A 56,146-nucleotide genomic window follows, 5' to 3' on the forward strand; every position below is an offset into this window, starting at 1 on the left:
GTAAGACGACGTATAGGGTCTGACGCCTGCCCGGTGCTGGAAGGTTAAGAGGAGATGTCAGCGCAAGCAAAGCATTGAATTGAAGCCCCAGTAAACGGCGGCCGTAACTATAACGGTCCTAAGGTAGCGAAATTCCTTGTCGGGTAAGTTCCGACCTGCACGAATGGCGTAACGATCTCCGCACTGTCTCGACCAGAGACTCAGTGAAATTGAATTGGCGGTGAAGATGCCGTCTCCCCGCAGAAAGACGGAAAGACCCTGTGCACCTTTACTATAGCTTGACATTGGATCTTGAACTATCATGTGTAGGATAGGTGGGAGACTGTGAAGCGGGTACGCTAGTATCTGTGGAGTCAACCTTGAAATACCACCCTTGTTAGTTTAGGACTCTAATCCCTCGCCGTTATCCGGCAGGGAGACAGTGTCTGGTGGGTAGTTTGACTGGGGCGGTCGCCTCCCAAAGAGTAACGGAGGCGCGCAATGGTTCCCTCAGGCTGATTGGAAACCAGCCGTTGAGTGCAAACGCATAAGGGAGCTTGACTGCGAGACAGACATGTCGAGCAGGTACGAAAGTAGGTGTTAGTGATCCGGTGGTCCCGCATGGAAGGGCCATCGCTCATCGGATAAAAGGTACGCCGGGGATAACAGGCTGATCGCATCCAAGAGTTCACATCGACGATGCGGTTTGGCACCTCGATGTCGGCTCATCACATCCTGGGGCTGGAGCAGGTCCCAAGGGTACGGCTGTTCGCCGTTTAAAGTGGTACGCGAGCTGGGTTTAAAACGTCGTGAGACAGTTTGGTCCCTATCTTCTGTGGGCGTAGGAGAATTGAGTGGGTCTGTTCCTAGTACGAGAGGACCGGAATGGACGATTCCCTAGTGGACCTGTTGTCACGCCAGTGGCATAGCAGGGTAGCTATAATCGGAATGGATAACCGCTGAAAGCATCTAAGCGGGAAACCAGCCACAAGATAAGTTCTCCCTTGTCGCAAGACACTGAAGATCCCAGGCAGACCACCTGGTAGATAGGCCGGAAGTGTAAGCGCAGTAATGTGTTCAGCTGACCGGTACTAATAGATCGTGAGTCTTAACTCTCTCTCTTCACCTGTTTCTCTTATATATTTCGTCCTGGTGACCACGGCGGAGGGGAACCACCCGATTCCATTCCGAACTCGGAAGTTAAGACCTCCAGCGCCGATGATACTGCCAGTCCACTGGTGGGAAAGTAGGTCGTCGCCAGGACCTTTTTTTTCTCTTCTCTTATGAGCATAACACTCGCCATCCTCGTTTTTCTTCTACTCATCATCGCCTTCTTCACTCATATTTTTTCTTTTCCCGCAAATTGGTTCATCATACTTATCTTGGGCGCTTGGTCCTGGATAACTCCTGAATCTCCCCTTACGCTGACCACGTTTCTGATTTTTGTCGTTGTTGCATTCCTGGGGGAATGCATCGAATTTGCCTTACAAGCATTGGGGGCGAGCAAATATGGCGCATCTTCGTCCGGAAACTGGGGCGCTTTTGCCGGCGCCATATTCGGCGCGATCCTCGGCGCGCCGTTTTTCCTGGGGCTTGGGGCTCTTTTCGGCGCGGTTGGCGGGGCCTACCTGGGGTGTCTGGGAGTTGAGGTGATGAATCATCGCCCGTTCGCGGACGCTAAAAAAGCGGCACTGGGCGCCATGATCGGCAAGGTTCTCGGTCTGGCCGTCAAGATCGGGATAGGTATCGCATTTCTTGTTCATGCATTTCGACTGCTCTTTCTGACGTGACGATTTACGTCGTTTGTCTTTAACGACCCTTCTCTTCTGGATTTTCATGCCCCCTGATTAGGGATTGACTAGTCAAGTATTCCTTAAATATCCTTCATCAATTTCTCGTTCTCGGGCTTTGGCCGCGTTTTTGGCCAGTTCGTCGCAGCGCTCATTTTCCGGGTGCCCGTCATGGGCTTTCACCCAATGAAATATCACCTTGTGTTTTTGCAACAAAGACAGCAGTTGTTCCCAGAGATCCCTGTTTTTGACCGGCTTTTTGGCCGAGGTCAGCCAGCCGTTTTTAAGCCATGACTGGATCCATTTTTTGGATATGGCGTCACACACATAGCGTGAGTCTGAATGGACATGCACTGTGCATGGCCGCTTCAGATGCTCCAGAGCGTGAAGAACGCCACGAATTTCCATGCGGTTGTTCGTGGTCTCGATATAACCCCGGCTGAGCTCCTTTTTTGAGTCAGCCCAGATAAGAACAGCGCCCCAGCCTCCGGGCCCCGGATTGCCCAGGCTCGATCCGTCCGTGTAGATTGTAACTGATGTATCGGTCACGTTATTCTCTTCTTTATTTATAGGTTCGAAAGTTCGATGCGATTATTCATGCGTTGTCCACGATTCCTTGACCTTGCGTTAGGAGTCTTTTACGAAGGAGCATTATGAATTGGGACTGGGAAAAACTACAAGAAAAACGACAGCGGCAGTCTGGCCCCATGCCTGGGCCGGATCTTGGTGATTTAAACGAAAAAGTCAAACAGTTTAAACAGATGAATTTGCCTGGATGGCGAATCATCGTGCTCGTGGCCCTTTTGTTCTGGCTCGGTAGCGGTATTTATATCGTTCAGCCGGATGAGGTCGGCGTTGTCAAGCGCTTTGGAGCCTATGAACGCACCACCGATCCTGGACCGCATTATCGACTGCCCTTTCCGTTTGAATCCGTGCTGACTCCTCAGGTCACCAAGATTCAGCGGCTGGAAGTCGGTTTTCGCGGGAGCACCGCCTTCACCGTAGGAACCGGCACCCAGGTCCGGCAGGTTCCGGAAGAATCCCTGATGCTCACGGGTGACGAGAATATCGTCGACGTCCAGTTTATCGTTCAGTTTTTGATCGATAACGCTCAGGACTATCTGTTCAACGTAGCCAATCAGGATAAAACCGTCAAAGACGCGGCCGAAGCTGCCATGCGTGAAGTCATCGGCTACAATAAGATCGATGCCGCTCTTACGGATGACAAGCTGACAATCCAGAACGACACGCGTGACCTGTTGCAAAAAATTCTGAACAGTTACAAGAGTGGCATCAGAGTTGTGGCCGTGCAGTTGCAGGATGTTCATCCTCCACGGCAGGTCATCGACGCTTTCAAGGATGTCGCCAGCGCAAAAGAGGATAAAAGCCGTTTTATCAACGAAGCGGAAGCCTACGAGAATGATCTCGTCCCGCGTACACGTGGTGAGGCCGCTGCTATCCTGAACCAGGCCCAAGCCTATAAGGAAACAAAAATCCTGCAGGCCAGAGGTGACAGCGATCGTTTTCTCTTTGTTCTGGAAGAATATCGCAAGGCAAAGGATATCACTAAGAAACGCATTTATCTTGAAACAATGGAAGAGATCCTTTCCAGGCCGGAAGTGGAGAAGATTATTATTTCAAATGATTCCATGCAGCGTGTTTTCCCCTATTTGCCTTTGCAGCGCTCCGGAAAAGCAGCCGTGAACGGACAGGCTAAAGACGGAGGAGTGAACTGATGAGATCAATTCAATTTGCGATAGCCGGAATAGGCATAGCTGTTTTCATTCTGCTGCAATGTGTTTTTATGGTTGATCAGACGGAAAGAGCCATCGTTTTGCAGCTTGGCAAACCGGTCGGGAACGCAGACTACGAGCCTGGGTTGCACTTCAAGCTTCCTTTTGTGCAGAATGTCATATTTTTTGATTCCCGAGTTCTTGAATACGATGCGCCGGCCGCAGAAATTCTGACGCAGGACAAGAAGAACATGGTTGTCGACAATTTTTCCAGATGGAGGATTGTCAATCCCCTTGTGTTTTATCAGACCGTGCGCAATGTCCAGGGCGGTTTGTCCCGCATTGACGATATCGTTTACTCACAGCTCAGAGAGTCCTTGGGCCGGTATACGCTTACTGAAATCGTGGCGGTCGAACGATCGACAATCATGGACGAGGTCACAACCAAAGCCAATGTGCTTTTGGGTGAATACGGGATCCACATCATTGATGTTCGCATCAAACGGACGGATTTGCCCCAGGAGAATCAGCTTGCGATCTACGGCCGCATGAAGGCCGAGCGTGAGCGCCAAGCCAAGCAGTATCGTTCGGAAGGGCGTGAAGAGGCCACCAAGATCACGACCTTGGCGGACCGACAGCGGGCAGTCATCCTGGCCGATGCCCGTCGCGCGGCCGAGGCTGCCCGAGGCGAGGGCGAAGCTGCCGCTACGGCCGTCTACGCGCAGGCCTTGTCCCAGGATCCTGACTTTTATGAATTCGTGCGCACCATGGACGCATACAAAAAGACCATGAAGGATCAGACCCAGTTTGTGCTGACCCCGCAGAGCGAGTTCTTCAAGTATCTCCAATAAGACGAAACAACAGCATAAAAAAAGGCGGCCCATGGGTCGCCTTTTTTTATGCTGCTTATCTTACAGGGTTTTTGCGTCTTCTTCCACCTGTTCGATCATCTTGCGTCGTTCATCCAGTATGCGCTGCGTCAGTTCGGGATCGTGCAGGGCCAGAATCTGGGCCGCAAGCCACGCTGCGTTGCGCGCGCCGACCTTGTCCAGAGCCAGCGTTCCGACCGGAAAGCCGGGGGGCATCTGCACCGTGGCCAGCAGCGCATCCCATCCGCCCAGTGAGGACGCGGAAATCGGGATGCCCAGGACCGGTCGCACGGTTTTGGCCGCAACGGCGCCGGCCAGATGGGCGGCAAGGCCGGCGGCGCAGATAAAGACCTGAACGCCGTCTTCCTCAAGTTCTTTGATCAGGCGGGCGGTACGCTCCGGGGTTCGATGAGCCGAGGTGATGGTAAAGGTGCAGGAAATTCCCAATTTTTCCAATACATCCGCGCAAGGGCGCACTGTGCTCTCGTCGGACTTGCTTCCCATGAAGATTGCTACCTGTGGCATCATGTCCTCCTTAATCCTTTGTTAGCGATATCTTTACGATAATAGCTGTTGTCAAAGTGGATTCTGGCAACAGCCTGGTACGCCCGCTCTCGCGCTTGCTCAAGGTCCGTGCCCAGGGCGGTGATGCCCAGGACCCGTCCGCCAGTGCTGACGGGAGTTCCGTTTTGCAACTGCGTGCCGGCTTGGAAGACTTTGACGGATTCAATCTGTTCCGCAGCGTCAATGCCGGAAATGGGCATGCCCTTGGGATAACTTTGCGGGTATCCAAGAGCCGCCATCACGATACAGCAACTGGTTTCCTGGTGGAATTCGACCTGCTCGGGTGAAAGGGTACCGTTCACGCAAGCGAGCATGATCTCGACCAGGTCCGATTTGAGCCTGGCCATGAGCGGCTGGCATTCGGGGTCGCCGAAGCGGACATTGTATTCCAGAACCATCGGGCCTTTGTCGGTCATCATAAGGCCGGCGTAGAGCACTCCCTTGAAGGGTTGGCCAATGGCCGCCAGATGCTCGGTGATCGGCCGGATGGCCAGATCAGCCATGGTCTCGTACTTTTCCTGCGGCAGGATGGGGGCAGGGCTGTAGGCGCCCATGCCGCCGGTGTTGAGGCCCGTGTCGTTGTCGCCGATGCGTTTGTGGTCTTGCAATGACGGCATGGGAACGATGGTGCTCCCGTCACAAAAAGCCATGAAGGAGGCCTCTTCACCGATCAAGGCTTCTTCGACCACAACGGTGAGTCCGGCTTCGCCAAACACCTTGGTAATCATCATGTCTTTTAAGGCCTCTTCAGCTTCGCTCATGCTCTGGGCGATGACGACGCCTTTCCCCGCAGCCAGACCGTCCGCCTTGATGACCATGGGCAGCGAGTGCCCGCGCACATAGACCAGTGCCCGCTCATAACTGTCGAAGACCTGAAAGCGGGCTGTCGGCACCCCGGTTTCCCGCATCATGTTTTTGGCGAAGGCCTTGGAGCCTTCGAGCTGGGCGTCGAAGGTGCATGGGCCGAAGCAGGGGATATGCACCGCGGCCAATGCCTCCTGCAGTCCAAGAACAAGAGGCAGCTCAGGCCCTGCGACAACAAGACCGATGTCATTGTCGCGGGCAAAAGCGACAATGCCCTCAATGTCGTTGTCGTGCAGTGAAACGTTGGTGCCGAGAAGGGCCGTTCCACCATTACCCGGCGCAATGAACAATTTGTCCAGCAAGGGGCTTTGACTGATTTTCCATGCCAGGGCGTGTTCCCGTCCACCGGCTCCAACTATAAGAATGTTCAAATAATCCTCCTGTGGTCCAATTCTGCCAATTTCGATGGAAACGAGCGCTCTAAGAGCGACGTTTAAATAATTTTTCCAGATCGCCTACACCCCAACGCACTGCAACGGGGCGTCCATGCGGGCAATAATTTTTTTCCGACACATGTTGCCAGGAATCGACAAGCTCTAGCGCCTCGTTTGGAGTGAGGGTGTCGCCTGCCTTGATGGCGGCCTTGCAGGCCATGACCGCCCAGAGATCTTCCATTGAAGTGGCCTTTTCGGTCAGGATGTCCTGCAGAAATTCTTTGGCTTTGGAAGGGGTCAAGAGCGCTGGAATGGAGTGCAGCATGAGGCGGCCGGGGGTAAGTTCAAGAGAAAAACCCAGTTCGTCGAGCTTTGTCCAGATTTCCTGCGCCAGGGCCGCCTGTGCGGGATGCAGAGGAATTTCTAGGGGGAGAAGCAGCGGACGCCTTTCTCCCCGAGTGCCCTGGGCGCGCAGCATGTTGAACAAAACGCGCTCATGGGCGGCGTGCTGATCGATAAGCGTGATCTCGTCTTTGGCGGCAAGGATCAGGTATGTCTGAGCAAATTGCCCAAGATATTGAACCGCCGTCGGGGCGTGAGTCGTGGAAGCGTTTTGTCCGGCTGAAGGGAGTCGGAGAGCTTGAGTGTCCGCGGCAGGCGGGCCGGTTTTCGCGAGCGAACTGTCAGCCGATTCAAAGAGTTTTTGCGCAGCGGCGGAGGACGCGAATTTTTGCGGCCAATCCTGTTCATAAAGAAGCGCGTCCTGGCCTGACTCGATCTTGGCTTCCCCGGGTACGGGAAAACGCGGTTCCATCACAGGCAAAGACGCATGCACCTGGCTGACACTAAGCGGCTGGGCATGCTCAATTGCGTGGGTCTGGTGGACATTACGCTCCAAGGTCTGCAGGACAGCCCTGCGTATGATCCGGAAAATGGCGCCGTCGTCCTGGAAGCGGACTTCGGTTTTGGCCGGATGCACGTTGACATCAACCTCATCCGGGGGAATTTCCAGAAAAATGACCGCCTGGGGATACTCCTTGCCAAGAATTCTTCCCCGGTATGCTTCGCGGATGGCGCTCAGGATTGTCTTGTCCTGGACCGGGCGGGCGTTGACATAGACAAGGATGCGGTCCGGACGGCCCTGGGCCATGGCGGGGTCGCCGACAAGACCGTGTACGGACAGTTCTCCATCCTTGAAGTCGACGCCGTGCAAGGATTCGACAACTTCCTGGGGCCAGATGGCTGCCAGACGCTGCGTGAGATCCTGTGCTGCCAGAAATCGGTGCACAGTTCGATCCGCGTTTACGAGTTCAAAATCCACATGCGGATTGGCAAGTGCGATCCGGGCGACAAGTTCGGCGCATTTGCGGGTCTCGGTGCCCGGTTTTTTCAGAAATTTGAGACGGGCCGGTACGTTGGAGAACAGATCGTTGATTTCAACATCCGTTCCTTTGGGCATGGCTGTTTTGTCCTGACGCAGGATTCGCCCATGCAGCACCTCCAAAACCCCGCCGTCGCCATCGTGGCGGGCGGAGGCAATGCGGAAGCGGGAAACAGATGCTATGCTCGGCAGGGCTTCTCCACGGAATCCGAAGCTATTGATATGCTGCAAGTCGCTCAGATTCTGAAGCTTGCTGGTGGCGTGACGCGTAACGGCAAGTTCGAGTTGGTCTTCAAAGATACCGGAACCGTTGTCGCTGACCCTGATGCAGGATTGCCCGCCGTCGCGGATTTGAATCCGGATTCGGGTCGCGCCTGCATCCAGGGCGTTTTCGACAAGTTCCTTCAAAACGCTGGACGGTCGTTCGACGACCTCTCCCGCTGCAATCTGGTTCTGCAGTTCGGGAGGAAGGAGGCGGATTTGTTTCTCGGGGATCATGTCTTAACGGCCCAAGGATCCCAGTTGCGCGAGGATGACCCGAAATTCAAAACGGGAGTCCTCGTCGGTTTGACTCCATGAAGTTTCGGCGGAAAAACACTGATGATCGTAGCGCAAAGTCAGCCTTTTCTCGAGGTCTGTGCTGGCTTCCCAATCGACACGGTACAAAAAGGCGGTGCTCCACTGATTATTGATGGCAATCCCGCCACCAAAGGAGGCGATGCGCTGGCGTTCTTGCTCCTGCCGTAAGTATTCGTCGATTTCCTCCAGAAAATCCAGGCTGAACGTGGCGTATACAAGACTGTCGTAGTAGGCGGAGAGTGAATGCTCATGCTCTATGATCTGGCCTTCATATGGGGAGAACCACGTTTTGTTGTTCAGGTAAAGCCATGGACTAAGCCTGGTGGTCAGATCCGTCAGCACGTCGGAAAAGGGACGATTTGGATATTCGTCAGTGTCGTCGTTGCGCCTTTCTTCGCGGATGCTGTAGGACTGCTCGAAACGCAATCTCGCCATTTCAAAAAAATCCATTTGCAGACCAGGCTGACCTTGCTCTTCCAGAGCGGGCTGCCATCTTCCGGTCTTCATGGTGAAAATATTTGTAATGGAATATGTAAGCTCATTTTTTGCGTCAATTCGATCTGCTTCGTCAAAATAAGGATATTTTTCCTGTTCGGAGTAGGGGATATAGTCATATTCAAGACGAGGCTGAAGAGCGTGTTTCAATTTCAACCATGTCGCAGAAGCAGCGTCCTTATCGATGCTGCTTTCTTCATTTAAAGTAAATATTTTAGAAAATTCAGTGTACGCTGACGTAGAAAAATCCGGAAGAAATCGTGTTTGCGTGCTTCTATCTGTGTCTACATCACTGTCATCCCCTTCAAAACGCTGTATGAAATAGCTTGTACTCCGGACGCCAGCCTTAGGAATTATCGAGCCGTATTCAAAGTGCAATGGTAGTCCAATTATAGGGTGGATATCGAAACGAGATCCCGTTGTTCCGTATTCTCTCCAAAATGAAGCCAGTTGCGAACTTCCCTCAGCGGTCAGAGGAGTGCTGAGAAGTTGGGTCTGGTAAAGATGCAGATTGAGTTCCGGAAGCCTCTGGAGCGTAGGGTCGTCAGCCTTACTTTTATTCGTCAGGTTGTTGTTGCTGCCGTATTCAAGATTTTGCGTGTACTCCAGAAGCCCTTGGAATCCAAGGTCGCCCCAGTTGCGACTCAGGAGTGCTCGGTTGATTCGCAGATTACTGTCGCTGTCCTCAATGTCGCGTCCAAAATACTGTAAAAAATCACGGCGGCTTTTGTTAAAGCCGGAATAGCCGCGTGAAAATTCACGTAGATAATCCTGGTCCGAAACCATATCCAGGTCGAATTTGAGATTCCAGTCCGGTTCTCCAACGTAGCCGTCAAATTTGCCCCGCCCCCACCAGCGATTGCGGTTTTCGCGCGACATGCCCACGTTGTCGCTGTAGAGCGATTCGCCCTCGATCTGCTGATCGTAGAGATAGTCGAGTTTCCAGATGCCCTTGCTGTGAATGTCGGGCACCATGCGGTATTCGGCGCCGAGCATGAGACCTTTGTTCGACATGAGGTGCGAGTAGAGCGTGACGTCCTGCTCTTCATCGATGACCTGATAATATGGTTGATCATAGGTGATGCCGAGACGGTCGCTGGTGCCGATCTCGGGCAGGAGAAAGCCGCTTTGCCTTTTGGTCTTGACGGGGATGACCGCGTAGGGAGCGGCAAAGACGGGTTGATCGAGGATTTGAAAGCGAGGGGTCCAGAGGTGCGCATAGCCGTCTACCGTAATGTCGCCCCGTGACGTCTTGATCGACCAGGCAGGACGGTCGCCGTCGCATACTGTGATGGTGGCTTCACGAAATTCGTACGTATCCTGGCCGGTCTTTTTGAGAACGGCGCCCTCGAAATACATGTGCGGATCTTGCATGAAGATTTGGCCGTTTTTCAGCCACCCGGTATTCGTGTTGAGATCGAACTCCGCCTCTTCGGCCTTCAGAAAATCACCTTGGAATCTGGCTTCGACATTGCCTTTAAGGAAGACCCATTTTGTGGACTGGTAATATCTGGCATAATCGGCGCGGATGTAGTCGTTCCCTCTGTCCAGCACTACGTTTCCGAATGCTTCCAGGTATTGGTTGTCGTGACTTGCGGCAGTCTTGTCCGCGAGCAGGCGCCATGACTGGGGCTCGTCTTCCTGCGCGGTGGCTGGGTCAAAAGCGGACGAGGCCAGCACAGACATGACGCAAAGCAGAGAAATGAAAAGGATTCGCAGCTTCATGGGTTCGCCGTTGGATGGTCGAGAGTTGGTGTGGATGTGGCGGCACTGGTAGCATAAGCGACGCTGGATGCCTAGTCCGAAGTGTGCGGGCGGTCCGGCAGGGAGTTGACGAGGAGCTTGATTTGATGATTGAGAGCTGAGCGCAAAGAGGTTGATTAACATGTTGGATTCATGGCCAAGTTTGCGTCGCATCCTTGTTTCATTTTTCACAAACAGCTTGACCTTGGAAGTGAGGTGATTTAAGAACCCCGCAAATCTGTCCTGCTCTTCCAATGCGTTGCGCGGTCAATCAGAAAATCGTATAACATCATGCATTTTAAGGTATTTATGGAACTACAAAAATTTTTGACCGACAACCATCACGCCATTTGTGCCCAATGGGCAGAGGCGATTATCAAGACCTACCCTGAAGAGGGTGCCAAATTTTTTTCTGGTTCGTCCAATCAGTTCGCCAATCCTGTCGGTCATACTTTTCGCAACAATGTCGAGCGGATATATAAAATATTGCTCAGCCAGGCCGATGTTGCGGAATGTTCCACCGATCTGGACGGGATTTTACGCATCAGGGCCGTGCAAGGGTTCGCTCCTTCGGTCGCTCTGAGTTTTCTGCCTGCCCTCAAGGAGATAGTCCGGCGCCAGCTTGAAAAAGCTTACCCTGCTGAGCAACCAGATTCCATGCTGTATGATTGGAACACTCGCGTAGACAGGCTGACAATGCTTGGTTTTGACCTGTACATGAATTGCCGGGAGCTTCTTTGGAAGCAAAAAGCAAATCAGTTATATAGTAGAACTCATAAATTGCTTGAAAGGGCTAATTTATTGAAAGACGAGGAGGTAGCGGGGTAGTGTCCGTTAAGTATATTTTTTGTGTTAACCCTTTAGCGAGGTAAAAGGTACATGAAAGCTCTTTACTCCCTTTTCCTGGTCTTTGCCCTCGCGGCATTAGCCCTAGTGGGCGCCGGGGCGATGGGTATGGAAAAAGCCTTTGGGCTGTACATACCCTTCCTGGCAGTCGCGGTTTTTGTGGTGGGATTCTGTATGAGAGTTGTGGATTGGGGGAGATCGGCTGTGCCGTTTTGTATCCCCACAACATGTGGTCAGCAGGAATCCCTGCCTTGGATCAAGCAGAGCACCATCGAAAATCCTTCCACCACGGGCGGCGTCGTGATGAGGATGCTCTTGGAAGTGCTCTTGTTCAGGTCGCTTTTTCGCAATACCAAGGTTGATCTGCACGAAGGTACAAAAGTTACCTACAGTTCAAGCAAATGGTTGTGGCTTGGCGCTCTGGCATTCCACTATTCGTTTTTGACCATCGTTCTGCGGCATATGCGCTTTTTCACAGAGCCGGTGCCGGGCATTATCGCCGGTATTGAAGCCATGGACAGCATGCTGCAGATCGGCGCTCCGACGCTCTATCTTACCGATATCGTGTTTGTCGCCGCTGTAACCTATCTTTTTGTGCGACGCGTAGTGGTTCCCCAGATCCGTTACATTTCATTGGTGCAGGATTATTTTCCGCTGTTCCTGATTCTCGGAATCGCTTTTTCCGGAATTTTCATGCGGTATTTTGCCAAGGTTGACATCATCTCGGTCAAACAGCTGGCCATGGGCCTGGTGACATTTTCCTGGGTCGTGCCGGAAGGGATCGGAGTGATGTTTTACATCCACATGTTCCTTGTTTCCGTGCTTCTGGCCTATTTTCCGCTCAGCAAACTCATGCACATGGGCGGCGTGTTCCTTTCGCCCACGCGCAACATGAACTGTGCTTCCAGAAAGTTCAGGCACATTAACCCCTGGAAGTTCGAGAATGTTCATTATCACACATACGAAGAATACGAGGATGAATTCCGTGAGAAGATGGTCGAGAAGGATCTTCCCGTGGACAAGCCTCTAGCAGAAGGAGCCGAGTAATGTCTGATCTGCCACGCCCTGAAGCGCTTTTTGCGAATATCGATTACACGCCGCCCAAGGCGGATTGGATGGACGTGCCGGTGGAGATCAAACCCGGCCGGTACTGTTACGCAGCCAACCCCGACAGCGTGAATTACGTGGGCCTGCCGCATGCCCGGAAGTGGAATCCTCTCGACGACGATTGGAAGCTTCCGGAGAACTGGCAGGAAATCATCTTCAACGGTCTGCGCGAACGTCTGCAGAAGTTCCGCTCGTTCAAGATCTTCATGGACATCTGCGTGCGTTGCGGCGCTTGCGCGGATAAATGTCATTTCTTCATCGGCTCCGGTGATCCGAAGAACATGCCGGTGCTGCGCGCCGAATTGCTGCGTTCCGTCTACCGCGGGGAATTTACGACCTTCGGCAAGATTCTTGGACGTTTTGCAGGCGGACGCAAGCTGACTCCGGAAGTCCTGAAGGAGTGGTGGTATTATTTCTTTCAGTGTTCCGAATGCCGCCGCTGCTCTGTCTTCTGTCCCTACGGCATAGACACCGCCGAGGTGACCATCATCGGCCGTGAACTGCTGAACCTGCTCGGCCTCAACATCGACTGGATCGCGACCCCGGTGGCCAATTGTTATCGCACAGGCAACCACCTTGGCATCCAGCCGCACGCCTTCTTCGATATGATCGACTTTTTCTGCGACGACATCGAAGACATAACCGGCATCCGCCCAGAGCCTTCCTTCAACAAGAAAGGCGCCGACATTCTCTTCATCACGCCTTCCGGAGACGTTTTCGCCGATCCGGGTACCTATACCTGCATGGGCTACCTCATGCTGTTCGAGTACCTGAAGCGCGAATACGGTTTGGACGTGACCTGGTCGACATATGCCTCCGAGGGAGGAAACTTCGGTTTCTTCACTTCGCATGAGACCATGAAACGTCTCAACTCCAAGATGTACATGGAAGCCGACCGCTTGGGCGTGAAGTGGATTCTCGGCGGTGAATGCGGCCATATGTGGCGCGTCATCCATCAGTACATGGACACCCTGAACGGGCCTGATTTCCAGCATTCGCGCATGGAAGTCCCGTCCAACCCGATTACCGGAACGGTGTTCAAGAACGCGGCCAGCACCAAGATGGTCCACATCGCCGAATTCACGGCGGACCTGATCAAGCACGGCAAGCTCAATCTGAACAAGAAACGCAATGCCAACATCCACCTGACCTGGCACGACTCCTGTAATCCTGCCCGCGGGATGGGTCTTCTCGATGAGCCCCGTTTCGTGGCCAAGAGCGTCGTCGAGAAATTCACCGAAATGCCCGAAGGCACCACTCGCGAGCAGACTTTCTGCTGCGGTGGCGGCGCTGGTCTTAACGCCGGTGAGAATGACGAGCTGCGCATGATGGGCGGTCTGCCCCGCGCCAATGCCGTTAAATATGTTCATGAAAAATACGGCGTGAATATGCTCGGTTGTGTCTGCGCCATCGACCGGGCAGTGCTCCCCAATTCCATGAAATACTGGGTGCCGGAAGTCGACGTTTGTGGCTTGCATGAACTTGTTGCCAATGCCTTGGTCTTTCCTGGTGAAAAAGAACGCGAAACCGATCTGCGTGGTGAAGACCTGCCCGGGCTGGAGGATGAATAATGTACGACAAGAATAAAATTCTGATCGGTCTTGCCGTGTTCGTGGTCTTCATGACCTATCCTTTTTGGAACAACATCGGCAGCGCCGCTTATCAAAGACCCGAATTGGAAAAGCCCAAGAACGCCAAGGACTGTGTCGAAAGCGTCGAATTCATGCGCGCCGAGCACATGGCCATGCTCAACGACTGGCGAGACGAAGTCGTCCGCGGTAGTGAGCATGAGTATCATTCCACGGCCAACCATCAGGTTTTTCAGAAGAGCCTGAGCAAGACGTGTATGAAGTGTCATGAGAACAAGGATAAGTTCTGCGACAAATGCCATGCGACCGTTTCCGTGAACCCCTACTGCTGGGATTGTCATGTTGATCCGAAGGGGGAGAACAAATGAAAACTTTGCGTAGAGATTTTTTGAAGATCGCTGCGGTGGCGGCTTTGGGTTGGGGCGTTCGCCCCGCCTCCGAGTTGCTGGCTGCCGGAGGAGGGACGGCGAGAGAAGGATTGCTTTTCGCGTCCCGGCATTCTGTTCACTCCGGGCCCAATGCTCTTAAGGCCTCCCGGTGGGCCATGGTCATCGACACCGCCAAGTTGACTGAAGAGATTGTGGCGGATGTGACAAAGATTTGTCACACCACACATAACGTTCCGAATATTCCCGGTAATCAGAATATTAAGTGGATCTGGGAAACATCGATGGAACATCTCTTTCTGGACAACCATCACGAATATCAGCCTGAGGCCGGAGCCAAGTCGGCCCTGGCTTTGTGCAACCATTGCGACAACCCCCCCTGTGTGCGGGTCTGCCCGACCAAGGCCACATTCCAGCGTGAAGACGGCATCGTCATGATGGATTTTCACCGCTGTATCGGCTGTCGTTACTGCATGGCCGGATGTCCCTACGGTTCGAGAAGCTTCAACTTCAAGGACCCGCGTCCGTTCATTGAAAAGGTTGATCTTGATTACCCCACCCGTACCAAGGGCGTGGTCGAGAAGTGTGAATTCTGTGCCGAGCGCCTGGCTGAAGGGAAAATGCCTTCGTGCGTTGAAGTCTCCGCAGGGGCCATTACTTTCGGGGATTTGGAAGACCCTGAATCCGATGTGCGCAAGTTGCTTGCTGAGCGCTTTTCCATCAGGCGCAGCCCGTACCTTGGAACCAAACCTTGTGTTTACTATCTCGTGTAAGGGGTGAGTCATGCTTGAAAAAGCCATAAATGGATCAAAAATTTATTGGGGTTGGATCGCCTTTTTGCTCCTGCTGATGAGCATCGGCGCGGCGTGTTACTGGCAACAGCTCTCACACGGTCTGACGATCACGGGTATGAGCCGTGATGTTTCCTGGGGATTCTACATTGCGCAGTTCACCTTTCTGGTTGGCGTCGCTGCATCGGCCGTCATGCTGGTTATCCCGAAATACCTTCATAACTACCAGAAGTTCGGCAAGATTCTTATTCTCGGTGAATTTAACGCCGTGGCCATGGTTATTTTGTGCCTGCTCTTCATCGTCGCCGACTTGGGCTCGCCGCAGCGTTTGATGAACGTTCTCCTTCATCCCACGCCCAACTCTGTGCTGTTTTGGGATATGGTGGTTTTGAACGGTTATCTGCTGATCAACATCCTTGTCGGTTGGGTCACGCTGGAAGCCGAGCGCAAGCAGGTTGCTCCTCCCAAGTGGATCAAGTTCTTTATTTACCTGTCCATTCCGTGGGCTGTGTCCATTCATACGGTCACCGCTTTTCTTTACTGCGGCCTGCCTGGTCGCGGTTACTGGCTGACCGCAGTCCTTGCCGCCCGCTTTCTGGCTTCAGCCTTTGCCGCGGGTCCTGCGTTCCTGATCCTGGTGACCTATATCGCCAAGATCTTTACCGGATTTGATCCTGGCAAGGGTGTATTGGCCACGCTTGGAAAGACGGTAGTCTACGCCATGTGCATTAACCTCTTTTTGCTGCTGTGCGAAGTGTTCACGGTTTTCTACAGCCAGATCCCCTCACATATGGCTCACCTTCAGTACCTGTTCGTTGGCTACCACGGACACGGAGTGCTGGTGCCCTGGATGTGGTCGGCCATGATCATGGCCGTTGTCGGCATTCTTATCCTGATTGTTCCCAAGAACAGAGAGCAGGACAACCTCCTGATCATCGGCTGTCTGCTCATTTTCATAGGTGCCTGGATCGACAAGGGCCTCGGGATGATCGGTGGCGGATTTGTACCAAACCCGCTGCATGAGATCACGGAATATGTGCCCACCCAGCTTGAGCTTGGCGTGTCTCTGGGGATTTACGCCACGGGCTTCCTGGTTTTGACCATTCTCTACAAGGTCGCAATCGGCGTGAAGCAGGAAATTGAATAACACGTACAAATGCGGGCGTATTTTGGACGCCCGCATTTTTTTACTACCTGAAATTAAAGGGTTAATTTCCGTTATCGCTAGGCTCGCTATTTAGGTTTACAGCCTTTTTGAAGGTGTGTAAGGGTCCCTTATTCAACCCGCATAAGCGGGAATTAAAAAGAATTTTGGAGGTTGATCATGGGTTATTCGGTTATCGTCGACAGCGACAAATGCATCGGTTGTGGCGAGTGTGTGGATGTTTGCCCCGTTGAAGTGTATGAGCTTCAGAATGGCAAGGCCGTCCCTGTGAACGAAGAGGAATGTCTGGGTTGTGAATCCTGCATCGAAGTTTGTGAGCAGAACGCCATCACCATCGAAGAAAACTAGGTCTTTTTCTATGGCAGGCCCTGCCGGGGCCTGCCAGTTACCTCCGGCAATTTCAAATTTCGAGCTTCGAGCTGTACCAAGCCTGAAGTTTTGTATCCTAAGTCCCATTTTTCCATTTAATCGCCATTTCTGCGGGATTGTACGTATCCCGGCGAGGGAATTTCTCCATGAATCTGGATTTATCGCAATTTTTCACGGAATATGAATCGCTTGTGGCTCAGGTCGATGCCGTCTTTCACAAGGTTTCGGGCAATTTTGTCTCCGAAGTCCGTTGCAAAGAAGGATGTAGCGACTGCTGCCACGCTCTTTTCGATGTGACCCTTATCGAGGCGATGTATCTCAATTCCAAATTTTCCGAACTCGACGAAATCCGCAGGAATGAAATTTTAATCGAAGCCGACAAGGCCGACCGGAAGGCGTATCTTCTCAAGAAAAAGGTTTCAAAAGAAGCCAGTGAAGTTGATCATTCCGAAATTTTGCTGCGCACAGCCAAAGAGCGACTCCGTTGTCCGTTGCTTGATTCTGCAGACAAATGCGCGCTTTACGCGTATCGTCCCATCACGTGTCGCATCTACGGCATTCCTTTGGATATTGGCGGCAAATCCCATACGTGCGGCCTGTCGGGTTTCGTGACTGGCCATCCCTATCCTGCGGTCAAACTTGAGCGTATTCAGGATATGCTTCTGTCGCTCAGCAATCGGGTGCTGGATGCCGTCGGCTCAAAGTATGCCGATTTCCGATTGATGCACGTGCCTGTTTCCACGGCGCTCATGACGGTGTATTCTGATGAATTTTTCGGTAGCGCCGGCTCCCTGGGTGACGCACCCGCTGAAGCCGGGGCTGCCGAGTCCGGAGGCGAAGATGCATAGGCCCATGAAAATGACCGATGAGCACGAAGCGCAGAAAAAGGCCATCTATGAGAAGATGGCTCCCAGGAGACGCAAGTTTGTGGATCGGATTGGATACGATCGGTGGAACCCTTTTGCCGAACCGAAAGAGCCAATCGAATGGCGAACCGACGGTACAAAACGTACGACTCAGCAGCTTGTGCGTGAGTACTTGCAGAATCATGCCCCAGAAAAGTACAGCAATGCTTACGGGCAGGGCGTCCTTGAAATGTGTCTTGGCATGGTAAACGGTGACGAGCGATATATAGGGATGTATGAATTTTCCAGATGGTATGCTGCAGAACTTGAGAAGCATAATATCGATATTAACGACTATATGCCATAGGTAGGTATTTATGAAAAATAGAGCTGATTATGGACCTAAAAGTGTCGATGCATTAAAAGCTGCTTTGCAAGATAATCCAGATTCTGCGGCGCTTTTGTATAATCTAGGTGTTTCTTTGGTCGCTGATCGCAACCTGGCAGAAGCAAAAAAAGCATTTGAAGAGGTAGTGGCGCTGGAGCCGAACATTGCAGAAGCGTATGTTCAGCTTGGTGGCTTGGCGATGCATGAAGGGAATCTCGACGAATGTCTCAAGATGAACCAAAAGGCTGCTGATGTACGGCCGCGTTTTGCTGTTCCGTGGGGCAATATCGGGTTTGTACACATGCAGCAGCAAAATCCAGACAAGGCCGTCAAGGCGCTCAAGAAAGCTTTGAGCTTCGATCCGCAATTCATTCAGGCACACACTACGCTTGGCAGTGCTTACCTTGCGCTCGGAGATCCGGATGGATGCATTATGCAGTGTTCAAAAGCGCTCGAAATTGAACCGATGTTTGGTCCTGCATACAACAATATCGGCCTTGCCTATCTTGAGAAGGGCGAGCCCAAGAAAGCGATCATGTATTTCGACAAGGCTGCAGAGACCGGTTTTGAAGTGGAAGCTCAGGTCCTTGAAGAAATCAAGCAGTACCGTTAAGCTAGGCACTGACTGTGTTGAGCGAAATTCCGGTTGACAAATCTTCGGCATTGTACGAAGATTCACGAGCATTAATTTTTCAGAACTTGCTGAAATTGTTAAGAGGTTGAGGGTCGCGCAGTAGTTCAATACCAGCGCGATGACTGTGCACGGTCTAATCTTTTTAAGGAGGATGTGTAATGGCTAAACATGCGACCCCGTTGCTGGATCAGCTTCAGAGCGGTCCGTGGCCGAGTTTTGTGGCGGACATCAAGGAGGAAGCCGAGAGACGTCATAAAAACGTGGATAACGTGGAATACCAGATTCCTGTTGACGTTTGTGATGACCTTCTCGGAATCCTGGAACTGTCCTATAAGGATGGCACCACACACTGGAAGCACGGCGGCATCGTCGGCGTTTTCGGTTATGGCGGCGGCGTTATCGGCCGTTACTGTGACCAGCCCCAGATGTTCCCCGGTGTTGCTCATTTCCACACCGTTCGTGTCGCTCAGCCTGCGGGCATGTACTACACGACTGATTTTCTGAAGCAGCTCTGCGACCTGTGGGATATGCGCGGCTCCGGTTTGACCAACATGCATGGCGCCACCGGCGACATCGTGCTTCTGGGAACAACCACTCCTCAGCTGGAAGAATTCTACTTTGAGCTGACCCACAAGATGAACAACGACTTGGGCGGTTCCGGTTCCAACCTGCGTACCCCCGCCTCCTGTCTTGGTGACTCTCGCTGTGAATGGGCTTGTTACGACGCTCAGGAGCTCTGCTACCAGATGACCCAGGAATACCAGGATGAGCTGCATCGTCCTGCGTTCCCCTACAAGTTCAAATTCAAGTTTGATGGTTGCCCGAATGGTTGTGTGGCTTCCATTGCCCGTTCCGACATGTCCTTCATCGGCACATGGCGCGACGACATCCGCATCGATCAGGAAGCTGTCGCCGCCTATGTCGGCGGTGAAATCCAGCCCAACGGCGGCGCTCATGCCGGCAAGGATTGGGGCGCTTTCGACATCGAGAAGGAAGTCATCGACCTGTGTCCCACCGAATGCATGTGGATGGAAGATGGCAAGCTGATGATCAACAACCGTGAATGTACCCGTTGCATGCACTGTCTGAACGTCATGCCCCGCGCTCTGCGCATCGGTAATGATCGTGGTCTGTCCATCCTGGTTGGTGCCAAGGCTCCGATCCTGGACGGCGCACAGATGGGCTCCTTGCTCGTACCCTTCATGAAGGTCGAAGATCCTTATGACGAGATCAAGGAAATCATCGAAGGCATTTGGGAATGGTGGATGGAAGAAGGCAAGAACCGTGAGCGTCTTGGTGAACTCATCAAGCGTCAGGGTCTGGCCAAGGCTATCGCCGCCGTCGGTCTTACCCCAGTGCCCCAGCATGTTATGGAACCCCGTCACAATCCGTACATCTTCTGGAAGGAAGAGGACGTTGAAGGCGGCTGGGATCGCGACATCGCGGATTACCGTAAACACCATCAGAGATAAGAAGGGGGTTGAAAATGGCTTTTGTTTCTTCCGGATACAATCCCGAAAAACCAATGGAAAACAGGATTTCGGACATCGGCCCCCGCCATGCTTCCGACTTCTTTCCTCCGGTCATTGCCAAGAACAAAGGGCAGTGGCTGTGGCATGAAATCTGTGAGCCCGGCATTCTGATGCACAAGGCCGAGAGCGGCGACGAAGTCTACACTGTTCGTTGCGGCGGCGCCCGCCTCATGTCTGTTGGCCACATTCGTGAAATCTGCGCGATCGCCGACAAGTTCTGCGGTGGTCACCTGCGTTTCACCACTCGTAACAACATTGAGTTCATGGTCACCACTCTTGATGAAGCCAAGAAACTCAAAGAATACCTGAACGCCCAGAAGTTCGACGGCGGCAGCTACAAGTTCCCCGTTGGCGGAACCGGCGCCGGCATCACCAACATCGTTCACACCCAGGGTTGGGTTCACTGCCACACCCCGGCCACTGACGCCTCCGGTACGGTCAAGGTCGTTCTGGACGAACTCTTTGAAGAGTTCGGTCAGATGCGCATGCCCGCTCAGGTCCGCATCTCCATGGCTTGCTGTCTGAACATGTGCGGCGCCGTACACTGCTCCGACATCGCCATCCTTGGCTATCACCGCAAGCCTCCCGTAATCGACCACGAGTGGCTGGACAACCTGTGCGAAATCCCGTTGGCCGTTGCCGCCTGCCCCGTAGGCGCAATCCGTCCGACCAAGAAGGAAATCGTCACGGAAAAGGGCGAGACCAAGACCGTGAACACCGTTGCCATCAAGAACGAGCGCTGCATGTTCTGCGGTAACTGCTACACCATGTGTCCGTCCCTGCCCCTGTCCGACCAGACTGGCGACGGCCTGGTCATCATGGCTGGCGGCAAGGTTTCCAACCGCATCAGCAATCCCAAGTTCTCCAAGGTCGTCGTGGCCTTCATTCCCAATGAACCGCCCCGTTGGCCCAGACTGGCCAAGGTCATCCGTCAGATCGTCGAAGCTTACGCTGCAGATGCCCGTAAGTACGAGCGTGTTGGTGATTGGGCAGAACGCATTGGTTGGGAGCGTTTCTTCGAGAAGTGCGAACTTGATTTCTCCGAGCACATGATCGATGACTTCCGTGATCCGGCGTACTACACATGGCGCCAGACCACGAACTTCAAGTTCTAATCTACCGCTGATTTGATAATCATAGGGCCGACGCAAGTCGGCCCTAAACCATAAGAGAGGCGAGCATGGCAGATCCTAAAGAGATCGTGTTGGAGTTCATCCAGTCCAAGTCCAAGCAGAAATCAAAGTTTTACTTCAATGACTTGGCCGCTCTTTTTCCCGATATGAAAATGCGCGAAGCCAAGAAAGTAATCAACCAGCTTGTGTCCGAAGGCGTGCTTGAATACTGGTCCAGCGGCAGCACCACCATGTATGGTGTTCCCGGCGCTGGAAAGCAGGCGGCCACAGAAGGCGAAGATTAAGATTTTCTGATGCCTGCCTCTTTACTGACGTGTCCTCGGATACTAGTTGCCGGCCTTGGCGGCGGCTCCGGCAAGACTATCGTCAGCTTGGGGTTGGCACGCGCTTTCACCGAACAAGGTCTGACTGTTCAGGCCTTCAAGAAGGGTCCAGATTATATTGATGCCAAATGGCTTGGCCTGGCCAGTCGGAGCATCACAAGCAATCTGGATCCTTTTTTATTGTCTTCTGAGGTGCTGCGGAATCTTTTCTGGTCAAGGGCGCAGGGAGTTGATCTGGCTCTGCTGGAAGGCAATCGCGGACTCTACGACGGGAAAGACGTGCTCGGGACCTGTTCCTCTGCCGACCTTGCGAAATCGCTGCAGTGCCCCGTCATTATCGTGGCCGACTGCACCAAGGTCACGCGGACCATGGCCGCCATTCTTCTCGGGTTGACCACATTCGATCCTGAAGTGGACATCCGGGGGGTCATCCTCAATCGTACCGCCGGTGGCAGACATCAGAAGATTCTGCGCCAATCCATCGAAAAATATACGGATGTGCAGGTTCTTGGCGTTTTGCCGAAGCTGCCGGAAAATCCCATTCCTGAACGGCATATGGGCCTGATTTCCGATGCGGAGTTCAGCCACGACCCCTTTTCAGAACTCGCCAATTTTTTACGCACGCATGCGGACCTGGATGCCTGCCTGAATATCGCACGCCAGGTGCCTGCCGTTACGCTGGATTTGGCTCCGTTGTATCCATGCTCCGGAAAATCTGTCCCGGTGCGCATCGGTGTCGCTCGCGATGCCGCGTTGTGGTTTTATTACCAGGAAAATTTCGAGGCTCTGCAACATGCCGGCGCTGAATTGGTTGAATTCAGTCTGTTGGCCGATCCTGAACTGCCCGACGTTGATGCCGTATACATGGGCGGTGGGTTTCCCGAGACATTGGCCGATGGTCTGACCACTAATGCTGCCATGCGCCAATCGGTCAAGGAGCGTGTCCTTGGCGGCATGCCGCTGTACGCCGAATGCGGCGGGCTCATGTATTTGAGCCGGGAACTTCACTACGAAGGCGCCACGTACCCCATGGCCGATGTTTTCCCGCTGGAGACCAAGGTTTTCAAAAAGCCGCAGGGCCATGGCTACATGAGCGCGCTTGTCGCTTCCCCAAACCCGTTCTATCCGCTGAAGAATCGTTTGACCGGACATGAGTTTCATTACTCCCGCTGCGTCGACACCAGCGGTATCGAGTCCTTTGTCTTTGACGTTGAGCTTGGCCAGGGCATGGCCAAGGGACACGACGGCGTCTTGTACCGCAATTGTCTGGCAGGCTATACACATATGCATGCTCTGGGGAATTCGCTCTGGGCCCGGAATTTCGTCTCGGCCGCCCGAATTTATAAGGAGTGCCGCGACGCCGGACGGCCCTGTCCCGATATCAGATTGGAATAGTCTACTTGACGTTTATAGTAATTGTTATTAATAATTCATTTCAAGAGAAACGGAGGTGAATTATGGGACAGTTACGAGCATTCAAGGATCTGATAATCGATTGGGAAATGACTCCGGAAGATGCGGTTGCCATTTACCTGGAATGGGGCAACAACGGTTATCGCGGTGGCTATCAGTATGCAGTCAAGGGAAAGGAAGACCATTCTCATTACTTTGTCGTCAACACCTGGAATGAAAAGCCGATAGTGACTCTTTTGTACCGCAATTCGGACGGGGCCGATGAACTGGCCGTGCTGCCGCTTCCGGAAAAACTGGCCGACACGTTCATGAAGGGCGTCTACAATCACAAAGGCATCTATCCTGTGAATGATGACGTGAAACAGTGGCTTGAGACAGAGCTCTACAATTAGTCACTGAAATTATTTCGCAAATCTCCTCGAAAAGCCGGCACGACCGGCTTTTCGTTTTTTCTGGGCATTGACTGTTGCGGGCATGGCGCTAACCTGTCTGGATGGCGAGGTCGGCAAGTGGAGCAGCGCGTGCCGGTAAACGAGTGATGGATCGTTCTTACGTATCTGGAGAGAAAATGACCTTTCGTGAATGTCAGCGGTGCGGAACGTGTTGTGAAAAGGGCGGGCCGGCTCTACATGAGGCGGATCTGGGATTGCTTGAGCATATTCCCATGAGTGATGTTGTCTGTCTGCGCCGCGGCGAGATGGCCTTTGATCCACGAACGCAGTCCCTGCAGCCTTTGTCTGCGGAGTTGATGAAAATTCGCGGGAAAGACAGGGGCTGGGAATGCATTTATTTCTTGTCTCAAGCAAAAACCTGTTCGATATATAGCCATCGTCCTCTGGAATGCCGGTCACTATTTTGTGCCGACACCGCTGCGGTTCTTGAGGCCATGGCTGTTCCGACCCTGTCTCGGCAAGACATGGTTCCCCAGGAATCAGCACTTTGGGACTGCATCACGGATCATGAAAACAATTTTCCGGTCGGGCAGGCCCTGCGACTGGCAAAGGCGGAAACTGATTTCGCGGGATCGATCTGTTCCGAACTGGACGATCTGATCCGACGCGAAATTCATTTCCGACAGGTTCTTGCAGACCGGGTGCAGGCTGCGGATAGGGATTTGTGGGCGTATTTGGGACGCCCTTTGTGGCTCGTACTGTTGCCGCTGAACCCGATTTTTTCGCGTTACGAGCACGCCTGAAATTTTGTGTCAAAATGTTGACTTGGTGAGTTCGAGTATTATCTTTTCGCGTACATCACGAGCATAAGGAGTGGTACTGCTTTGGAATATAAAGATTATTACAATCTGCTCGGAGTGGCGAAGGGTGCGAGTAAGGAGGAAGTCGGCAAGGCTTTCAAAAAGCTTGCTCGCAAATATCATCCTGACTTGAATCCGAACGACCCTGCGGCCGAAGGCAAATTCAAGGAAATCAACGAAGCCTACGAGGTCTTGAAAGATCCCGAAAAGCGCAAGCTGTACGATTCCCTCGGTCCCAACTGGAAGGAGGGGCAGAATTTTCAGCCGCCTCCGGGGTACGAGAATTTTCAGTTCCGATCAGGCGGCTTTGGCGGAGAGGGTTTTAGTGACTTCTTTGAAACGATTTTCGGCCAGACCGGTGGATTTGGTCAGGCCGGAGGTTTCGGCGGCAGTCGCTTTGGCGGCGATCCTTTCGGGCGGCCCTCGCGCAGCCGGGGCCGCGACGCGGAAGTTCGCCTGACCCTGAACATGGAGGAAGCCTATCGCGGCGGGCTCAAGACCATCACCCTGCAGGAGCAGGTGCGCGGCGCCGACGGCATGCCACGCATGCAATCGAAGACGCTGGAGGTCAACATCCCGGCCGGCGTGAAGGATGGAGCCAAGATCCGCCTCTCGGGGCAGGGCTCTCCGGGTTCCGGCGGCGGTCCGGCGGGTGATCTGCTTTTGCAGGTGGCCATTGCCGAGCATCCGTTGTTTCGTCTTGAAGGCGTGAACGTGGTCTATGATCTGCGGCTGGCCCCTTGGGAGGCCGTGCTGGGTTGCTCGGTGCGCATCCCGACCCTGGACGGCCCCGTGGACATGAACATTCCGGCCGGTCTGAGCAGCGGACAGAAGTTACGTCTGGCCGGCAAGGGCCTCGGCAAGGGCGAAAGTCAGGGGGATCAGTTCGTACGCATCGCCATCCGTTCGCCCAAGACCTTGACGGACCGGGAACGCGAACTCTGGGAAGAGTTGTCCGCGATCGCAACATTTCAGGCCAGGTAGGAGCAGGATATGACACTTGTGCAGATTCATGAACATGGTCTTCCGGCGACTTCCGAACGCATCGGCACCAGGGAGTTTCTGGAACTGACAGGTCTCACCGAAGACATTCTTTTGGAACTTGTCCGTATGGAATGGATCATTCCATCCACAACGGCCCAGCAGGAATTTTTGTTTGTGCGCATGGATGTGCTCCGTGGACGAAAGTACAGACGGCTGTGCGCCGACTTTGAATTGAGCCCGGTGGCAGGCGTCATTATTGTCGATCTGCTGGAACGCATCGATCATTTGGAAGAGCGACTGCGTAATCTGTCGAATCGGATTTGACGGAGCAGACAAAGGGAGGATTCTTATGGATCTCAGCAAATTTACGAAAAAATCACAGGAGGCTGTGGCCGAAGCCCAAGCCGTGGCCATTCGCCTCGGGCACCAGCAGGTTGACGTGGATCATTTGTTCCGCGCCCTGGTTGGGCAGGAGCAGGGCCTTGTGCCCCGTCTGTTGGAACGGTCCGGATGTGATGTCCGCGCCCTGGCGTCGGCCCTGGACAGCGAACTCGGCAAGATGCCGCGCGTCAGCGGACCCGGCGCCCAGCCCGGACAGATATACGTCACCCAGCGCATGAACGAGGTCATGCTCGCCGCCCAGGATCTGGCCAAGAAGATGCAGGACGAATACGTCAGCGTGGAGCACGTCTTGCTGGCCATTCTGGACAAGCCCGGCACGGGGCCCAGCGCCGTCGTGCTGCGCCAGTTCGGGCTGACCAAGGACAAGATTCTCTCCGTGTTGGCCGAGGTGCGCGGAAACCAGCGGGTCACCTCGGACAACCCCGAGGAAACCTACGATGCTTTGAACAAATACGGACGCGACCTGGTCGAGGACGCGCGCAAGGGCAAACTCGATCCGGTCATCGGCCGCGACTCCGAGATCCGGCGCTGCATCCGTATCCTGTCGCGGCGCACCAAGAACAACCCGGTCATGATCGGCGAGGCGGGCGTGGGCAAGACGGCCATCGTCGAGGGCCTGGCCCAGCGCATCCTGAACAAGGATGTGCCCGAGGGGCTTAAGGACAAGACTGTCTTCGCTCTCGACATGGGCGCGCTCATCGCCGGGGCCAAGTACCGCGGCGAATTCGAGGAACGCCTGAAAGCCGTGCTGAAGGAAGTGCAGAAGTCCGAAGGGCGTGTCATTCTCTTCATCGACGAGCTGCATACCATTGTCGGCGCAGGCAAGACCGAAGGCGCCATGGATGCGGGCAATCTGTTAAAGCCCATGCTGGCCCGGGGCGAGCTGCACTGCATCGGCGCGACCACCCTGGACGAGTATCGCAAATATATTGAAAAGGACCCGGCCCTGGAGCGCCGTTTCCAGCCCGTGCTCGTGGAGGAACCCAGCGTCGAGGACGCCATCTCCATTCTGCGCGGCCTGAAAGAGCGTTTCGAGGTCCATCACGGCGTGCGCATTTCGGATTCGGCCCTGGTCACGGCCGTGACCCTGTCCAGCCGCTACATCTCGGACCGCCAGCTGCCCGACAAGGCCATCGACCTCATCGACGAGGCGGCGGCCATGATCCGCACGGAGATCGACTCCCTGCCCACGGAGCTTGACGAGATCAACCGCAAGGCCATGCAGCTGGAGATCGAGCGCGAGGCTTTGCGGCGCGAGAGCGATGCCGCCTCCCGCGAGCGTCTGGAGAAGCTTGAAAAGGAACTGGCCGAGCTCAAGGAGACCCAGACCGGTCTTCGCGCCCAATGGGAACGGGAGAAGAGCGGCATCGACGAAATCAGCCAGCTCAAGAAGGAGCTGGAGGCGACCAAGGAGGCCATTGCCAAGGCCGAGCGCGAATACGACCTGAACAAGGCCGCCGAGCTCAAATACAGTCGCCTGATCGAACTCGAGCGCAAGCTTGAGACGCTCTCAAGCGGGGATGACGGCGAGCAGCGGCTCCTGCGCGAAGAGGTCGGGCCCGACGACATCGCGTCCATCATCTCCAAGTGGACCGGCATCCCCGTGGTCAAGCTGGTCGAAGGGGAGCGCGAGAAGCTTTTGAAGCTCGGCGACATTCTGCATGAGCGGGTCATTGGCCAGGACGAGGCCGTGCAGGCCGTGGCCGACGCGGTGCTCAGGGCTCGGGCGGGCCTCAAGAACCCGCAGCGGCCCATCGGCTCCTTCATGTTCCTCGGACCCACGGGCGTGGGCAAGACCGAGCTGTGCAAGACCCTGGCGAAAAGCCTTTTCGACACCGTGGAGAACATGGTCCGCCTGGACATGAGCGAGTACATGGAAAAGCACACCGTGGCCCGGCTCATCGGCGCCCCTCCCGGCTACATCGGTTATGACGAGGGCGGCCAGCTGACCGAGGCAGTGCGGCGAAAACCCTACAGCGTGGTCCTCTTCGACGAGATCGAAAAGGCCCACCCCGACGTCTTCAACGTGCTTCTGCAGATCCTCGACGACGGCCGTCTGACCGATAGCCATGGCCGGACCGTGGACTTCAAGAACACGATCATCATCATGACCTCCAACATTGGTTCGCATCTACTCCTTGAGGGCATCACCGAGCAGGGCGAGCTGCGCGACGGCGTGCGTGAAGCGGTGATGGGCGTGCTGCGCGGACATTTCAGGCCCGAGTTTCTGAACCGCGTGGACGAGATCGTGCTCTTTAAGCCGCTCCTTATCGAGCAGATCACGCGAATTATCGATCTGCTCCTGGCCAACCTGCAGGCGCGTCTGGATGAACGCAAGATCACCCTTGTGCTTACCGACCGGGCCAAGGAATTCATCGCCCGCGAGGCCTATGATCCGGTTTACGGAGCAAGGCCGCTCCTGCGTTACTTGCAGCACCATCTGGAAACGCCTCTGGCGCGGGAGATCATCGCCGGTCGCCTGCATGACGGGCAGGAACTTGTGGTGGATGAGATGGACGGCTCCTTGGGCTTTCAGATATGAAAATTGCAGTGGATTAAAATCGCCCGGCTCCGGCAGACAATGCCGGGGCCGGTTTTTTGTGTCTTTCCTGCGAGCGGATAAACGATCAAGCAAGATACGTTCTCCTTTCTGGCCAAGGGCCTGAAACAGATTACCTCTGCATGCTTTGGTCCGAGGGCGGGGGGCAGAGGCCTAAGACAAAGCCGGATTCATTTTTTCAAGGAGCATTTTCATGACAGTCAAAACCTGTCTCATTCTCGATATCGGCAGCGGCACCCAGGACGTGCTGCTCTATCAGGAGGGCCTGGAGCTGGAGAATTGCCCCAAGTTCATCCTGCCTTCACCGGCCAGGGGCATCGCTGCCCGCATCCGCGAGCTCACGGCGGCGGGGCGAAACGTGTACCTCTACGGGCAGAACATGGGCGGCGGGTTCTGGCGGGCGGTCAAAGCCCATCAGGACGCGGGGCTCAAGGTCTTCGCCCATCCCGCCGCGGCCCTGGCCCTGGGGGATGATCTGGATCAGGTGCGCGGGCACGGCATCGAGATCACCTCCATCCCGCCCCTTTCGGCCTCGCAGGTGCTGCTGACGGACTTCGATCCCGGCTTCTGGCGTGGCCTGCTGCAGCACGCGGGCCTGCCCCAGCCGGACCTGGTCCTGGCCTGCGTGCAGGATCACGGCTTCCACCCCGGCAAGAGCAACCGCATTTCGCGCTTCGCCTACTGGGAGCGGTTCATGAACGAGGACGGCGGCGACATTTCGCGCCTGCTCTACGCCGATCCGCCGGAGGAGATGACCCGCCTGCAGTGCCTTCGCCGTTCCATCGGGGTGGGCATGGTGGCTGACACAGGCTCTGCCGCCCTGCTGGGAGCCCTCTTTGATCCGAGCGTGGAGCGCACGGCGGCCACGGACGGGGTACTGGTGGTCAACGTCGGCAACAGCCACACCATCGCCTTCCTGGTGCTTGGCCGTCAGGTCATGGGCGTTTACGAGCACCACACCGGGCACCTGGACGAGACGAAACTTCTGGATCATCTGGCAAGGTTTCGGCGCGGGGAACTCGAAAATACGGAAGTCTTTGACGACGGCGGGCACGGATGCGTGACAGTGCCGGACCTGCCGGATGGCTTCAAGCGCATCGTTGTCCTCGGTCCCAGGCGGGCCCTGCTGGCCGACGCCAAGGTGGAGTTCCTCGCGCCAGGCGGCGACATGATGCTGGCCGGTTGCTTTGGGCTTTTGAAGGGGTGGAAGGAGCTGGGCGGCGCGGCATAGATGCCGTGCCGGCTTCGGGCGGACCCAGACAGACGCCTGGTCCGCCGGCATTGTTATCCTGCCCGCTTGCCCGTCATTTCCAGAATCCCGATCTTCCAGACCTCGACTTTTTCGGCCTTGTCCGCCGGAACTCGCTCGCCGTTTGTGGAGTATTTGTCCGTGATGACCTGCAGGGCCGCGAGCTTTTCGGCAGGGTCCGTGATCCGGGCTGCTTCGCCATGGACGATGACCGTGGCGTAGGCGAAGCCCCAGGCACAGGGGCTCTCGCCATTGGGATCGAAAGCCAGGCCGTGCTCGAAGAGGCAGCAGACGCGTGGGTTGCGGCGCAGGATGTCGATTTTGAGCCCTTCAGCCGCGCAGTGGAAATAGAGTGCGCTGCCGTCGTAGCCGAAGGACATGGGCACGACATAGGGCTCGTTCTCCAGGCAGAGGGCCAGGCGCATGACCTGGCTGGCGCGGATGACGCCCTGCATTTCCTGGCGGTCGGTGACTTCGTTCTTCTTGCGGCGCATGGAGTGGTTCAGCATGAATGTGTCCTTGAGATGAATATCCGGTTACGGGAAGATCCGCAGCGAGGCTGCCACCACGGGTGAAACGGTGACCGCCATGAGGACCAAGGGCCAGATGTCGCCGTTCTCGAAACGGTAGGCCCGCAGGAGCTCCTGCCAGGATTTTTTGGCGACGACCCGGCCGAAGAAGAATTCGAAGGCGACGGTCAGCGTCAGCCAGAGGAGGCCGACGCCTGCGTACTGCATGAGGCCGTGGAGCGGAACCCAGGGGATGGCCAGGATGGTCCAGGCCAGGATGAGCGCGCTCAGGCTCAGGCCGCTGACAGTCCGCGCCCGACTCTGTCCGAGCGACCTGACGAGGACGGCGTCGCGGAGTATTCCGTTGGCGATGGCCATGGGAATGATGGCCGCCCAGAGGAGCAGTATTCTGATCGTCATGAACCGATCTCCTCAAAGATGAACGCGCCCGGACCGCTTCGGCGTCTTGGGCCCCTGGGATGGGGTGCGTTTGTTTGTGCGCATCGTCTGAAGCATGTACGGTATTGATCTCCCGCCCCGCAAGAACTACGTCCTCCCTTCGATCACAACTTCAAGGAGTTCCCATGCCGGAATCGGATATTTTCAAACGCGTAAGCAAGGCCGCGGCCATCCCCGAGACCCAGGTCAGGAGCGTGGCCGAACTGCTGGACGAGGGCGGGACGGTGCCGTTCATTGCCCGCTATCGCAAGGAGCGCACCGGGGGGCTTGACGAGGTGGCCATCCAGAACGTCCGCGACGCGCTGGAAGCTGGGCGCGAGCTGGACAAGCGCCGCGAGTCCATCCTCGGCAGCCTGCGCGAGCGCGATCTGCTGAGCGCGGACCTGGAGCAGGCCGTGCTGCGCACTGCGACCCTGGCCGAGCTGGAGGATGTCTACCTTCCGTATCGGCCCAAAAAACGCACCCGCGCGACCATGGCCAGGGAGAGGGGACTTGAGCCTCTGGCCTTGGCGATTCTGGCCGCAAAGGTTGACCCGCTGGCCGAAGCTGCCGGGTTCGTGAACGCGGAGCTGGACGTGCCCGACGTTCAGGCCGCTCTGGCCGGGGCGCGGGATATCATCGCCGAGCAGGTCAGCGAGGATCGCCGTTGCCGCGAGGGCATGCGCAGGCTTTTCGCGGCGAAGGGCGTCATTGCCTCGTCCGTGCGCAAGGGCAAGGACGAGGCAGGGGAAAAGTACCGTGATTATTTCGACTGGCGCGAGACCGCCCGCACGGCGGCGGGACACCGCATCCTGGCCATGCTGCGCGGGGAGCGGGAAAAGATCCTCTCCTTGTCCCTGCGTCCTGACCAGGACGAGGCCCTGGCAGGCCTGGGTCGACTTTTCCCCATTCCCACGGGACCGTGCGGGGCGATCGTGCAGGAAGCCGTGGCCGACGGATATTCCCGTTTGCTGGCCCCGTCCCTGGAGACGGAACTGTGGGGCGAGCTGAAGGTCAAGGCCGATGCCGAGGCCATCGGCGTGTTCGCCGCCAATCTGCGCGAGCTGCTTTTGGCCCCGCCGCTGGGGCCACGGCGGATTCTGGCTCTCGATCCGGGTCTGCGCACCGGAGCCAAGCTTGTCTGTCTGGACGAGCAGGGGAACCTGTTGCACTGGCAGACGATTTTTCCGGTTGGCGGCAAAGGGCAGGCCGAGGAAGCGGGGCGGGTCATCACCTCGTTGGTCAAGACCCACTCCGTGCAGGCGGTTGCCGTTGGCAACGGCACGGGTGGCCGTGAAACCGAAACCTTTGTGCGGGGCCTGAATCTGCCGGCCCAGGTGGACATCATTCTGGTCAACGAGTCCGGGGCCTCGGTTTATTCGGCCTCTGAAATCGCGCGGAGGGAGTTTCCGGACCTGGATCTGACCTACCGGGGCGCGGTGTCCATCGGCCGCAGGCTGATGGATCCGCTGGCCGAGTTGGTCAAGATCGATCCCAAGTCCATCGGCGTGGGCCAGTATCAGCATGACGTCGATCAGACGGCCCTGAAAAAAAGCCTCGATGACGTGGTTGTGTCCTGCGTCAATCAGGTCGGCGTGGATGTGAACACGGCCAGCCCCGAGCTTCTGGCCCATGTTTCGGGTCTTGGCCCGGTTTTGGCGGCCAACATGGTCGAGCATCGCCGGGAAAACGGGCCTTTCGTGGATCGCAAGGGACTTCTCAAAGTCAAGCGTCTGGGGCCCAAGGCCTTTGAACAGTGCGCGGGATTTTTGCGCATCCGGGATGGAAAGAACCCCCTCGACGGCAGCGCCATCCATCCCGAGCGCTACGCGCTGGTGGGGCGCATGGCCAAGGACGCGGGCTGCGGGGTGGCGGATTTGCTGCGGGACGTGAGCGTGCGCAAGGGCATCGAGCTTGGCAGGTATGTGGACGCCGAGGTGGGCTTGCCGACCTTGCGCGACATCATGGCCGAGCTGGAAAAGCCCGGCCGCGATCCGCGGCCCGCTTTTCAGGTCTTTCGCTTCGCCGACGTGCACGACATGGCGGACCTGCATCCGGGCATGACCGTGCCGGGCATCGTCACCAACGTGACGCGCTTCGGCGCTTTTGTGGATGTGGGAGTGCACCAGGACGGGCTGGTGCACATCAGCAACCTGGCCGACCGCTATGTCAGCGACCCCGGCGAGGTGGTCCGGGCCGGACAGCAGGTGCAGGTCACGGTGCTGGAGGTGGACGCGAAGCGCAGGCGCATAGGGCTGTCCATGCGCGGCACAGCCTGATCGAGTCAACTCTCCGAAACAATACCATCCCCCAAACGCGGGTGCAGGGGGCGCGCCCCCTGCCCGCCGGAGGCATCTTTCTTTCTTCTTTCTCCCCTTACGACGCGCTTGGCCGATTGGCCAGGTACACGCCGGAGATGACCATGGCGCCGCCCGTGAGCAGGGCGGAGGTTACGGGTTCGTCCAGGATGACGTAGCCCATGGCGATGGCGAAGACCGGTACGAGGTTGATGAAGATGCCGGCGCGGGCCGCGCCGATGGCGCGGATGCCCGCGTAGTACCAGGTGAAGGCCACTCCCGTGGCGACCACGCCCAGGAAGAGGATGTTGCCCCAGTCCACGAGGCTGGCGCGGGCAATGTCGCCCACCAGACCGTGGGTCAGGGCGGGGACGATGAGCATGAGGGTGCCCAGGATGCAGGACCAGGTCACGGCCATGAGCGGGTTGACCCGTTTCATGACCCGGCTCCCGGCCACGGAGTAGGCGGTCCAGGCCGCCACGCAGCCCAGGATCATGAGATCTCCGTGGGACAGGCCGCCCTGGAAGAGGCTCAAGGGGTTGCCGCCGGAGAGGACAATGGACGCGCCGGTCAAAGACAGCAGGGTGCCGGCGATCTTGCCCCGGGTCAGGCGCTCGCCGAGCATCAGGGCCGAGATGATGCTGATGATGACGGGCACGGAAGCGATGATCAGGGCCGCGCGTCCGGCGGGAACGGTTTTGAGGCCCGTGAAGAAGAAGGCGTTGTAGAGGAATATGCCGGTCAGGCCCAAAAAAGCCACGGGCAGGATGTCTTTTTTCGGCAAGGCCGGAAAGGAGCCGTTGGCGCGCCACGCCCAGAACAGCAGGAAGGCCGAGGCGGTGACAAAGCGTAGCAGCGCGGCGGAGAAGGGGCCCATGTCCTGGGCCAGGATGCGCCCGGAGATCCAGGTCGCGCCCCAGAAGAAGACCGAGCCGACGAGTTTGGCGTAGACGAGCATGAACGGTCCTTTTTGCGTTTGGCGTGAAGCGTGAAGCGATATGCGTTGGAAAGATTGGTTGCTTACTCCTGAAGTGGCGGGCCTTCAAGGGGGCGATGGGCTGGAATCGGTTTTGAAATGACTTGCCCCTCGCCCTGGGTATTTGGTAGACAAAGTTTGCACCTTTTGTTGAATCAATGAACCTCAAATATTTCAGGAGAAAACCATGACTGAAAGACTTTCCAAGGAAGAACGCAGGGGGCGCGTCATCGACGTGCTGAATCAGGCCCGGGCCATGGAGCTTTTCGCCATCACCCAGTACATGAACCAGCATTACGGCCTGGATAGCATGGACTACGGCGAACTGGCCGCCAAGATGAAGCTCATCGCCATCGACGAGATGCGTCACGCCGAAATGTTTGCCGAGCGCGTCAAGGAGTTGGGTGGTGAGCCCGCCACCTCGTATGAGGGTGATCTGAAAAAGGCCCAGGATGTGCGTTCCATCTATCCCTATGATGCCACTCTTGAAGACGACACAATCGACATTTACAGCCAGTTCTTGCTGACCTGCCGCGACAACGGCGATGCCATCAGCGCCAAGCTCTTCGAGACCATCATCGAAGAGGAGCAGGCCCACATGAATTATTTCGAGAATGTGGGCACGCATATCGAGACCCTGGGAGACACCTATCTCTCCAAGATCGCAGGAACTTCCGCCTCCACCGGCCCCTCCACCAAGGGCTTTCTGATCAGCGGCGGAAACTGATTTTCGTCAGTCGAAGCGTCGCCAGGCGTACGAGCGTGATGCCCGTACGCCTTTTTTTGTTTTTATGGGTCCAAAGGTTTCGGCCAAAAGTGCCGGACAGCGTTTGCCTCGTGCGCCGTGCCAAGCCGGTGCTTGACCGAGAAGGGTTTACAGGCCAATTTACCGGGCGATCCTGCACGCTCGCAAGGCCCGTGTTCCGCGAACATGAAATTCTTTGTCCCTTCTACAGACGGGAGTGTTGATGTCCAAATTGCCGGATTTTACTTCGGTCCGTGAATTGCGTTACGGGCTGGATCCTTATCTCGACGCCTGGCTGCTGCATTTCATGACCGAGAACAACATCGAGCCTACGGTCAACCCGGCGGAGAACGCCCAGCAGGAGCAGTTGCGCTTCATGGTCGACGTGGACGACGATCAGGTCTTTGTGCCCTGTTCAGACGAGATGTTCGAGAATCTTTTGCACACGCGCCTTTCCCCGGCCCTGCGGCGAGAGTACCGCGAGAAATGGCGTCTTTTGGTGCATCTGGCGCGCATCAACATCAAGGACCGCTACACGCGGCGCAAGATTTTCGCCTTGTCCCGGCACAAGGTCCGGCAGGTGCTCCATGCGCCGTTCCTGATCCCCTCACGGTTCTTGAAGCAGCTCATGACCATATTCATGGCCATGAGCGGGGTTCACGATCCGCAGCGCAAGGAAAAACGCGAGGCCAACAAGCGCGCGCTCGATTTCATGAACGGCCCGGACATGAGTCGAAGCCTCTACGCCTGCCCCGATTCCAATCTGGGATGTTCTTCCATCATGCACCTGCGCTGGGAACTGGAATTGCTTGAGATGGCCCGGCTGTGCCGTCTGTCGTTGCGTCCGCAGATTTGGGAACATCCGGCCACGGTCCGGAACGACGCGTCCTTTTTCGAAGAGGTTTGCGCCCCCTGGCCTGAGTTCAACGAAACTATGACCAGGATCATGGGGCCGGACAGCAAGCAGAAAAAGCTCAAGATCCTGTATCTTCCGGGCAGCAGCGGCGGCATCATCTTTGACCTGCGTCTCATTCGCGTGCTGGTCCGTCTGGGACACAAGGTCATCCTGGCCCTGAAGGAAGGGTATTGTCTGGACAGTCCGGTCATCTGGGATGTGGAGCACGACAGCGCCCTGCAGGACGCTCTGGGCGAGGCTCTTTTTGTGGAAAACAGCCGCATGAGCAAGAACGAGCTCCTGCGCGCCCAGCGCGAGAGCCCACTCCTGGTCATCTCCGACGGCACTCGGGAGCGGCTCAACCTGTGGCGCACCAGCGTGACCTTCGCCCGCTCCTGGAAAGAAGCGGATCTGATCATCGCCAAGGATTTTCCCCATCATCGCAGGCTGATCAAGAATTCGCATCGCTTCACTCGCGACATCCTTTGCCTGTACCGGGACCGCGACGGGCTGGACCAGATCCGCTTCAAGGAAAAATCGCCGCGGGTGACCAAGATCACCGAATCCCAGATCGTGGCCCAGGCCGACTCCATCATCGCGCAGATGCGCAGCGCCCGGGGAATGGCCCGTCAGGTCATGTTCTACAGCGCCATCATCGGCAGCATCCCGGGGCAGACCAAGGTCGCCCTTGGCGTCGTGAACACCTTTGTCTCCTATTTGCGGTCACGTCACGCCAACCTGCTGATCATCAACCCGGCCGAGCATTTCGTGGAAGGGATGGACGGGGACGACCTCATGTACATGTGGGAGCGGGTCCAGCGCAGCGGGTTCATTGACGTCTGGCGCTTTCAGACCGTTTCCGACATCGAGACCAGCTTTGAACTGATGGGCGAGGCCGTCCCCGCGGAATGGCACGGCAAGGATTCGACGTTCTCCACGGGCTGCACCAAGGAGATGCACATCGCCCTCGACATGCAGGACAAGCACCCAGAAATGCAGATCATCGGCCCCGAACCCAAGCGTTTTTTCAGACGGATGGAGTACGGGGTGGGCAAGTATTTCGATGCGCGCATTACGGACAAGGGACGCGGTTTGTGAGGTTGCTCGTCGCCGCCCTGTGCCTGACGCTACTGTGCGCCTGCGCCGTCGCATCCAGGCAGCCCCGGCTTGTGGAGCAGGGGCCCGACCGGGCAGTTGCGGCCCGGGTGGCGGCTACGGTGGTGAATGACCCGGCCGCGCTGACCAGCGCCATCGAGCACTCCCTGGCCTACGTGCGCACCCGCCCTGCGGCTGAAAAGCCCTTTGGCGACGGCGGCCCGGAGTGCACATGGGGGCAGCTTGTCTCCTCTCTGGAGCACCTGCATGCGCTTATCCCCGCGCTCGCGGAAGACCCGGACCTCCTGGCCCGGGAGTTCCGCTGGATTGAAGTCCGTCCCGACCCGCTCGTGACCGGCTATTACGAGCCCGAGATGGAGGGCAGCCTTGAGCCGGATCCGCGTTTTCCGGTGCCCCTGTACGGCCTCCCGGCCGATTTGCACAGCGTCGATCTGGGCCGGTTTCACCCCCGCTGGAAGGGACAGCGGCTGACCTATCGCCAGGATGAAAAGGGGATCGCGCCCTATTATTCGCGTGAGGAAATCGACGTCCTGGGCGCTCTGGCCTTGACGGAAAGGCCCCTCGCCTGGACCCGGGACCCGGTTGACGTCTTCTTTTTGCAGATCCAGGGCTCGGGCCGTCTGCGTCTGCCTGATGGATCGGTGCGCCATGTCCTTTACGCAGGCAAGAACGGACATGAGTACGTTTCCCTGGGTAAGGTCATGATCGAGCGCGGGCTGATCCCTGCGGATGAGATGTCCATGCAGCGCATCCGGGCCTATCTGCGCGAGCACCCGCATGAGGCGCAGGAACTTTTGAACACCAACCCAAGTTACGTCTTTTTCCGGCTGGCGCAGGACGGACCGCTTGGGGCCATGGGGCGAACATTGACGCCGATGGTCAGCATGGCTACTGATTCTGCCTTTCTGCCGCTTGGCAGCATTCTGGCCGTGGATACCGTGTTGCCGGATACCGGCGGCATCGATGCGCGCACGGCGTTCCTGGGACTGGCCCAGGACCGGGGCGGGGCCATCAAGGGGAGCCGCCTGGATCTTTTCTGCGGCGCGGGTCCGAGGGCCGAATTTTTGGCCGGGCACCTGCAAGCGTCAAGTCGCGTTTATTTTCTGCTCAAAAAAGAGGAATGATCATGCAGCCCATCGACCCGCAGACCCTCAAGGACCTTTTGCGTCAGGCCTGGACCGCGCAGCTCGAAAGCGTCGCCCTGTGGCATGAAGAGGACGCCCCGGCGGACCTCCCGGAGCGGCCCGGTGACGGGCTGGTGGAGCTTGTCCTGCGCCAGCATTTGAAGAATTTTCTGCTCTGGCACGTCGAGGACAGGGCCCGGCGCAAGGATGTGGACGACAGCGTCATCACCGGCTGCAAGCGCGAGATCGACGGCCTCAATCAGCAGCGCAACGATCTCATGGAACAGGTCGATGCTTGGCTGGTGCGAGCCATCGAGGCTTTTCCCGTCCAGCAGCGCATCCCTGAGGGGTCTCGGCGCTTCAACACCGAGACACTGGGCGCGGCCCTGGACCGGCTCTCCATCCTGAGCCTCAAGCTTTTTCACATGCGCGAACAGACCGGGCGCTCCGATGTGGATTCGGCGCATCTGGCCCGTTGCCGGGAAAAGTTGAGCCTGCTCGAAGCCCAGCACGGCGACTTGTCCCGCTCCATTCTGGAGCTTGTCGATGAGTACGCCATGGGCGTCAAAAGCCCGAGGGTCTATTTTCAGTGCAAAATGTATAACGATCCGGCCCTCAATCCGGAATTGTATGCCGCAAAGCCTGTCGGCTGACGCGGGAAGGAGCCAGTATGCGCGATTATGAAGTGGTCATCGGCCTTGAAGTCCATGCCCAGCTTAAGACCAAAAGCAAGATATTCTGTTCGTGTTCGACCCAGTTCGGGGCCGGTCCCAACGAGAACACCTGCCCGGTCTGCACGGGCATGCCGGGCATGCTGCCGGTTTTGAATGCCCGGGCCGTGGAATACGCCGTCAAAATGGCCATGGCCGTGGATTGCACCGTCAACCGCCGTTCCCTTTTCGCGCGCAAGAACTATTTTTATCCCGACCTGCCCATGGGCTACCAGATATCGCAGTTTGAGCTGCCCGTGGCCGAGCACGGTCATATCGTCATTCATACGGAAAAGGGTGAGAAGCGCATCGGCATCACCCGCATTCACATGGAGAACGACGCGGGCAAGAATATCCACTCCGCCACGGACAACGCCTCCTACGTGGACCTGAATCGGGCCGGGGTGCCGCTCATCGAGATCGTCAGCGAGCCGGACATGCGCTCGGCCGAGGAGGCCGTGGCCTACCTGAAGAGCCTGCGCGCCATCCTGGTCTACCTCGGCATTTGCGACGGCAACCTCGAAGAGGGCAGCTTTCGCTGCGACGCCAACGTCTCCATCCGCCCGCGCGGTCAGGAGGAGTTCGGCACCCGCGCGGAACTCAAGAACATGAACTCCTTTCGTAACATCCAGCGTGCCATCGAGTACGAGGTGGAGCGCCAGATCGATCTGGTCGAGGACGGGGAGCAGGTCGTACAGGAGACCCGCCTCTTCGATACGGCCAAGGGCGTGACCCGTTCCATGCGCGGCAAGGAGGAGGCTCATGACTATCGCTACTTTCCGGACCCGGACCTCTTGCCCCTGATCATCAAGGAAGAGCAGATGGTGAAGTGGCGGGGCGAGTTGCCGGAGCTGCCCGAGGCCCGCTGTCGCCGTTTTCAGGAGGAGCTCGGGCTGCCTGGATACGACTCCCTGGTGTTGACTGCGGAGAAAGAAGTGGCCGACTATTTCGAGACCGCGCTTGCGACCTACACTGAGCCCAAGAAGATTTCGAACTGGGTCATGGGCGAGGTCATGCGCGAACTGAACGATCGCGGCGCGACGCTGGCCGAGTGCAAGCTCCGCGCCCAGGATCTGGCCCGGCTGGTCAAGCTGGTCGATGACGGGCTTGTCAGCGGCACCATCGCCAAGAACGTGTTCAAGGAACTGTTCGAGACCGGCGGCGACCCCGAGGCCTACGTCAAGGCCAAGGGCCTGGTGCAGATTTCGGACACTTCGGCCATCGAGGGCCTGGTCGACGAGGTCCTGGCCGAGAATCCGTCCGAAGTGGAGCGTTACAAGGGCGGAGACAAGAAACTGACCGGCTTTTTCGTCGGCCAGGTCATGAAGAAATCCAAAGGCAAGGCCAACCCGGGGCTGGTCAACCAGCTGCTGGCCAAAAAACTCGGTTAGGCTGAAGCGCCATATCTCGCAAAAACAAAACGGGCGGCCCAAGGGTCGCCCGTTTGCGTGTGAATCCGTCTTTCTGCATCCGGTCGCACGAATGATACCTTCCAGCGCATCAAGGCCCACTGTCGGCGGGGCCGAGGGCCATGCCGGCAGTGGGCCGCAGGCCGCATCGGGACTTCCCGGACTCCTACCGCTGCATCAGGGCCGCCGTGAGTTGCACTGCTTTTACCATGTCGTCGACGCGGATGAATTCATCCGTGGTGTGCACCCGGCTCATGCCGATGCCCAGGTTGATGCAGGACAGGCCCTGGCCGGAGAAGATGTTGGCGTCGCTGCCGCCGCCCGTGCCCTTGACCGCCGCGGTCAGGTTCAGGTCGTTACAGGCGTGCAGGGCACGGTGCAGCAGTTTGCTATCGGCGGGAACGTCCATGGCCGGGTAGGAGATTTCGTGGCTGAAATCAAAATTTCCGCCCAATTCCTGGGCCGCTTCGACGCAACACAGGCGCATGTGCTCGATCTGGGCCATGAGCCTGGCGTTGCTGTGCGATCTGGCCTCTCCGGTCAGGGTCACGCAGTCCGCAACGATGTTGGTTTGTCCTCCGCCCTCGATGCGTCCAAGATTGGCGACCGTCTCCTCGTCGATGCGCAGAAGCTTCATGCGGCTGACCGCGTTGGCCGCCATCTGGATGGCGCTGATCCCTTTTTCCGGTTCGATGCCGGCATGGGCCGCGCGGCCGTGAAAGGTAATGGTCATGCCGGCCTTGGATGGCGCGCGGACAATAATGGTGCCAACCTCCCCGCTTGAATCAAGGACGATGACGTCCCTGGCTTTGATCCGCGAAAAGTCCAGGTGCTTGGCTCCGAACATCCCGGCCTCTTCACAAACCGTGAAGAGCAGGAAAAGTTCGGGATGGGGGATGCCGTCTTCCTCAAGGTGGAAAAGGGCTTCCAGAATGGCGCTGATACCGGCCTTGTCGTCGCCGCCGAGGACCGTGTTCGTGGCGGAGCGGATGACGCCGTCGGTCAGGACGGGCTCAACGCCTATGCAGGGATCGACGCAGTCCATGTGCGCGGAAAAAGCCATGGCGTCGCCGGGGCCGGTGGCGGGAACGCGGACGATGACGTTGCCCGAGTTGCCGCCGAAAAAAGAGCCGGCGTTATCAACGTGAACATCATAGCCCCGGGCGCTGAGCAGGGCGCACAGGTGGTCGGCCACGGGTTTTTCCTGGCCGGAGGGGCTGTCGAGGCGGACCAGGTCGAGAAATGTGTTTGTCAGTCGCTCTTTATGTATCATGGGAATGAGATTCCTTGTGGATGGGAGTTGCCGATATCATTGCTTTTTGATTAGAAAAGGTCAACAAGCCAGAAATGAATCGGCAATGTCCGGGCTCAAGTCAATCTCTATAAACTCGGAGCATTCAACAGGATATTCAATAAAACAGGGAGATCTTTATGCGTGGAGAGAACACGGTAGAAACACACAGCACGTTCATGGGCTATCTGCTCTGGGTTTTCGGATTTACGGGAGCGCATCGCTTTTATTATGGTCGGCCCATTTCCGGGACGATCTATTTTTTCACCCTGGGCCTTCTTCTCATCGGCTGGATTGTCGACCTTTTTCTCATCCCGTCCATGGAACGCACGGCTGCGCTGCGATTTCGGGCCGGGCGCATCGATTATTCCCTGGCCTGGATTCTGCTCACATTTTTGGGCGTTCTGGGCGTACACCGCATGTATATGGGCAAGTGGATCACGGGAATCCTCTACATGCTGACCGGAGGTTTTTTTCTGATCGGCTATATCTATGATTTCTGGACATTGAACGATCAGATCACGGTCCTGAACGCTACCAACGGCTGACAGGCGGTATTCTATTCCTGCCTTTGGCGGTGCCTGAGAACCATTTGCGGGCCAGGGCGCTCAGTTCTCCCTCGGACTGCATTTCCAGGAGCGCCTCGTTTATCCTCTTGAGCAGCTCAGGTTGCCCTTTGCGCAGTGCGATGGCCACTTCGGAGCCCGGGTCCGGATTCATGAGCATCCGGATTTTGAGGCCGCGCTGCCTGGTCAGATATTTGCCGACTTCCAGTGGCATGATGGCCGCCGCGGTTTCTCCACGCGCCAGAAGGTCCATGGATTCTTCTTTGGTCTTGGCCTGCATGATGCGGATTTTGTGATGGATGCCTTCCTTTTTCCACAGCAGTTCCACAAAGGAGTGCCTGTCCCCGGTTATGACCAGGCCGAAAAGGTCTTCAACGCTGGTGGCGGTGCTGTTTGCGGCGACAAAGACCACGTCATGGCGTTTGGCGTAGGGCGCTGAGAATTCGAAATATTCGTGGCGGAATGCGTTGATTTCCATGCCCACGATCAAGTCTATCCGGCCGAAGAGCAGCATGTTCACGACATTGTCCCAATCTCCCTGCTCGAAACGGGCCGGCGTATCAAGCCGGGCGCAGACGGCCTTTGCCACATCGACGTCGAACCCGGCGGGCTCTCCATCAATGGCAAATTGATATGGCGGAAAGCCCGTCGCGACCCCGCAGGTCAAATGCTCCTGAGCCAGGCCAAGGCCGGTGCTTAGAAAGAGGGTCAGGAGAAGAAGGGGCAAAATCCGTATCATGGATGCTCCGCATGAAAAGAAGGATACGATTACAACCCCTTTATCTGAGTTGCGGTGTTTGAACAAGATCGGAACTCAAGATTGTTCGTTCTGCTCCGTGCCGCCCCCTGAAAAAGAAAAACCCGGCCGGGCCGGGTTTGCGTCTTAGTCCTGGTCGGGATTGAGTATCTTCTTGTCGAGCACGAAGACCGCTCCAATGAGCAGAAGAACGAACACGATGAAGGAGAAAAAGCCGAACCCTCCGGAGGAAGGGGCTTCCGCCGCTTCGGCATGCCCTTCGGCCGCGGCCTTTTCCACGGTCGGGTCCGCATGGGCGGCGTCCGCCTGTTCGGCTGGCGCCTGCTCGGCCGGAGCGTGGGCATCCTTTGCCGGTTCTGCGTGCATGGCGGGTTCGGCGTGGACCGGGGGCGTCACTCCGCCCAGGAGCTCGGTCTGGTTGGGATGAGCGCCCAGAATGTTCACCTTGCCGGTGAGGATGTCGTACACGGCTCCAATCACGATAACCCGGCCGTCCTTGGCCCGGTCGGCGATAGCGTGGCTGGTGTCGAGCAGGTCTTCGATGGCCTGCCAGACATTGGTCTCGATGGCCTGGACGATGAGTTCGGGAGTTTCGGCATCCGGGTGATCATGGCGAGCCTTATCCACCGCAGGCACGATGTTGTCGACCAGGGCGGGAATGCTGCCATGGACCTCGGCCCCCGTGGTCACGGCCGTGACGGCGCCGCAGTAGGAGTGTCCGAGCACCATGAGCACCGGCGTGCCGAGATGGTCCACGCCATATTCGGCGGACCCGATTTCGTCCGTGTCGGCCACGTTGCCGGCGACCTTGATCACAAACAAGTCTCCAATCCCTTGATCGAAAAGGATTTCAACCGGGACTCTCGAATCGGAGCAGGCGATGACCGTAGCGAAGGGGGCCTGTCCTTCCGTGGTGGTTAGCAGACGCCTGGAAAAACTGGTGTTGGGGTGGGTCGATTGGCCCAGGGCGAACCGCAGGTTTCCTTCGGTGAGCATCTTCAATCCATTTTCGGGACTTACGGGATGAGCGCCAGGAGATGACGCCATGACCGAAAGCGGAGCAAAGACAAGCAGAAAGACCAGGACAAGACGTTTGATGAACATGGTGAACCCCTGATTGAAGGTTTGAGGTGAGCAGCCGTGGCTGCGATCTTGCGAATATAGTATACTTGGGAAAATATTCTCAAATTTAGCGTAGCTTCAAGCATATTTCAAGAAGTGTTGTAATCGAAAGTTTCTTTTTGTCAGAGGACCTTGCGTGCCGATAAAAAAACGGCGCGCGGCCGAAGCCGTGCGCCGTGTGAGAGCGATGTGCATCCTGTTGCGATCAGCCTTTGAGCACAGTCTTGTCCATGAACACAATCACTCCGATAAGGGCGGCGATGAATACAAGGACAAGCATGAAGCCGGAGCCTCCGGATTCCTGCGCGGTCTGGGCGTCGCCTGCGGCTGCGCCGTGGTCTGTTTCGGCGGGAGCTGCGTGGTCTTCTGCCTGGGCGGCGTCTTCCTTGACGACGGCTTCATGGGATTCGGCGTCCTGACTTTCTTCCACCGCAGGAGCCGAAGTCGTCTGCGTCTCGGCCACGGCTTCGGTTTCGGGCGCGATTTCTGCCGCTGTTTCAGCCGCCACTTCGGTCTCCCCGGAAGGCAGCGTGAGTAGGTACTGTCCGACCAGAATCTGCAGTTCGGGGTGTGTGCCAAGAATCGTGACGGCTCCGCTCTGCGCGTCGACCACTGCGCCCACGACGGAAATCTGGCCCTTCAATACCGCATGGATCAGGTCTGGAGAGGCCACCAGCGTGTTGGCGTAGACCGCCCACACCGCTTCTTCTTCCAGCCCAAGAACGACAATCAGGGGGACGTTTATGTCCGTGCCCTGCACCGCAAGGCCGGTCTTGGGCCCAAAACCGCCTTCGGGCTTGACTACGGCGAGCTTTGGCTCGACCAGACCGAAAAGGTCGGTCACCGGTGCGGAGATGGCCGGATCGGCGATGACGATGGCCACGGGCGCCGGTTCCAGGCTTTGCTCCAGAACGAACTTTTCATTGCCCAGGGCCAGCGCCTTGAGGGCGGCTTCGGGAGCGGCGGCCAGAGCGGACGCGGCAACGGCACAAAAGAGTACCGTCAGGGAGAGGATTCTTTTCATGTACGGTTTCCTTATAGAATGAAGTTTGTGGTCTCAGGGAGTGTCCGGGCCCGTATCATCCCCGGAGCATAATCCTTGTTTGTACGCTTCGATGGCGTCCTTGTGCGCGCTGGCCAAGACGTCGCTCCCGCAGTACCTGCAGGAGATGCGCGCCACGGCTCACCTGCCCCTGATCTGCGCCGGTTTGCCGCAGATCGGGCAGGGAATGTCGAGGTTTTCGCGGGACTGGTCCGAACGCATTATTTTTCCAATTGCTGAATGCCTTCCACGACCCAGTGCTTGGCGCCGCCGGTTTCGTAGCGGCTGAAATGCCACGCTTCGCGGACCTGTTCCGCCGGAGCCGAAGTCGAATCCTCGCGCAGCATGGTATCGAAGAGAACCGTGGCGATGGTCTGGTTGCCGACGGCTTTAACTTCAAGCAAGGATGCTTCAAGAAACAGGATCTCCGTCTTGCCGGGATTGGGGTCCGCTTCGGCCTGGGACTGGATTTCAGCGAAAACCTCCGTGGAGGTGAACTGGCGCAGATCATCAAGGTCGCGGGCATCCCATGCGGCCTGCAAGCGGGTGTAAGCGGCCTTGGCGCCGTCCAGAAATTCCCGGGCGTCAAATCCCGCAGGATACTCCGGGGTCGAAGTCGATGTATGGTTCTGTGCGGTGCGCAGGTTGTCCCATGCTCCGCGATTCATGTCATGCGTCTGGGAAGGTCCTCCGGCAGTCTGAGCGGCGGGTTGCCTGCTACGCAGAAAACGCATCAGCAAGAAGAGGCCGCCGCCGATGAGCAGAATATCCATAAAGCCAATGCCGGAAAACGCTCCGCCAAAAAAGAGGGAACCAAGCAGTCCGCCCATGAGCATTCCGCCGAGCATTCCGCCGAACATCCCGCGTCCGCCCATGGGGGCAGCGCCGGGAGCTGCCTGCTGTGAGGGGGTGGAGGTTGGAGCCGCGGGCTTTTGGTAACTTTTGGAATAGGATGGCTTGCTCCCGAAGGAGCCGCCGCCGCCCATGCGTCTTGCGTCGGCCAGATCGGGCATGGTCAACAGAATAAGGCCCAGGCTGAGAATGATGGCTCCCAGGAATGAGAATTTTGTCACAAGTCCTCCTTGATGAGTTTGATCCCGTAACCGATATGGGGACGGGAAGGAAACTGGAAACATGAATGCGCGTTATCTGTAAATATAATGGCCCGATGCGAATAGGAAAGGGCTGCGCGCGTGGAAGAAGGGCCAAATATAAAAAAAAAGGCAGGAGCGAAAAAATTCGCACCTGCCAGGGAAGCCGGGTACCCGAAAACAACTGTTACCGCTGCTTCCTTTCGGACCTGACGGGGTTGGCAGCGTTTCCGCCACCCGGCTTCCCTTTCATTTTTCAATATGGCGGAGAGGAGAGGATTCGAACCTCCGGTACCCGTTGAGGTACACACACTTTCCAGGCGTGCGCCTTAAACCAGACTCGGCCACCTCTCCGCGTTCGGGAAAAACGTTCCTATGTCAGTGCACTTGGTTTGGCAAGGGAAAAATTGGCGGAAATTGCAAATTCAAATTCTTCAAGGCCACGAGGCGAGATTATGTTCCGGTATTGACAGTTTTCAGATTGAAAGCATATTTTGAATGTACAATGATGGCATAAAATGGAGGCACCATGAAGACCTTGAGTATCCGCGGCGTGGATGAGGATTTAGGTAAACTCATCAAGATTGCAGCAAAAAAAGAAGAAAAAAGCGTCAATAATTTCGTGTTGGATGTCCTGCGCAAACAGGTCGGAACAGGCAAGGAGAAGCGATTTTCGCGGGAGTGGCATGACCTGGACAGCCTTTTCGGCTCGTGGAGCGCCGAGGAATATGCCGACATCCAGGGCAGGATCGATGCGCAGAGACAGGTCGACGATGAGCTTTGGAAATGAACAGAATACTGATCGACACCAATATTTATTCCGGAGCGTTGCGCGGCGATCAGGAGCTTATCCGGGTTTTGCGGGGAGCCGAACACATTGGCCTGAGCGCCATATCCCTGGGCGAGCTTTTTTCGGGGTTCAAAGGGGGAAACAGGGAGGAGGAGAACAAAAGGGAACTCGGCATATTTCTCGATTCTCCACGGGTGGCGCTGTATCCGGTGGACGAGTACACCGCCGAGCATTATTGCTCCATTCTCGATCAACTGCGCCGTAGCGGCACGCCCATACCCACCAATGACATCTGGATAGCGGCTATAGCCTTTCAACACGGATTTGCGCTGTTCACGCAGGACCGGCAATTTTCAAAAATTGAAGGCCTGCTGCTCCGCTAGGCCTACACAACATTTTCACCTGCTTTGTCACGAGATGCATCCCGGAGAGATTTCTCCGGTGCGTGCAACGCGCTGTTTCGACGAAACCATTCACAGTTGCTGCCTTACCCACGCCTGGATTTGACCTGCGGGCATGGCTCCGGCCGTGCGTGCGGTCTCTTTGCCATGTCGGAAGAGGACCAGACTTGGCACGGACTGGATGTTGAAACGTGAGGGGACGGCGCGCTGGGCTTCGGTGTCCATCTTGGCCAGGATCACCTGCCCTTGAAGGGCCGCCGCAGCCTCGGTAAAGGCTGGCGCCATCATCTTGCACGGCCCGCACCAGGGCGCCCAGAAATCTACCAGCACAGGCAGAGCGGAACGGGAGACGAACCGCTCGAAAGTCTGGTCCGTAAGTTCGATCGGATGGGCGGGCAGAAGGGGGGTCGCGCATTTCGCGCAGACCGGGTTCTGGCGGATGCGTTCGGTCAGGACGGCGTTGATGGTCCGGCAGTTTGGGCAGACGGCATGTATTTTTTCCATGAGGTTGGCCTCCGGTTTGTGGTGGGTTAGAACGTATTGAGAATAAACATTATTAGGCGCAGGGCAAGGTGATGAAAGAAGATGGGGATGAGTTACGGCACGCGAGCCGTTGTCAGCGTGGCCCTCAGCACCGTTCCAACTCCCCTCCTGCCAAGGAGGGGTGCCCGAAGGGCGGGGTGGTTGCCTCTTGCTCAGTGGGCGACTCGAAGAGAGACGAGGCGCCCAACAATAAAAAACCCTCCAATCGGAGGGTTTTTTATTGTTGGGCGTGGTCATGGGCTTTAGATGCCCATGATGTTGTATCCCGAGTCCACGTAGATGACCTCGCCGGTGATGGCGCGGGACAGGTCCGAGGCCAGGAAGAGGCCGGTCTTGCCTACGTCTTCCTGGATGATGTTGCGGCGAAGCGGGGCGCGTTCCTCGATGGTGGCCAGGATGGTCTTGAAGCCGGAGATGCCGGACGAGGCCAGGGTCTTGAGCGGCCCTGCGCTGATGGCGTTGACGCGGATGCCGCGCTCGCCCAGGTCCATGGCCAGGTAGCGCACGCTGCACTCCAGCGCGGCCTTGGCCACTCCCATGATGTTGTAATTGGTGATGACCTTTTCCGCTCCGTAGTAGGTCATGGCCATGACCGAGCCATTGTCGTTCAGCAGAGGGTCAAACGCCTTGCACAAGGCCACCAGCGAGTAGGCGGAGATGTCCATGGCCAGATGGAACCCTTCGCGGGAGGTGTCCACATAGCGGCCTTTCAGATCGTCGCGATTGGCGAAGGCCACGGAATGAACGAGGATGTCGAAATTGCCCCATTTCTCCTTCACGATCTCGGCGGACTCGGCGATGGCCGCGTCGTCGGCCACGTCGCACTGAAACATGAATTCACTGCCGAGTTCCTCATGAATAGGCTCGACTCGTTTCTTGAGCGCCTCTCCTGCGTAGCTCAGCGCGATGGACGCGCCGTTGTCCTTGAGCTCCTTGGCAATGGCGTAGGCGATGCTCTTGTCGTTGGCCACGCCGAAAATCAGGGCTTTCTTCCCTTGAACGAGCATGGATTTTCTCCGGTAATGTTTGCGCCTTACGGCAATTGCAAAGGGGAACCCGTCAGCAGTTCAAAGGCTTCCAGGTATTTCTTCTGTGTTTCGGCGATGACTTCGGCGGGCAGCGCCGGGGGCGGAGGGGTCTTGTCCCATTCCGTGCTGCTCAGCCAGTCGCGCAGATACTGCTTGTCGAAACTTGGTTGTGACTGGCCCGGGACGTACCTGTCCGCAGGCCAGAAACGGGAGGAATCCGGGGTCATGACCTCGTCGATGAGCAGGATGTCCTTTTCGTTCAGTCCGAACTCGAACTTGGTGTCGGCGATGATGATGCCGCGCTGCGCAGCCAGATCGCGTCCGCGTGAATAAATGGCCAGGGACAGTTCCTGGATCTTTTTGAGCAGCCCTTCACCGATGCGGGATTTGGCGTCGGCCAGGGTGATGTTTTCATCGTGCGCGCCGAGGTCCGCCTTGGTGGACGGGGTGAAGAGCGGAGTTTCCAGTTTGGCGGAATCGACCAGCCCGGTGGGAAGCTTGTATCCGCAGACCGATCCGGTGGCCTTGTAGTCTTTGAAGCCCGAGCCGGTCAGATAGCCGCGCACAATGCACTCGATGGGCAGGGGCTTGGCCTTGCGGACCACCACGGCCCGGCCTTCCAGTTCATCCGCGTATGGGGCCAGGGCGGCGGGAAAGTCACGCACGTCCGTGGCCAGAAGGTGGTTGGCGGCCAGGTCCTTGAAGGCGTCCATCCAGAAGAGGGTGATCTGATTGAGGACCACGCCCTTGTAAGGGATAGGTTCGTTCATGATCACGTCAAAGGCGGACATGCGGTCCGTGGTCACGATAAGCAGGGTTTGCGGGTCGATCTCGTAGATATCGCGGACTTTTCCGCGAGAGAGGAGCGGAAATTCACGGATTTTTGTTTTGGTAACGATTTTCATGGGTTCTCCAAACGTTGTTCGACGCTACGGGCATGAGCTTCAAGCCCTTCCAGGCGGGCCAGACGGGCCACCTTGGAACCGTGACTGTTCATGTAGGCCTGGTCAGTGCAGATCAGGCTTGTTTTTTTGCAAAAAGTGTCCACCGACAGGGCCGATGAAAAGCGCGCTGTGGAAAGAGTGGGCAGCACGTGGTTTGGTCCCGCAAAATAATCGCCTACGGGTTCGGGCGTGCTGTGGCCCATGAAAACGGCCCCGGCGTTGCGCACCGCGCCGACGAGCGCCCAGGGGTCGGCCACGCTCAGTTCAAAATGCTCGGGAGCGAGGCGGTTGATGAGATCCATGCCCATTTCAAGATCGGGCACATGAATGAGCGCGCTCCACTCGGACAGGGATTTGGATGCGATTTCCTGACGCGGCAGCGCGGGAAGCTGCCGGGCAAGTTCCTTTTTGACTTCTTCCAGGAGTTGCTGGTCTGCGGAAATGAGGATGCTTGAGGCCAGCGGGTCGTGCTCGGCCTGGGAGAGCATGTCCGCGGCCAGCCATTTCGGGTTGGCGGTGGAGTCGGCCAGGATGGCAATTTCGCTCGGCCCCGCGATCATGTCGATGCCGACCTGTCCGACCAGCAGCCGCTTGGCTGTGGTCACGAAGATGTTGCCGGGACCTGCGATGACATCGACCCTTGGGATGGATGCAGTGCCGTAGGCCAGGGCCGCTATGGCCCATGCCGAACCGCACATGAAAATGGTGTCGATGCCGAGAATGGCGGCGGTGGCCAGAATATAGGGGTTCAGCGTTCCATCCTTGCGCGGCGGACTGACCACGCAGATGGCCCCCACCCCTGCGACCTGGGCCGGAATGGCGTTCATGAGCAGGCTCGAAATGAGCGGAGTTTCCCCGCCCTGACCGCCGGGCACGTAGAGCCCAGCGCGGTCCACTGGCAGCACGAGTTGGCCCAGTGTGGTGCCGGGAGCAGGAGTGGTGATCCAGGAGTTCTGCTTCTGGCGCAGGTGGAAATCGCGGATATTGGCTGCGGCTTCGCGGATGATGGCCGCGTCTTCTGCGGGTATCAGTTCCAGGGCGCGGCCGATATCGGCCTTGGGCACCGGCAGCCCCGCCGCGCTCAGCGACGGGCAGTCAAAGCGCCGGGTGTATTCGGCCACGGCCTCGTCGCCGCGCTCACGAACCTGGGCCAGAATGTCCCGCACCAGCGGCTCGACATTGTCCTCGCCCGCATCACGGCGCGCCATCCAGGACGCGATGGCGGTCCAGTCATTGGGTGACGTATATTCAAGAAATCTCAAAGGCATGAATGCTCTCGCATGGGTTCTGAAGTATGGTGATGGGTGGACAAAGTCATGGATTCCCGTTTTCACGGGAATGACAGAGGCGAGCACACCGTCCTTTGTCATTCCCGCGAAGGCGGGCCATGTCGGGCAACGGCGCGAAATCCATGCATCCATTCTCCCTGGGAGTCGCTTTACCAACAAAATTTGTATGCCCCGAACCCCCCAAAAGTCAATTCCTACATCAGGAGTGAAGTGTCGTCCGCGCGCTTCACCACTCATGAAGGCCGCTCGCAAATAAAAAAGGGCCGGAGTTTTGCGTCTCCGGCCCCAAAGGCGTCAGGTGTGAAAACCCGAATTAGAACTTGTACTGGAAGCCGACGGTGGCGAAGTAGGAAGAATCCAGATCGTCGCCAGTGGCATCTTCGTAAACTTCGCTGGAAGCCTGGAAGTAGCCCAGTTCGTTGATAGCAGCCAGGTTTTCATAGATCATGTACTTGTTGACCAACCAGAGTTCCCACAGGTCGTCTTCTTCGGTGAATTTAACAGCGGCACCGCTGGGCTTGGTAGCGTCTTCGTCAGAAGTACCCTGAGCGTAGGCGATAACGAGCTTGTGGGACAGTTTGTCAACAAAGGAGATGTCGTCGAGCACGAGGCCCAGAACCCACAGGCCTGTGCCATCGTTGCCGACACCAAGGGCGTCGGTGCCGAAGGAGTCGTTAGCAGCGATGAAGGCGCGGTCGCCGCCAACATAGGGGGTCAGGCCCCAGCCTTCTGCCAGAGTCGGCAGTTTGTCGTCTTCGTCTGTGTCTTCGTCATAGCCGGTGGCGTAGGTGGTGAACAGGGTGGCGGTCAGCATGTCCATCTTGTAGGAAGCGGCCAGAGCGGCGTACCAGCCCTTGGTCTCGTAGGCATCGCTATCGCCTTCACCATAGATCAGGTCGGCAGCGAAGGTCAGCGGGTCGAACATGGTCAGAGCGGCGTTGGCACCTACGACCCACACGGTGGAGTCATCGTTGGCGTCAAAAGACTTTGTGGAGTTCTGGCCAAGCCAAGCGTATCCGAAGTAAGGAGTAACTGAGACGCCGTCCAGAGTGACGGGAGTAGCGATGAAAGCCATATCTACGTCGTCTTTGTCGTAGCCTTCGCTGACGAGCAATTCGTCGCTGAAGCTGTTGCTCATATCGGTGCCGCGGGTATAGCCGACGGTCACGCCGAACATGTCGTTGATGGGAGCGGCTACGGTGATGGCAGCGGCGTCGTCATCGAAAACGGGGTTGCCGAAAATACTGGGCAGAGCGATGTACTGCAGGCCGGCCTGTACTTCGATCTGGGTGTCGGGGAAGATAAAGTCGAGGTAGGCGTGCTTGACTTCAAGGGTTTCCTTTCCGTCGGTGCCCCAGTTTGCTTCTTCGCCAGCGCCCCATACGTTGTCAAATTCAAAACCCAGGACAGCCTTCAGGTTTTCGTTGGCCACGTAATCAAAGTAGGTGCGCATGCGCTGTACGGTGGTGTAGTTGTCGCCGTCGGCTACGTCGGAATCATGGTCGTTCAGGTTGGAGGACCACATGCCGTAGACATCGAAGTTGCCGCGAACTTTCAGTTCGGTGGCGGAAGCGCTGGTGACCATGCTGAACAGCAGGGCGGCAACCAGGGCTACGAGAGTAAAACGTTTCATGTTCTTTCTCCTTTTGCTGTGAAAAAATCTAATCATCTGACGCCTGAAAAGCTTTTAGTTCAGGTTCGGTCCAAAAAGCAAGCCTTTTTTGGCTGCAAACGGGGTAAAAGTAAAAAAATTTTTACCGTCCAGTTTTTTGAATCCGCTTATTGCTTGGTTACGTCCAGGGGGTAAGCCACGACCATGGTGCGTTTTTTGGCCGTCCCGGCCATTCCGGTGTGGGAGTTGATACTGACCACCAGGTCGAGCGCGCCGTCATTGTCCATGTCGGCCAGGGCATAGTCCGTGACCGTGCCCTTGATGCGCGCCGTCTTCCATTGCAGGCTCATGCCGACACCGTCCCAGTACATGGAGTGGATCTCGCCCTGGGGGTAGTCCCGGTAGTTGGAGAAGAACTGGGCCGAGACGGAGATGTTGCGGCTGATGATCAGTTCGTGGCGGCTATCCTTGTCCAGGTTTGACGGAATGGCCCGCAGAGGAATGAAAACCTTGTTCGCCGGCATATTCTGCTCCGTGGGCGGCTGCAGGCCCATGGGGGCTGAGTGGTATTCGATGCCCAGATTGGACCCGGCATACGTTTCGTCGGTAGTCGTCAAAAGAGTGCCCGTGGCGCTGTAAATTCTCATGTGGTCATAGTCGTCGATAATGATGATCTGGTGGTTTTCTTCAAATGGCAGGAAGGTCACGTTGAAGACCGTGCCGCCAAGGGGGAGGTCTATGGCCGGGCCGATGTCGTAAGTGTCGCCACGTTTGATCATCTGGTGGATCTTGCTGTCCAGATATTTGGAGCGTCCCGTGCCCTGGCCCACAAGTGTAGGCATGAAGGACGGAGGCATGTTGAGGACTCCAAGAAAGTACGGAATCGATTCGGCCTTTACGGAGAACTTGCCGTCGAATTCAACGATGAGGGACTTAGGGTCCTTGTCCAGGGCCGCAGCGATGACCAGTTCGTGGCGGCCGTCGCGGTTGATGTCGATGCTGTTCAGGCGCACGTAGTTGCGGTTTTTCGGCAGATCCAACTCGGCGATCTGTTTCATTTCCCCGTCAGAGACTCTGTATGCGATCAGAGTGCTGTCCGTCATCAGGAACACCTCATTCTGCCCATCCCCGTCCCCATCACACACCACCATGCCGCGCGAGGTGAAAGGGAGGGTCTGGCTGCGCCAGCGGCCCATGGTGGAGTCGGCGTCTTCATACTTGAGGGAGGGGTTGGCGTAGGCCGTGGCCCCTTTGGTTTCATTGACGATGAGGGCTTCATTCATGGGCGTGACCGCGGGCTGGGCCTTGGCCACGGCCGACTCGGGCTTGCCGAATACCTGGGAGTTGATGTCTTTCGCCACGGTTTCCAGGCTCGGGATGACCTGACTTAAGGTCGACTGCGTCGGGCGGGGAATGTTCTGGCCTTGCGGGTCCAGGGTGTTGACGTCCAGGCTGCATTCCTGGCCCATGACGGTCAGCGATCCCCAGACCAGATAATCCACGCCCAGCGTCTGGCGGATCTTTTCGGCTGAAGCGGCGTCCGCAGGCAGCGTTGCCGCGGCCTTCCTGATTGCGGCCGCATCAAGAGGAGTGAAATTTTCGGGCCAGGTCAGACGCGTGGTCAGCATGCTTTGAATGCCCTGGCTCAAATATTGATACTCCTGCGGTCCATGCACCCCAAAGGGCAGCACCGCAAAGGTCTTGGCCTCCTGGGCCAGGGCCGGAGCGGCGCAAAGAAGCAGGACGGCGAGGTTGATGAGAAGTCTCTTGAACATTGTCTCCTCCGGGAATACAGATTTCGGACTTTGTCGGTTGAATGGCGAACAATAAAGTGGTTCTTCATGGTAAGGAATCCGGGGAATGTCAACAACTGCCGTGGATGCGGCGGGTTGGGCGCGGCATATTTTCATCGCACCCTAACAATAATAAGAGGACCCATGATCTCAAGACGCGACCTTCTTTTCGGCATGGCCCGCCGCCTGCGCGAGTCGGGTGGGGACAAGCCTGTTTCCGGCATCGGCGTCGATATCGGCGCCGCCGATGCGGCCTATGTGCGCAAGGACTATGGCGCCGCCCGCGACCTTTATAAGGAAGTGCTCAAGGAGAACCGCGCCCACAAGGAGGCCCGGATCAGGCAGGGGATGTGCCACTATCATCTGGGCGAATACGTGCAGGCCAAGGACCAGCTGCTGATGGCCTTCAAGCAGCATCCCGGCGATTATCTGGCCTGCCTTTATCTGGGCCTGGCCTATGCCCGGCGTGAGCAGCTTGAGAAGTGCATGGAGGTCTGGAAGGGTTTTGTGGATCGCGATCACATCGCGGTCATGCGCGAGATCAACGTGCATCGCGCTCTTTTCGAAACCGGCGAGCCCCTGACCGGAGCGGAGGTGGCCGAAGCCGTGGAAAAGGCGCTGACGCAAGCGTAGTGCGCTCATCCCGCCGCTGCCCCCGGTCCTGCTTTTTCATTAGCCCGTCAGGATTTTTGCGGCTGGCGGATGCTTTTTCGCGTGCCCGTTGTTTCCGCGATTCGTGAACGGGGCAAAACGCCCCGCTCGTTTCTCCCTGCCGATATTTCATCCATGATTTCAAGTGATTTGGCTGCCGGATTCCCGTTTTGGGGCGAAATGTCCCCGCGGGGCGAAACGCCCCGTTTTTTGGCTTGAAATTACGTTACGGTCTCTCCCCCCGCTCTTCAGTGGCGAACCCGTTCGTCGTGCTTTTTTTGTAGCCTTTCATAAAATCAGCCGGTTGCAATACCCGTTTAGGTCCGGCCTTGTTTGTTCATGTGCAAAAGCGGGCGCGCGTTGGCATGTGCGTTGCTTTATGTGTTTGAACCAGAAGAAGGCTTGCTTGCGGATCAAGCGGGCAGGCTCGCCAAGGAGGACTGAGTGACCGACGCCAATATCTTGCTTGTCGACGACGATGCGCAGTTCATCGAAATCATGAAGAAACGCCTGACCATGCGGAGCATGGAGGTGTTTCACGCAGGCAGCGGCGAAGAGGCCTTGCAGAAGCTTGCGCTGCATGGCGAAATCGAGGTTGTCATCCTTGACGTGAAGCTGCCCGGACGCAGCGGCATCGAGATGCTGCAGCTCATCAAGCAGCAATTTCCTCTGGTGGAAGTGATCATGCTGACCGGACACGCCACCGTGGAATCGGCCATCGACGGCATGCGGCTGGGGGCTTCGGATTATCTGATGAAGCCATGCAGCATCGATGTGCTGGTCGAAAAGGTCAAGGAAGCGGTGGAGAAAAAGCGCAGGCATGAAGAGAAGATCGTCGACGCACGGGTTCGGGAGATCGCCAGTCGCCGAACGTAGCGGCGACCAAAATGGAGCGCTCATGGCTGACAGCATCCTTCTTATCGACGACGAGACGCAGTTCCTGGCCACCATGGCCAAACGCCTGCGCAAAAGGGGCTTTCTCGTCCGGGAGGCCGGCAGCGGCCTGGAGGGGTTGCGAGAGCTTGAGGTGGAACCCGCCGATGTGGTAGTCCTTGATGTCGGAATGCCCGGCATGGACGGCATTCAGGTCTTGCGGGAGATAAAGCTACGTTTTCCGCAGGTGCAGGTGCTCATGCTGACCGGGCACGCCGACATGGAAGTCGCCATTTCGGGCATGGCCATGGGCGCGTTCGACTATCTGATGAAGCCGGTGGAGCTTGATGTCCTGGTCGGCAAAATCCGGGAGGCCTGTTCCCGGAGCAGGAAAGCGGGTGAGAGGCGCGGGTTGGAGTAAGCCACCTGCATAGGGAACATGGTCCTGAATACACAAGATTACGAGGAGGCGGTAACGCGTATGGGATTCTTTAAAGATTGGGGAGCATTCATGGTGGAGGGCTCGCGGTCCTTTGCCCGGTGGGAAGTGGAAAACGCCCGAATCATCATGGGCGACAAGAAACGGATCTGGCTGCTGTGCCTCATGCTCATTCCCGCCTTGCTTGGCGGATGGGCCTATGCCGATGAAATCGGCCAGGTTCTGCCGACCGTGATTGGCGGCAAGGAAGCCTACAGTCCTTCCTTTTACAGCCTGTATATTTTCTTTGTGTCGATTTTCGTCGGTGTTGGCGCGGGGCTCATTTCGGGCTGCATCGGCGCGGGCGGCGGCTTCAT

55 protein-coding genes, 1 tRNA gene, 2 rRNA genes and 1 other RNA gene (2 of these 59 only partly in view) are annotated in these 56,146 nt (G+C 56.9%); 38 read left to right on the top strand and 21 right to left on the bottom strand.

Going from position 1 to position 56,146, the window contains the following annotated elements:
• From DBAC_RS01365 to DBAC_RS01375, 3 genes are all read left to right on the top strand, one after another.
• A 23S ribosomal RNA gene (locus DBAC_RS01365) occupies window positions 1–1,095 on the top strand (it extends 1,850 nt beyond the left edge of the window).
• A 32-nt stretch (window positions 1,096–1,127) separates the two neighbouring features.
• Window positions 1,128–1,242: ribosomal RNA gene (rrf, locus tag DBAC_RS01370) — 5S ribosomal RNA — on the top strand.
• Between the two features lie 20 nt (window positions 1,243–1,262).
• The gene (locus DBAC_RS01375) at window positions 1,263–1,769 is read left to right on the top strand and encodes a DUF456 domain-containing protein (RefSeq protein WP_012805473.1); all 507 of its coding nucleotides are present in this window, start codon (window positions 1,263–1,265) and stop codon (window positions 1,767–1,769) included.
• A 72-nt stretch (window positions 1,770–1,841) separates the two neighbouring features.
• Here the strand turns inward: DBAC_RS01375 and rnhA are convergent, their stop codons facing one another.
• Window positions 1,842–2,318, bottom strand: a complete 477-nt coding sequence (gene rnhA / locus DBAC_RS01380) for a ribonuclease HI (protein ID WP_012805474.1) — start codon at window positions 2,316–2,318, stop codon at window positions 1,842–1,844.
• Window positions 2,319–2,422: 104 nt separating this feature from the next.
• On the opposite strand from rnhA, the gene hflK reads away from it, so the two are divergent.
• Window positions 2,423–3,505, top strand: a complete 1,083-nt coding sequence (hflK, locus tag DBAC_RS01385) for an FtsH protease activity modulator HflK (protein WP_012805475.1) — start codon at window positions 2,423–2,425, stop codon at window positions 3,503–3,505.
• Window positions 3,505–4,353: a protease modulator HflC gene (hflC, locus tag DBAC_RS01390; protein WP_012805476.1), complete on the top strand. Its 849-nt coding sequence runs from the start codon at window positions 3,505–3,507 to the stop codon at window positions 4,351–4,353. The genes hflK and hflC overlap by 1 nt, the downstream gene beginning before the upstream one ends.
• 60 nt (window positions 4,354–4,413) lie before the next feature.
• On the opposite strand, the gene purE is transcribed toward hflC, so the two are convergent.
• The 4 genes from purE to DBAC_RS01410 are packed head-to-tail and all read right to left on the bottom strand — an operon-like array spanning window position 4,414 to window position 10,353.
• Entirely contained in the window at window positions 4,414–4,896 is a 483-nt protein-coding gene (gene purE / locus DBAC_RS01395; protein WP_012805477.1) for a 5-(carboxyamino)imidazole ribonucleotide mutase, read from the bottom strand.
• Window positions 4,896–6,170, bottom strand: a complete 1,275-nt coding sequence (gene purD, locus DBAC_RS01400; RefSeq protein ID WP_012805478.1) for a phosphoribosylamine--glycine ligase — start codon at window positions 6,168–6,170, stop codon at window positions 4,896–4,898. Before purD ends, purE begins: the two co-directional genes overlap by 1 nt.
• A gap of 49 nt (window positions 6,171–6,219) precedes the next feature.
• Window positions 6,220–8,052 (bottom strand): DNA mismatch repair endonuclease MutL, encoded by a 1,833-nt coding sequence (gene mutL, locus DBAC_RS01405; RefSeq protein ID WP_012805479.1) that lies wholly within the window; start codon window positions 8,050–8,052, stop codon window positions 6,220–6,222.
• A 3-nt stretch (window positions 8,053–8,055) separates the two neighbouring features.
• Window positions 8,056–10,353 carry an LPS-assembly protein LptD gene (locus DBAC_RS01410; protein ID WP_012805480.1) on the bottom strand — a complete coding sequence of 766 codons (2,298 nt, stop codon included), beginning with the start codon at window positions 10,351–10,353 and terminating at the stop codon, window positions 8,056–8,058.
• A 327-nt stretch (window positions 10,354–10,680) separates the two neighbouring features.
• Between DBAC_RS01410 and DBAC_RS01415 the strand changes: the two genes are divergently transcribed.
• From DBAC_RS01415 to DBAC_RS01510, 20 genes are all read left to right on the top strand, one after another.
• Window positions 10,681–11,199 (top strand): RsbRD N-terminal domain-containing protein, encoded by a 519-nt coding sequence (locus tag DBAC_RS01415; RefSeq protein WP_012805481.1) that lies wholly within the window; start codon window positions 10,681–10,683, stop codon window positions 11,197–11,199.
• Window positions 11,200–11,250: 51 nt separating this feature from the next.
• The gene (gene dsrM / locus DBAC_RS01420; protein ID WP_012805482.1) at window positions 11,251–12,264 is read left to right on the top strand and encodes a sulfate reduction electron transfer complex DsrMKJOP subunit DsrM; all 1,014 of its coding nucleotides are present in this window, start codon (window positions 11,251–11,253) and stop codon (window positions 12,262–12,264) included.
• Complete coding sequence (gene dsrK / locus DBAC_RS01425) at window positions 12,264–13,895, top strand: sulfate reduction electron transfer complex DsrMKJOP subunit DsrK (RefSeq protein WP_012805483.1); 1,632 nt, start codon at window positions 12,264–12,266, stop codon at window positions 13,893–13,895. The genes dsrM and dsrK overlap by 1 nt, the downstream gene beginning before the upstream one ends.
• Complete coding sequence (gene dsrJ, locus DBAC_RS01430; RefSeq protein ID WP_012805484.1) at window positions 13,895–14,281, top strand: sulfate reduction electron transfer complex DsrMKJOP subunit DsrJ; 387 nt, start codon at window positions 13,895–13,897, stop codon at window positions 14,279–14,281. Before dsrK ends, dsrJ begins: the two co-directional genes overlap by 1 nt.
• Entirely contained in the window at window positions 14,278–15,072 is a 795-nt protein-coding gene (gene dsrO / locus DBAC_RS20005; protein ID WP_012805485.1) for a sulfate reduction electron transfer complex DsrMKJOP subunit DsrO, read from the top strand. Before dsrJ ends, dsrO begins: the two co-directional genes overlap by 4 nt.
• Window positions 15,073–15,082: 10 nt before the next feature.
• On the top strand, window positions 15,083–16,237 hold the full coding sequence (gene dsrP / locus DBAC_RS01440) for a sulfate reduction electron transfer complex DsrMKJOP subunit DsrP (protein WP_012805486.1): 1,155 nt from the start codon (window positions 15,083–15,085) through the stop codon (window positions 16,235–16,237).
• Between the two features lie 177 nt (window positions 16,238–16,414).
• Window positions 16,415–16,603, top strand: coding sequence for a ferredoxin (locus DBAC_RS01445; protein ID WP_012805487.1), 189 nt, complete (start codon window positions 16,415–16,417; stop codon window positions 16,601–16,603).
• A 167-nt stretch (window positions 16,604–16,770) separates the two neighbouring features.
• On the top strand, window positions 16,771–17,472 hold the full coding sequence (locus DBAC_RS01450; RefSeq protein WP_012805488.1) for a YkgJ family cysteine cluster protein: 702 nt from the start codon (window positions 16,771–16,773) through the stop codon (window positions 17,470–17,472).
• Between the two features lie 4 nt (window positions 17,473–17,476).
• Window positions 17,477–17,836, top strand: a complete 360-nt coding sequence (locus DBAC_RS01455) for a hypothetical protein (protein WP_228644920.1) — start codon at window positions 17,477–17,479, stop codon at window positions 17,834–17,836.
• A 10-nt stretch (window positions 17,837–17,846) separates the two neighbouring features.
• Entirely contained in the window at window positions 17,847–18,470 is a 624-nt protein-coding gene (locus DBAC_RS01460) for a tetratricopeptide repeat protein (protein ID WP_012805490.1), read from the top strand.
• A 179-nt stretch (window positions 18,471–18,649) separates the two neighbouring features.
• Entirely contained in the window at window positions 18,650–19,963 is a 1,314-nt protein-coding gene (gene dsrA / locus DBAC_RS01465) for a dissimilatory-type sulfite reductase subunit alpha (RefSeq protein ID WP_012805491.1), read from the top strand.
• Between the two features lie 14 nt (window positions 19,964–19,977).
• Window positions 19,978–21,138, top strand: coding sequence for a dissimilatory-type sulfite reductase subunit beta (gene dsrB, locus DBAC_RS01470; protein ID WP_012805492.1), 1,161 nt, complete (start codon window positions 19,978–19,980; stop codon window positions 21,136–21,138).
• Between the two features lie 65 nt (window positions 21,139–21,203).
• Window positions 21,204–21,440, top strand: a complete 237-nt coding sequence (locus DBAC_RS01475; RefSeq protein WP_012805493.1) for a dissimilatory sulfite reductase D family protein — start codon at window positions 21,204–21,206, stop codon at window positions 21,438–21,440.
• Window positions 21,441–21,449: 9 nt separating this feature from the next.
• Window positions 21,450–22,874, top strand: a complete 1,425-nt coding sequence (locus tag DBAC_RS01480; protein WP_012805494.1) for a cobyrinic acid a,c-diamide synthase CobB — start codon at window positions 21,450–21,452, stop codon at window positions 22,872–22,874.
• A gap of 62 nt (window positions 22,875–22,936) precedes the next feature.
• Window positions 22,937–23,284, top strand: a complete 348-nt coding sequence (locus DBAC_RS01485) for a DVU0772 family protein (protein WP_012805495.1) — start codon at window positions 22,937–22,939, stop codon at window positions 23,282–23,284.
• 146 nt (window positions 23,285–23,430) lie between these two features.
• The gene (locus tag DBAC_RS01490; RefSeq protein WP_167320906.1) at window positions 23,431–24,087 is read left to right on the top strand and encodes a YkgJ family cysteine cluster protein; all 657 of its coding nucleotides are present in this window, start codon (window positions 23,431–23,433) and stop codon (window positions 24,085–24,087) included.
• A gap of 81 nt (window positions 24,088–24,168) precedes the next feature.
• Window positions 24,169–25,128, top strand: a complete 960-nt coding sequence (locus tag DBAC_RS01495; RefSeq protein ID WP_012805497.1) for a DnaJ C-terminal domain-containing protein — start codon at window positions 24,169–24,171, stop codon at window positions 25,126–25,128.
• Window positions 25,129–25,137: 9 nt separating this feature from the next.
• The gene (locus DBAC_RS01500; RefSeq protein ID WP_012805498.1) at window positions 25,138–25,452 is read left to right on the top strand and encodes a chaperone modulator CbpM; all 315 of its coding nucleotides are present in this window, start codon (window positions 25,138–25,140) and stop codon (window positions 25,450–25,452) included.
• A 25-nt stretch (window positions 25,453–25,477) separates the two neighbouring features.
• Window positions 25,478–28,072 carry an ATP-dependent chaperone ClpB gene (gene clpB, locus DBAC_RS01505; protein ID WP_012805499.1) on the top strand — a complete coding sequence of 865 codons (2,595 nt, stop codon included), beginning with the start codon at window positions 25,478–25,480 and terminating at the stop codon, window positions 28,070–28,072.
• A gap of 211 nt (window positions 28,073–28,283) precedes the next feature.
• Window positions 28,284–29,321, top strand: coding sequence for a DUF1786 domain-containing protein (locus DBAC_RS01510; RefSeq protein WP_012805500.1), 1,038 nt, complete (start codon window positions 28,284–28,286; stop codon window positions 29,319–29,321).
• Between the two features lie 53 nt (window positions 29,322–29,374).
• Here DBAC_RS01510 and DBAC_RS01515 read toward each other — a convergent pair whose 3' ends face one another.
• Window positions 29,375–29,848 (bottom strand): pyridoxamine 5'-phosphate oxidase family protein, encoded by a 474-nt coding sequence (locus DBAC_RS01515; protein ID WP_012805501.1) that lies wholly within the window; start codon window positions 29,846–29,848, stop codon window positions 29,375–29,377.
• Window positions 29,849–29,875: 27 nt separating this feature from the next.
• Window positions 29,876–30,268 (bottom strand): hypothetical protein, encoded by a 393-nt coding sequence (locus tag DBAC_RS01520; RefSeq protein WP_012805502.1) that lies wholly within the window; start codon window positions 30,266–30,268, stop codon window positions 29,876–29,878.
• 164 nt (window positions 30,269–30,432) lie between these two features.
• Between DBAC_RS01520 and DBAC_RS01525 the strand changes: the two genes are divergently transcribed.
• Window positions 30,433–32,565, top strand: a complete 2,133-nt coding sequence (locus tag DBAC_RS01525; protein WP_012805503.1) for a Tex family protein — start codon at window positions 30,433–30,435, stop codon at window positions 32,563–32,565.
• Between the two features lie 97 nt (window positions 32,566–32,662).
• Here DBAC_RS01525 and DBAC_RS01530 read toward each other — a convergent pair whose 3' ends face one another.
• Window positions 32,663–33,541, bottom strand: a complete 879-nt coding sequence (locus DBAC_RS01530; RefSeq protein ID WP_012805504.1) for a DMT family transporter — start codon at window positions 33,539–33,541, stop codon at window positions 32,663–32,665.
• Between the two features lie 205 nt (window positions 33,542–33,746).
• Between DBAC_RS01530 and DBAC_RS01535 the strand changes: the two genes are divergently transcribed.
• From DBAC_RS01535 to gatB, 5 genes are all read left to right on the top strand, one after another.
• Complete coding sequence (locus DBAC_RS01535; protein ID WP_012805505.1) at window positions 33,747–34,286, top strand: ferritin-like domain-containing protein; 540 nt, start codon at window positions 33,747–33,749, stop codon at window positions 34,284–34,286.
• Between the two features lie 241 nt (window positions 34,287–34,527).
• The gene (locus DBAC_RS18660; protein ID WP_012805506.1) at window positions 34,528–36,297 is read left to right on the top strand and encodes an ARMT1-like domain-containing protein; all 1,770 of its coding nucleotides are present in this window, start codon (window positions 34,528–34,530) and stop codon (window positions 36,295–36,297) included.
• Window positions 36,294–37,439 carry a murein transglycosylase A gene (gene mltA / locus DBAC_RS01545; protein WP_012805507.1) on the top strand — a complete coding sequence of 382 codons (1,146 nt, stop codon included), beginning with the start codon at window positions 36,294–36,296 and terminating at the stop codon, window positions 37,437–37,439. The genes DBAC_RS18660 and mltA overlap by 4 nt, the downstream gene beginning before the upstream one ends.
• Window positions 37,440–37,441: 2 nt before the next feature.
• Window positions 37,442–38,092: a DUF4254 domain-containing protein gene (locus tag DBAC_RS01550; RefSeq protein ID WP_012805508.1), complete on the top strand. Its 651-nt coding sequence runs from the start codon at window positions 37,442–37,444 to the stop codon at window positions 38,090–38,092.
• Window positions 38,093–38,109: 17 nt separating this feature from the next.
• Window positions 38,110–39,540 (top strand): Asp-tRNA(Asn)/Glu-tRNA(Gln) amidotransferase subunit GatB, encoded by a 1,431-nt coding sequence (gene gatB / locus DBAC_RS01555; RefSeq protein WP_012805509.1) that lies wholly within the window; start codon window positions 38,110–38,112, stop codon window positions 39,538–39,540.
• A gap of 184 nt (window positions 39,541–39,724) precedes the next feature.
• Here gatB and DBAC_RS01560 read toward each other — a convergent pair whose 3' ends face one another.
• Window positions 39,725–40,831 (bottom strand): M20/M25/M40 family metallo-hydrolase, encoded by a 1,107-nt coding sequence (locus DBAC_RS01560; RefSeq protein WP_012805510.1) that lies wholly within the window; start codon window positions 40,829–40,831, stop codon window positions 39,725–39,727.
• Between the two features lie 158 nt (window positions 40,832–40,989).
• Here DBAC_RS01560 and DBAC_RS01565 point away from each other — a divergent pair, with 158 nt between their 5' ends.
• Window positions 40,990–41,397 (top strand): NINE protein, encoded by a 408-nt coding sequence (locus DBAC_RS01565; protein ID WP_012805511.1) that lies wholly within the window; start codon window positions 40,990–40,992, stop codon window positions 41,395–41,397.
• On the opposite strand, the gene DBAC_RS01570 is transcribed toward DBAC_RS01565, so the two are convergent.
• The 6 genes from DBAC_RS01570 to DBAC_RS01590 form a co-directional block, all read right to left on the bottom strand.
• Window positions 41,384–42,154, bottom strand: coding sequence for a transporter substrate-binding domain-containing protein (locus DBAC_RS01570; RefSeq protein ID WP_012805512.1), 771 nt, complete (start codon window positions 42,152–42,154; stop codon window positions 41,384–41,386). The genes DBAC_RS01565 and DBAC_RS01570 overlap by 14 nt on opposite strands.
• A gap of 144 nt (window positions 42,155–42,298) precedes the next feature.
• Window positions 42,299–43,276 (bottom strand): carbonic anhydrase, encoded by a 978-nt coding sequence (locus DBAC_RS01575; protein ID WP_012805513.1) that lies wholly within the window; start codon window positions 43,274–43,276, stop codon window positions 42,299–42,301.
• 223 nt (window positions 43,277–43,499) lie between these two features.
• Window positions 43,500–44,318 (bottom strand): carbonic anhydrase, encoded by an 819-nt coding sequence (locus DBAC_RS01580; protein ID WP_012805514.1) that lies wholly within the window; start codon window positions 44,316–44,318, stop codon window positions 43,500–43,502.
• A 239-nt stretch (window positions 44,319–44,557) separates the two neighbouring features.
• Window positions 44,558–45,409, bottom strand: a complete 852-nt coding sequence (locus DBAC_RS01585; protein WP_012805515.1) for a Tim44 domain-containing protein — start codon at window positions 45,407–45,409, stop codon at window positions 44,558–44,560.
• A gap of 172 nt (window positions 45,410–45,581) precedes the next feature.
• Window positions 45,582–45,677: signal recognition particle sRNA small type (ffs, locus tag DBAC_RS17505), an RNA gene on the bottom strand.
• Window positions 45,678–45,689: 12 nt separating this feature from the next.
• A tRNA-Ser gene (locus DBAC_RS01590) sits at window positions 45,690–45,781 on the bottom strand.
• A gap of 175 nt (window positions 45,782–45,956) precedes the next feature.
• Here DBAC_RS01590 and DBAC_RS01595 point away from each other — a divergent pair.
• Together DBAC_RS01595 and DBAC_RS01600 are read left to right on the top strand one after the other, a co-directional pair.
• Window positions 45,957–46,217: a toxin-antitoxin system HicB family antitoxin gene (locus DBAC_RS01595; RefSeq protein ID WP_012805516.1), complete on the top strand. Its 261-nt coding sequence runs from the start codon at window positions 45,957–45,959 to the stop codon at window positions 46,215–46,217.
• On the top strand, window positions 46,214–46,600 hold the full coding sequence (locus DBAC_RS01600) for a type II toxin-antitoxin system VapC family toxin (RefSeq protein ID WP_012805517.1): 387 nt from the start codon (window positions 46,214–46,216) through the stop codon (window positions 46,598–46,600). The genes DBAC_RS01595 and DBAC_RS01600 overlap by 4 nt, the downstream gene beginning before the upstream one ends.
• 90 nt (window positions 46,601–46,690) lie before the next feature.
• Here the strand turns inward: DBAC_RS01600 and trxC are convergent, their stop codons facing one another.
• From trxC to DBAC_RS01630, 6 genes are all read right to left on the bottom strand, one after another.
• Complete coding sequence (trxC, locus tag DBAC_RS01605) at window positions 46,691–47,122, bottom strand: thioredoxin TrxC (RefSeq protein WP_012805518.1); 432 nt, start codon at window positions 47,120–47,122, stop codon at window positions 46,691–46,693.
• Window positions 47,123–47,403: 281 nt separating this feature from the next.
• Window positions 47,404–48,168 carry an enoyl-ACP reductase FabI gene (locus DBAC_RS01610; RefSeq protein ID WP_012805519.1) on the bottom strand — a complete coding sequence of 255 codons (765 nt, stop codon included), beginning with the start codon at window positions 48,166–48,168 and terminating at the stop codon, window positions 47,404–47,406.
• Window positions 48,169–48,194: 26 nt separating this feature from the next.
• Window positions 48,195–49,094: a phosphoribosylaminoimidazolesuccinocarboxamide synthase gene (locus DBAC_RS01615; protein WP_012805520.1), complete on the bottom strand. Its 900-nt coding sequence runs from the start codon at window positions 49,092–49,094 to the stop codon at window positions 48,195–48,197.
• On the bottom strand, window positions 49,091–50,401 hold the full coding sequence (gene hisD / locus DBAC_RS01620; RefSeq protein WP_012805521.1) for a histidinol dehydrogenase: 1,311 nt from the start codon (window positions 50,399–50,401) through the stop codon (window positions 49,091–49,093). Before hisD ends, DBAC_RS01615 begins: the two co-directional genes overlap by 4 nt.
• A gap of 334 nt (window positions 50,402–50,735) precedes the next feature.
• Window positions 50,736–52,055, bottom strand: coding sequence for an outer membrane homotrimeric porin (locus tag DBAC_RS01625; RefSeq protein ID WP_012805522.1), 1,320 nt, complete (start codon window positions 52,053–52,055; stop codon window positions 50,736–50,738).
• Between the two features lie 146 nt (window positions 52,056–52,201).
• Window positions 52,202–53,809 carry an FG-GAP-like repeat-containing protein gene (locus DBAC_RS01630; protein WP_012805523.1) on the bottom strand — a complete coding sequence of 536 codons (1,608 nt, stop codon included), beginning with the start codon at window positions 53,807–53,809 and terminating at the stop codon, window positions 52,202–52,204.
• Window positions 53,810–53,971: 162 nt separating this feature from the next.
• Between DBAC_RS01630 and DBAC_RS01635 the strand changes: the two genes are divergently transcribed.
• The 4 genes from DBAC_RS01635 to DBAC_RS01650 form a co-directional block, all read left to right on the top strand.
• Entirely contained in the window at window positions 53,972–54,460 is a 489-nt protein-coding gene (locus DBAC_RS01635; protein ID WP_012805524.1) for a tetratricopeptide repeat protein, read from the top strand.
• A gap of 462 nt (window positions 54,461–54,922) precedes the next feature.
• On the top strand, window positions 54,923–55,354 hold the full coding sequence (locus DBAC_RS01640) for a response regulator (RefSeq protein ID WP_012805525.1): 432 nt from the start codon (window positions 54,923–54,925) through the stop codon (window positions 55,352–55,354).
• Between the two features lie 22 nt (window positions 55,355–55,376).
• Entirely contained in the window at window positions 55,377–55,772 is a 396-nt protein-coding gene (locus tag DBAC_RS01645; protein ID WP_012805526.1) for a response regulator, read from the top strand.
• A 60-nt stretch (window positions 55,773–55,832) separates the two neighbouring features.
• A protein-coding gene (locus DBAC_RS01650; RefSeq protein WP_043810219.1) for a sulfite exporter TauE/SafE family protein crosses the window boundary here: on the top strand, window positions 55,833–56,146 show its 5' portion. Its footprint extends 964 nt past the window's final position; the window shows 314 of its 1,278 coding nt (coding positions 1–314); its start codon is at window positions 55,833–55,835; the stop codon falls past the right edge of the window.

The organism is Desulfomicrobium baculatum DSM 4028 (assembly GCF_000023225.1).
GTDB classification, from domain to species: domain Bacteria; phylum Desulfobacterota; class Desulfovibrionia; order Desulfovibrionales; family Desulfomicrobiaceae; genus Desulfomicrobium; species Desulfomicrobium baculatum.

Bases quoted from the DNA above. Each gene is read 5' to 3' on its own strand.
- DBAC_RS01480 (WP_012805494.1), top strand. From the start codon at position 21,450: ATGCCTGCCTCTTTACTGACGTGTCCTCGGATACTAGTTGCCGGCCTT.
- DBAC_RS01475 (WP_012805493.1), top strand. From the start codon at position 21,204: ATGGCAGATCCTAAAGAGATCGTGTTGGAGTTCATCCAGTCCAAGTCC.
- dsrM (WP_012805482.1), top strand. From the start codon at position 11,251: ATGAAAGCTCTTTACTCCCTTTTCCTGGTCTTTGCCCTCGCGGCATTA.
- DBAC_RS01575 (WP_012805513.1), bottom strand. From the start codon at position 43,276: ATGTTCATCAAACGTCTTGTCCTGGTCTTTCTGCTTGTCTTTGCTCCG.
- DBAC_RS18660 (WP_012805506.1), top strand. From the start codon at position 34,528: ATGTCCAAATTGCCGGATTTTACTTCGGTCCGTGAATTGCGTTACGGG.
- dsrA (WP_012805491.1), top strand. From the start codon at position 18,650: ATGGCTAAACATGCGACCCCGTTGCTGGATCAGCTTCAGAGCGGTCCG.
- DBAC_RS01485 (WP_012805495.1), top strand. From the start codon at position 22,937: ATGGGACAGTTACGAGCATTCAAGGATCTGATAATCGATTGGGAAATG.
- DBAC_RS01645 (WP_012805526.1), top strand. From the start codon at position 55,377: ATGGCTGACAGCATCCTTCTTATCGACGACGAGACGCAGTTCCTGGCC.
- hflC (WP_012805476.1), top strand. From the start codon at position 3,505: ATGAGATCAATTCAATTTGCGATAGCCGGAATAGGCATAGCTGTTTTC.
- DBAC_RS01515 (WP_012805501.1), bottom strand. From the start codon at position 29,848: ATGCTGAACCACTCCATGCGCCGCAAGAAGAACGAAGTCACCGACCGC.
- DBAC_RS01410 (WP_012805480.1), bottom strand. From the start codon at position 10,353: ATGAAGCTGCGAATCCTTTTCATTTCTCTGCTTTGCGTCATGTCTGTG.
- DBAC_RS01565 (WP_012805511.1), top strand. From the start codon at position 40,990: ATGCGTGGAGAGAACACGGTAGAAACACACAGCACGTTCATGGGCTAT.
- DBAC_RS01595 (WP_012805516.1), top strand. From the start codon at position 45,957: ATGAAGACCTTGAGTATCCGCGGCGTGGATGAGGATTTAGGTAAACTC.
- DBAC_RS01535 (WP_012805505.1), top strand. From the start codon at position 33,747: ATGACTGAAAGACTTTCCAAGGAAGAACGCAGGGGGCGCGTCATCGAC.
- DBAC_RS01450 (WP_012805488.1), top strand. From the start codon at position 16,771: ATGAATCTGGATTTATCGCAATTTTTCACGGAATATGAATCGCTTGTG.
- dsrB (WP_012805492.1), top strand. From the start codon at position 19,978: ATGGCTTTTGTTTCTTCCGGATACAATCCCGAAAAACCAATGGAAAAC.
- DBAC_RS01455 (WP_228644920.1), top strand. From the start codon at position 17,477: ATGAAAATGACCGATGAGCACGAAGCGCAGAAAAAGGCCATCTATGAG.
- hflK (WP_012805475.1), top strand. From the start codon at position 2,423: ATGAATTGGGACTGGGAAAAACTACAAGAAAAACGACAGCGGCAGTCT.
- DBAC_RS01625 (WP_012805522.1), bottom strand. From the start codon at position 52,055: ATGAAACGTTTTACTCTCGTAGCCCTGGTTGCCGCCCTGCTGTTCAGC.
- clpB (WP_012805499.1), top strand. From the start codon at position 25,478: ATGGATCTCAGCAAATTTACGAAAAAATCACAGGAGGCTGTGGCCGAA.
- purE (WP_012805477.1), bottom strand. From the start codon at position 4,896: ATGCCACAGGTAGCAATCTTCATGGGAAGCAAGTCCGACGAGAGCACA.
- DBAC_RS01635 (WP_012805524.1), top strand. From the start codon at position 53,972: ATGATCTCAAGACGCGACCTTCTTTTCGGCATGGCCCGCCGCCTGCGC.
- dsrO (WP_012805485.1), top strand. From the start codon at position 14,278: ATGAAAACTTTGCGTAGAGATTTTTTGAAGATCGCTGCGGTGGCGGCT.
- trxC (WP_012805518.1), bottom strand. From the start codon at position 47,122: ATGGAAAAAATACATGCCGTCTGCCCAAACTGCCGGACCATCAACGCC.
- dsrJ (WP_012805484.1), top strand. From the start codon at position 13,895: ATGTACGACAAGAATAAAATTCTGATCGGTCTTGCCGTGTTCGTGGTC.
- DBAC_RS01560 (WP_012805510.1), bottom strand. From the start codon at position 40,831: ATGATACATAAAGAGCGACTGACAAACACATTTCTCGACCTGGTCCGC.
- DBAC_RS01530 (WP_012805504.1), bottom strand. From the start codon at position 33,541: ATGCTCGTCTACGCCAAACTCGTCGGCTCGGTCTTCTTCTGGGGCGCG.
- DBAC_RS01500 (WP_012805498.1), top strand. From the start codon at position 25,138: ATGACACTTGTGCAGATTCATGAACATGGTCTTCCGGCGACTTCCGAA.
- mutL (WP_012805479.1), bottom strand. From the start codon at position 8,052: ATGATCCCCGAGAAACAAATCCGCCTCCTTCCTCCCGAACTGCAGAAC.
- dsrK (WP_012805483.1), top strand. From the start codon at position 12,264: ATGTCTGATCTGCCACGCCCTGAAGCGCTTTTTGCGAATATCGATTAC.
- DBAC_RS01580 (WP_012805514.1), bottom strand. From the start codon at position 44,318: ATGAAAAGAATCCTCTCCCTGACGGTACTCTTTTGTGCCGTTGCCGCG.
- DBAC_RS01445 (WP_012805487.1), top strand. From the start codon at position 16,415: ATGGGTTATTCGGTTATCGTCGACAGCGACAAATGCATCGGTTGTGGC.
- DBAC_RS01490 (WP_167320906.1), top strand. From the start codon at position 23,431: ATGGATCGTTCTTACGTATCTGGAGAGAAAATGACCTTTCGTGAATGT.
- gatB (WP_012805509.1), top strand. From the start codon at position 38,110: ATGCGCGATTATGAAGTGGTCATCGGCCTTGAAGTCCATGCCCAGCTT.
- DBAC_RS01550 (WP_012805508.1), top strand. From the start codon at position 37,442: ATGCAGCCCATCGACCCGCAGACCCTCAAGGACCTTTTGCGTCAGGCC.
- DBAC_RS01375 (WP_012805473.1), top strand. From the start codon at position 1,263: ATGAGCATAACACTCGCCATCCTCGTTTTTCTTCTACTCATCATCGCC.
- DBAC_RS01510 (WP_012805500.1), top strand. From the start codon at position 28,284: ATGACAGTCAAAACCTGTCTCATTCTCGATATCGGCAGCGGCACCCAG.
- dsrP (WP_012805486.1), top strand. From the start codon at position 15,083: ATGCTTGAAAAAGCCATAAATGGATCAAAAATTTATTGGGGTTGGATC.
- DBAC_RS01600 (WP_012805517.1), top strand. From the start codon at position 46,214: ATGAACAGAATACTGATCGACACCAATATTTATTCCGGAGCGTTGCGC.
- DBAC_RS01630 (WP_012805523.1), bottom strand. From the start codon at position 53,809: ATGTTCAAGAGACTTCTCATCAACCTCGCCGTCCTGCTTCTTTGCGCC.
- DBAC_RS01520 (WP_012805502.1), bottom strand. From the start codon at position 30,268: ATGACGATCAGAATACTGCTCCTCTGGGCGGCCATCATTCCCATGGCC.
- DBAC_RS01460 (WP_012805490.1), top strand. From the start codon at position 17,847: ATGAAAAATAGAGCTGATTATGGACCTAAAAGTGTCGATGCATTAAAA.
- DBAC_RS01525 (WP_012805503.1), top strand. From the start codon at position 30,433: ATGCCGGAATCGGATATTTTCAAACGCGTAAGCAAGGCCGCGGCCATC.
- DBAC_RS01415 (WP_012805481.1), top strand. From the start codon at position 10,681: ATGGAACTACAAAAATTTTTGACCGACAACCATCACGCCATTTGTGCC.
- DBAC_RS01610 (WP_012805519.1), bottom strand. From the start codon at position 48,168: ATGCTCGTTCAAGGGAAGAAAGCCCTGATTTTCGGCGTGGCCAACGAC.
- DBAC_RS01615 (WP_012805520.1), bottom strand. From the start codon at position 49,094: ATGAAAATCGTTACCAAAACAAAAATCCGTGAATTTCCGCTCCTCTCT.
- DBAC_RS01570 (WP_012805512.1), bottom strand. From the start codon at position 42,154: ATGATACGGATTTTGCCCCTTCTTCTCCTGACCCTCTTTCTAAGCACC.
- hisD (WP_012805521.1), bottom strand. From the start codon at position 50,401: ATGCCTTTGAGATTTCTTGAATATACGTCACCCAATGACTGGACCGCC.